Annotated in this window: 49 protein-coding genes (2 of these 49 running past the window's edge); 21 read left to right on the top strand and 28 right to left on the bottom strand. The window is 68.8% G+C overall.

What is annotated here, in order from left to right; translation table 11 throughout:
* A protein-coding gene (locus AB0H88_RS06235) for a Mut7-C RNAse domain-containing protein (protein WP_357641824.1) crosses the window boundary here: on the bottom strand, positions 1–607 show its 5' portion. Its footprint begins 125 nt before the window's first position; the window shows 607 of its 732 coding nt (coding positions 1–607); it begins with the start codon at positions 605–607; the stop codon falls past the left edge of the window.
* Positions 608–639: 32 nt separating this feature from the next.
* Here AB0H88_RS06235 and AB0H88_RS06230 point away from each other — a divergent pair, with 32 nt between their 5' ends.
* Positions 640–1,539 carry a TAXI family TRAP transporter solute-binding subunit gene (locus AB0H88_RS06230; RefSeq protein ID WP_357641822.1) on the top strand — a complete coding sequence of 300 codons (900 nt, stop codon included), beginning with the start codon at positions 640–642 and terminating at the stop codon, positions 1,537–1,539.
* A 7-nt stretch (positions 1,540–1,546) separates the two neighbouring features.
* On the opposite strand, the gene AB0H88_RS06225 is transcribed toward AB0H88_RS06230, so the two are convergent.
* The 4 genes from AB0H88_RS06225 to AB0H88_RS06210 form a co-directional block, all read right to left on the bottom strand.
* The gene (locus AB0H88_RS06225) at positions 1,547–2,884 is read right to left on the bottom strand and encodes a HAMP domain-containing sensor histidine kinase (protein WP_357641820.1); all 1,338 of its coding nucleotides are present in this window, start codon (positions 2,882–2,884) and stop codon (positions 1,547–1,549) included.
* Positions 2,881–3,546: a response regulator transcription factor gene (locus tag AB0H88_RS06220; protein ID WP_357641818.1), complete on the bottom strand. Its 666-nt coding sequence runs from the start codon at positions 3,544–3,546 to the stop codon at positions 2,881–2,883. The genes AB0H88_RS06225 and AB0H88_RS06220 overlap by 4 nt, the downstream gene beginning before the upstream one ends.
* Before the next feature lie 9 nt (positions 3,547–3,555).
* Complete coding sequence (locus AB0H88_RS06215) at positions 3,556–4,878, bottom strand: MFS transporter (RefSeq protein ID WP_357641817.1); 1,323 nt, start codon at positions 4,876–4,878, stop codon at positions 3,556–3,558.
* 148 nt (positions 4,879–5,026) lie between these two features.
* Positions 5,027–5,272: a DUF2630 family protein gene (locus AB0H88_RS06210; protein ID WP_357641815.1), complete on the bottom strand. Its 246-nt coding sequence runs from the start codon at positions 5,270–5,272 to the stop codon at positions 5,027–5,029.
* 38 nt (positions 5,273–5,310) lie between these two features.
* Between AB0H88_RS06210 and ddaH the strand changes: the two genes are divergently transcribed.
* Both ddaH and leuA read left to right on the top strand, forming a co-directional pair.
* Entirely contained in the window at positions 5,311–6,054 is a 744-nt protein-coding gene (gene ddaH, locus AB0H88_RS06205; RefSeq protein WP_357641813.1) for a dimethylargininase, read from the top strand.
* A gap of 162 nt (positions 6,055–6,216) precedes the next feature.
* Positions 6,217–7,923 carry a 2-isopropylmalate synthase gene (gene leuA / locus AB0H88_RS06200; protein ID WP_357641811.1) on the top strand — a complete coding sequence of 569 codons (1,707 nt, stop codon included), beginning with the start codon at positions 6,217–6,219 and terminating at the stop codon, positions 7,921–7,923.
* 60 nt (positions 7,924–7,983) lie between these two features.
* On the opposite strand, the gene AB0H88_RS06195 is transcribed toward leuA, so the two are convergent.
* From AB0H88_RS06195 to AB0H88_RS06185, 3 genes are read right to left on the bottom strand one after another with little or no spacing between them, the layout of a single operon-like run.
* The gene (locus tag AB0H88_RS06195) at positions 7,984–8,418 is read right to left on the bottom strand and encodes a YbaB/EbfC family nucleoid-associated protein (protein ID WP_357641809.1); all 435 of its coding nucleotides are present in this window, start codon (positions 8,416–8,418) and stop codon (positions 7,984–7,986) included.
* A gap of 16 nt (positions 8,419–8,434) precedes the next feature.
* On the bottom strand, positions 8,435–8,737 hold the full coding sequence (locus AB0H88_RS06190; protein WP_357641807.1) for a hypothetical protein: 303 nt from the start codon (positions 8,735–8,737) through the stop codon (positions 8,435–8,437).
* Positions 8,738–8,753: 16 nt separating this feature from the next.
* Positions 8,754–10,163 carry a hypothetical protein gene (locus AB0H88_RS06185; protein ID WP_357641805.1) on the bottom strand — a complete coding sequence of 470 codons (1,410 nt, stop codon included), beginning with the start codon at positions 10,161–10,163 and terminating at the stop codon, positions 8,754–8,756.
* 401 nt (positions 10,164–10,564) lie between these two features.
* Here AB0H88_RS06185 and AB0H88_RS06180 point away from each other — a divergent pair, with 401 nt between their 5' ends.
* The 9 genes from AB0H88_RS06180 to AB0H88_RS06140 all read left to right on the top strand — a co-directional run bounded on the left by AB0H88_RS06180 (position 10,565) and on the right by AB0H88_RS06140 (position 27,622).
* Positions 10,565–11,278 carry an alpha/beta fold hydrolase gene (locus AB0H88_RS06180; RefSeq protein ID WP_357641804.1) on the top strand — a complete coding sequence of 238 codons (714 nt, stop codon included), beginning with the start codon at positions 10,565–10,567 and terminating at the stop codon, positions 11,276–11,278.
* Positions 11,275–12,105 carry an SDR family oxidoreductase gene (locus AB0H88_RS06175; RefSeq protein WP_357641802.1) on the top strand — a complete coding sequence of 277 codons (831 nt, stop codon included), beginning with the start codon at positions 11,275–11,277 and terminating at the stop codon, positions 12,103–12,105. Before AB0H88_RS06180 ends, AB0H88_RS06175 begins: the two co-directional genes overlap by 4 nt.
* Before the next feature lie 38 nt (positions 12,106–12,143).
* Positions 12,144–15,065: an amino acid adenylation domain-containing protein gene (locus tag AB0H88_RS06170; protein ID WP_357641800.1), complete on the top strand. Its 2,922-nt coding sequence runs from the start codon at positions 12,144–12,146 to the stop codon at positions 15,063–15,065.
* A complete protein-coding gene (locus AB0H88_RS06165; RefSeq protein ID WP_357641798.1) occupies positions 15,058–18,192 on the top strand; it encodes an amino acid adenylation domain-containing protein in 3,135 nt (1,044 codons plus the stop codon). The genes AB0H88_RS06170 and AB0H88_RS06165 overlap by 8 nt, the downstream gene beginning before the upstream one ends.
* A 12-nt stretch (positions 18,193–18,204) precedes the next feature.
* A complete protein-coding gene (locus tag AB0H88_RS06160; protein ID WP_357641796.1) occupies positions 18,205–23,601 on the top strand; it encodes an amino acid adenylation domain-containing protein in 5,397 nt (1,798 codons plus the stop codon).
* Between the two features lies 1 nt (position 23,602).
* Positions 23,603–24,352, top strand: a complete 750-nt coding sequence (locus tag AB0H88_RS06155) for an AzlC family ABC transporter permease (protein ID WP_357641794.1) — start codon at positions 23,603–23,605, stop codon at positions 24,350–24,352.
* Positions 24,353–24,354: 2 nt separating this feature from the next.
* Positions 24,355–24,669, top strand: coding sequence for an AzlD domain-containing protein (locus tag AB0H88_RS06150; protein WP_357641793.1), 315 nt, complete (start codon positions 24,355–24,357; stop codon positions 24,667–24,669).
* A 291-nt stretch (positions 24,670–24,960) separates the two neighbouring features.
* Positions 24,961–26,454, top strand: a complete 1,494-nt coding sequence (locus AB0H88_RS06145; protein WP_357642014.1) for an AbgT family transporter — start codon at positions 24,961–24,963, stop codon at positions 26,452–26,454.
* 28 nt (positions 26,455–26,482) lie between these two features.
* Positions 26,483–27,622 (top strand): M20 family metallopeptidase, encoded by a 1,140-nt coding sequence (locus AB0H88_RS06140; protein WP_357641791.1) that lies wholly within the window; start codon positions 26,483–26,485, stop codon positions 27,620–27,622.
* A gap of 148 nt (positions 27,623–27,770) precedes the next feature.
* Here the strand turns inward: AB0H88_RS06140 and AB0H88_RS06135 are convergent, their stop codons facing one another.
* The 10 genes from AB0H88_RS06135 to AB0H88_RS06090 all read right to left on the bottom strand — a co-directional run bounded on the left by AB0H88_RS06135 (position 27,771) and on the right by AB0H88_RS06090 (position 38,505).
* Complete coding sequence (locus AB0H88_RS06135) at positions 27,771–27,944, bottom strand: hypothetical protein (RefSeq protein WP_357641789.1); 174 nt, start codon at positions 27,942–27,944, stop codon at positions 27,771–27,773.
* Between the two features lie 468 nt (positions 27,945–28,412).
* Positions 28,413–28,733 (bottom strand): hypothetical protein, encoded by a 321-nt coding sequence (locus AB0H88_RS06130; protein ID WP_357641787.1) that lies wholly within the window; start codon positions 28,731–28,733, stop codon positions 28,413–28,415.
* Between the two features lie 266 nt (positions 28,734–28,999).
* Positions 29,000–31,207 carry a hypothetical protein gene (locus AB0H88_RS06125; protein WP_357641785.1) on the bottom strand — a complete coding sequence of 736 codons (2,208 nt, stop codon included), beginning with the start codon at positions 31,205–31,207 and terminating at the stop codon, positions 29,000–29,002.
* Positions 31,204–31,446, bottom strand: a complete 243-nt coding sequence (locus tag AB0H88_RS06120; protein WP_357641783.1) for a hypothetical protein — start codon at positions 31,444–31,446, stop codon at positions 31,204–31,206. The genes AB0H88_RS06125 and AB0H88_RS06120 overlap by 4 nt, the downstream gene beginning before the upstream one ends.
* A gap of 527 nt (positions 31,447–31,973) precedes the next feature.
* Positions 31,974–33,206, bottom strand: a complete 1,233-nt coding sequence (locus AB0H88_RS06115; RefSeq protein WP_357641782.1) for an IS4 family transposase — start codon at positions 33,204–33,206, stop codon at positions 31,974–31,976.
* 219 nt (positions 33,207–33,425) lie between these two features.
* Positions 33,426–33,818, bottom strand: coding sequence for a hypothetical protein (locus tag AB0H88_RS06110; protein WP_357641780.1), 393 nt, complete (start codon positions 33,816–33,818; stop codon positions 33,426–33,428).
* A gap of 25 nt (positions 33,819–33,843) precedes the next feature.
* Positions 33,844–36,606 carry a DNRLRE domain-containing protein gene (locus tag AB0H88_RS06105; protein ID WP_357641778.1) on the bottom strand — a complete coding sequence of 921 codons (2,763 nt, stop codon included), beginning with the start codon at positions 36,604–36,606 and terminating at the stop codon, positions 33,844–33,846.
* A 199-nt stretch (positions 36,607–36,805) separates the two neighbouring features.
* The gene (locus tag AB0H88_RS06100) at positions 36,806–37,054 is read right to left on the bottom strand and encodes a DUF397 domain-containing protein (RefSeq protein WP_357641776.1); all 249 of its coding nucleotides are present in this window, start codon (positions 37,052–37,054) and stop codon (positions 36,806–36,808) included.
* A 426-nt stretch (positions 37,055–37,480) separates the two neighbouring features.
* Complete coding sequence (locus tag AB0H88_RS06095) at positions 37,481–37,693, bottom strand: DUF397 domain-containing protein (protein WP_357641774.1); 213 nt, start codon at positions 37,691–37,693, stop codon at positions 37,481–37,483.
* A complete protein-coding gene (locus AB0H88_RS06090; RefSeq protein WP_357641772.1) occupies positions 37,681–38,505 on the bottom strand; it encodes a helix-turn-helix transcriptional regulator in 825 nt (274 codons plus the stop codon). The genes AB0H88_RS06095 and AB0H88_RS06090 overlap by 13 nt, the downstream gene beginning before the upstream one ends.
* Before the next feature lie 148 nt (positions 38,506–38,653).
* On the opposite strand from AB0H88_RS06090, the gene AB0H88_RS06085 reads away from it, so the two are divergent.
* Both AB0H88_RS06085 and AB0H88_RS06080 read left to right on the top strand, forming a co-directional pair.
* Positions 38,654–39,166, top strand: coding sequence for an ATP-binding protein (locus AB0H88_RS06085; RefSeq protein WP_357641770.1), 513 nt, complete (start codon positions 38,654–38,656; stop codon positions 39,164–39,166).
* 229 nt (positions 39,167–39,395) lie between these two features.
* Positions 39,396–39,650 (top strand): helix-turn-helix transcriptional regulator, encoded by a 255-nt coding sequence (locus AB0H88_RS06080; protein ID WP_357641768.1) that lies wholly within the window; start codon positions 39,396–39,398, stop codon positions 39,648–39,650.
* A 32-nt stretch (positions 39,651–39,682) separates the two neighbouring features.
* Here AB0H88_RS06080 and AB0H88_RS06075 read toward each other — a convergent pair whose 3' ends face one another.
* The gene (locus AB0H88_RS06075; protein WP_357641766.1) at positions 39,683–40,543 is read right to left on the bottom strand and encodes an aminoglycoside phosphotransferase family protein; all 861 of its coding nucleotides are present in this window, start codon (positions 40,541–40,543) and stop codon (positions 39,683–39,685) included.
* A gap of 175 nt (positions 40,544–40,718) precedes the next feature.
* Between AB0H88_RS06075 and AB0H88_RS06070 the strand changes: the two genes are divergently transcribed.
* From AB0H88_RS06070 to AB0H88_RS06060, 3 genes are read left to right on the top strand one after another with little or no spacing between them, the layout of a single operon-like run.
* Positions 40,719–42,107, top strand: coding sequence for an MFS transporter (locus AB0H88_RS06070; protein WP_357641764.1), 1,389 nt, complete (start codon positions 40,719–40,721; stop codon positions 42,105–42,107).
* On the top strand, positions 42,104–44,566 hold the full coding sequence (locus tag AB0H88_RS06065; protein WP_357641762.1) for a PEP/pyruvate-binding domain-containing protein: 2,463 nt from the start codon (positions 42,104–42,106) through the stop codon (positions 44,564–44,566). Before AB0H88_RS06070 ends, AB0H88_RS06065 begins: the two co-directional genes overlap by 4 nt.
* Before the next feature lies 1 nt (position 44,567).
* Complete coding sequence (locus AB0H88_RS06060) at positions 44,568–45,167, top strand: TetR/AcrR family transcriptional regulator (protein WP_357641760.1); 600 nt, start codon at positions 44,568–44,570, stop codon at positions 45,165–45,167.
* A gap of 21 nt (positions 45,168–45,188) precedes the next feature.
* Here the strand turns inward: AB0H88_RS06060 and AB0H88_RS06055 are convergent, their stop codons facing one another.
* Complete coding sequence (locus tag AB0H88_RS06055; protein ID WP_357641758.1) at positions 45,189–45,890, bottom strand: TetR/AcrR family transcriptional regulator; 702 nt, start codon at positions 45,888–45,890, stop codon at positions 45,189–45,191.
* Between the two features lie 113 nt (positions 45,891–46,003).
* Here AB0H88_RS06055 and AB0H88_RS06050 point away from each other — a divergent pair, with 113 nt between their 5' ends.
* Genes AB0H88_RS06050 through AB0H88_RS06040 form a run of 3 tightly spaced genes read left to right on the top strand, consistent with a single transcriptional unit; the run spans position 46,004 to position 48,155 of the window.
* A complete protein-coding gene (locus AB0H88_RS06050) occupies positions 46,004–46,357 on the top strand; it encodes a YrdB family protein (protein WP_357641756.1) in 354 nt (117 codons plus the stop codon).
* A 2-nt stretch (positions 46,358–46,359) separates the two neighbouring features.
* Positions 46,360–47,271 (top strand): NAD-dependent epimerase/dehydratase family protein, encoded by a 912-nt coding sequence (locus AB0H88_RS06045; protein ID WP_357641754.1) that lies wholly within the window; start codon positions 46,360–46,362, stop codon positions 47,269–47,271.
* Positions 47,268–48,155 carry a Gfo/Idh/MocA family oxidoreductase gene (locus tag AB0H88_RS06040; RefSeq protein ID WP_357641752.1) on the top strand — a complete coding sequence of 296 codons (888 nt, stop codon included), beginning with the start codon at positions 47,268–47,270 and terminating at the stop codon, positions 48,153–48,155. Before AB0H88_RS06045 ends, AB0H88_RS06040 begins: the two co-directional genes overlap by 4 nt.
* Before the next feature lie 43 nt (positions 48,156–48,198).
* Here AB0H88_RS06040 and AB0H88_RS06035 read toward each other — a convergent pair whose 3' ends face one another.
* The 6 genes from AB0H88_RS06035 to AB0H88_RS06010 form a co-directional block, all read right to left on the bottom strand.
* The gene (locus AB0H88_RS06035) at positions 48,199–49,023 is read right to left on the bottom strand and encodes a hypothetical protein (RefSeq protein ID WP_357641751.1); all 825 of its coding nucleotides are present in this window, start codon (positions 49,021–49,023) and stop codon (positions 48,199–48,201) included.
* A 52-nt stretch (positions 49,024–49,075) separates the two neighbouring features.
* Positions 49,076–49,792, bottom strand: a complete 717-nt coding sequence (locus AB0H88_RS06030) for a hypothetical protein (RefSeq protein ID WP_357641749.1) — start codon at positions 49,790–49,792, stop codon at positions 49,076–49,078.
* Positions 49,792–50,688, bottom strand: coding sequence for a carbohydrate ABC transporter permease (locus AB0H88_RS06025; protein ID WP_357641747.1), 897 nt, complete (start codon positions 50,686–50,688; stop codon positions 49,792–49,794). Before AB0H88_RS06025 ends, AB0H88_RS06030 begins: the two co-directional genes overlap by 1 nt.
* Positions 50,685–51,614 carry a sugar ABC transporter permease gene (locus tag AB0H88_RS06020; RefSeq protein ID WP_357641745.1) on the bottom strand — a complete coding sequence of 310 codons (930 nt, stop codon included), beginning with the start codon at positions 51,612–51,614 and terminating at the stop codon, positions 50,685–50,687. The genes AB0H88_RS06025 and AB0H88_RS06020 overlap by 4 nt, the downstream gene beginning before the upstream one ends.
* 89 nt (positions 51,615–51,703) lie before the next feature.
* Complete coding sequence (locus tag AB0H88_RS06015; protein WP_357641743.1) at positions 51,704–52,960, bottom strand: sugar ABC transporter substrate-binding protein; 1,257 nt, start codon at positions 52,958–52,960, stop codon at positions 51,704–51,706.
* Positions 52,961–53,048: 88 nt separating this feature from the next.
* Complete coding sequence (locus tag AB0H88_RS06010; RefSeq protein WP_357641741.1) at positions 53,049–54,056, bottom strand: hydroxyacid dehydrogenase; 1,008 nt, start codon at positions 54,054–54,056, stop codon at positions 53,049–53,051.
* Positions 54,057–54,264: 208 nt separating this feature from the next.
* On the opposite strand from AB0H88_RS06010, the gene AB0H88_RS06005 reads away from it, so the two are divergent.
* A complete protein-coding gene (locus tag AB0H88_RS06005) occupies positions 54,265–56,220 on the top strand; it encodes a DUF2264 domain-containing protein (RefSeq protein ID WP_357641739.1) in 1,956 nt (651 codons plus the stop codon).
* A 99-nt stretch (positions 56,221–56,319) separates the two neighbouring features.
* Here AB0H88_RS06005 and AB0H88_RS06000 read toward each other — a convergent pair whose 3' ends face one another.
* On the bottom strand, positions 56,320–57,474 hold the full coding sequence (locus AB0H88_RS06000) for a substrate-binding domain-containing protein (RefSeq protein ID WP_357641737.1): 1,155 nt from the start codon (positions 57,472–57,474) through the stop codon (positions 56,320–56,322).
* Between the two features lie 2 nt (positions 57,475–57,476).
* Positions 57,477–57,506, bottom strand: the end of a protein-coding gene (locus AB0H88_RS05995; protein WP_357641735.1) for a heparinase II/III family protein. It continues 1,911 nt past the right edge of the window; 30 of the gene's 1,941 nt are visible here — the last part of the coding sequence; the start codon falls outside the window, past its right edge; it ends in the stop codon at positions 57,477–57,479.

Raw genomic sequence — 57,506 nt, 5'->3', positions numbered from 1 at the left:
TGCCCGCCTCCAGCATGGGCAGCACCTCGCGCTTCTCCACCGGGACCAGCTCCCCATTGCAGGCCGTGCATCTCGTCCACGGGTGCAGCGGTGGTGTGAAGCGTTCGAGCAGGTCGCGTAGTTGGTCCTGGGGGCGCGAGCCGCGCACGTACGCGCCGAGCCACAGCGCGCGACGGCGCAGCAGGCCGCGGTCCTGGGTGAGCAGCACCCGGCGCTCCTCGTTGGCCTGCACCACCAGGGCCGGGTCGTCCATGTCGTTGTGGTAGGCCGTGTCGAGGCCGAGCAGCCGCAGTCGTCGCGCGAGCGTGCCCAGGTGCACGTCCAGCAGGAAGCGGGGCTCGCGGGGCAGCGGCTGGGGTCTGGGTATCGGCCGTACCTCGATGAGGTCGCCGGCCGCGGGCTGGTACGAGGGGCCGACGCCGCGGCCGTCGACGGTCATCGGCCCGACCTCCGTCAGCGGGATGCCGGCCGACTCCACGTGGTGGCCCAGGGTCGAGCTGCCGCCGATGGCGATCCGGTGGCGCTCGCGGCGCCGGCTCACGGGCAGGAACATCATCAGCTCTGCGGAGATTCGAAGGTGCGCGTCCCGTTCGGTCACATTGTCCATTCTGCTTGATTCGATAACGTGAGCTTGTGCCGATGTCCCGCCGTGTCTTTCTCGCGCTCGCCGCGATGGGTGCTGCCGGGTGCTCGGGCACCGGAACGGAGCTGCCCGCACTGCGGCTCGCGACCGGGTTGTCGGGCGGGCCGTACGAGATCCTCGGCGACAGGTTCGCGGCCGAGTTACGGCGCGACGGGTTCACCGTGGAGGTGATCGAGACCGCGGCCAGCGTGCAGAATCTCACCATGCTCACCGACGGCCGGGCGGATCTCGGGTTCTCGCTGGCCGACAGCGCCGACGACGCCGTACGCGTGCGCCACCAGCCCGTCGCCGCGCTGGCCAGGATGTACATGAACTACATCCATCTGGTGGTACGCGCCGACTCGGACATCTTCGCCCCCAAGGACCTGGCCTGGCGGCAGGTCTCCATCGGCGCTGACGGATCGGGCACCGCCGTGACCGCCGAACGGGTGCTCGACGCCGCCGGGATACGTAACCACATCACCGCCAGGCTTGGCCTCGACGGGTCGATCAAGGCGCTCGTCGACGGCGTGATCGACGCGTTCTTCTGGTCGGGCGGCGTGCCCACCCCCGCGCTCGCCTCACTCGGCGGCGTCAGGATCGTCCCGTTGGAGCCGTTCGTGCCGACGCTGCGCCGCATCTATGGCCCGGTCTACGAGCACGCCACCATCCCAGCGGGCGTGTACGGCAGCTCGAAACCGATCCCCACCGTCGGCACGCCCAGCTACCTGGTCTGCCGTCAGGCCCTGCCCGACGAGGTCGCCTTCGAGGTTACCGACACGCTCTTCAGCGCCCGCGACCGCCTCCAGGCCCCCTCCGCGCCGGGCGGGCGCCTCGACAAGCGCTACGCCATCGGCACCGGCATCGTCCCCCTGCACCCCGGTGCCGCCCGCTACTACAGGTCCGTCTACGCCTGAGCGGGCGCTACAGGTCCGTGTACGGCTGAGCCAGCCGCAACTCCACGACCAGCCCATGGGGTACGGCGGGCAGCAGGCTCAACGTCGCCCCGCACGACTTGGCCAGCTCGGTGGCGATGGCCAGCCCCAGTCCGCTGCCCGGCACGTTCGCGTGCGCGCCAGAGCGCCAGAACCGGCCCAGCGCGTCACCTCGCTCCTCCTCGGCCAGCCCGGGCCCGTCGTCGGCGACCCGCAGGACGCCGTCGGAGAGCGTGACCGTCACCGTGCCGCCCGCGGGTACGAACTTCTGGGCGTTGTCGAGCGCGATGTCCGCCACCCTCGCCGCCGCCTCCGGCACCAGCGACATCTCCGGCACCTCCACCCGCAGGGTGAGGTCCTTGGCCGGGTAGACCTCCCGCCACACCGCCAGCCGGGGCCGCAGCTCGATCTCCTTGGCCTCGGTGCCCGCGCCCGCCTCCACCCTGGCCAGCGCCAGCAGGTCCTCCACCAGCAGGGCCAGCCGGTCGAGCTCGGCCATGGCCTCCTCGAACTCGATGGTGCCGTCCGAGCGCAGGTGCGGCTCCAGGTTCTCCAGCCGCAGCCCGAGCACGGTCAGCGGGGTGCGCAGCTCGTGCGAGGCGTCGGCCACGAACGCCCGCTGCCGCTCCATGGCGCCCGACACCGCGTCGGCCATCGCGTTGAACCGCTCCTCCAGCCGCTGCAGCTCCGAGGGCCCCCCGCCGGGGTTGGCCCGCGCGTCGAGGTGGCCTTCCGCGATGGCCCGGGTGGTGCGGTCGAGCTCGGTCACCGGACGCAGGATCCAGCGGGCCAGCTGCCTGGCCGCCAGCACCGAGTAGCCCAGCGCGATCAGCGCGCCCAGCGCCAGCGCGCCCCAGACGAGCGAGACGTCCAGGCGCGACTGGTCGGTGCGGGCCTGGAGCAGCACCACGCCGGACAGCTGTGCGTCCCGGCCGGCCGGCTCGGCCAGCAGGACCTTCGCCGGGCCGAAGGGGCTGATCGTGGGCAGGTCCTCGGTCGTGCGGCCGCTCATGGCCAGCCGGGTCTCCGCCTGGTCGTCGCCGTCGAAGCGGCCGGCCGTGACCACGATCATGCCGTCCCTGTCGCGGACACGGATGGCCGCGCCGTACAGGTCGGCGTACCGGACGACCTCGGCCGTCAGCGCCGTGCGGTCGTCGTCGCGCGCCGCCTGGTCGGCCAGTTCCGCGAAGCGGGTGGCGTCGGCGCGGCGGTCGAGCAGCAGGCGGTTCGTACGGTGGGAGGCGTAGGCGAAGCCGAGCGGCACCGCCAGCGCCGCGATGAGGAACACGATCAGCGTGGTGAACGTGACCACCAGGCGGGAGTTCACGCCGTGGAACCCAGGCGGTAGCCGGTGCCGCGCAGCGTCTCGACCAGGTGCGGGCGGCCGGTCTTCGACCGCAGCCCGGCCACGTGCACGTCGAGCGAACGGGAGGCCGACAGCAGCGGGTCGCCCCAGACCTCGTCCAGGATCTCCTCGCGGCTGCGCACCACGCCCGGCTCGCGGGCCAGCAGCGCCAGCACGTCGAACTCGCGCCTGGTCAGCGTCACCTGCTCACCCGACACGGTGACCTGCCTGGCTTCCAGGTCGATGCGCACATCGCCGACGTTCACCACGTGGTCCCGCGTCGGCATCGGGCGGGTGCCCCTGCGCATCACGGCCTCCATGCGCGCCATCAACTCGACCGTACGGAACGGCTTGACCAGGTAGTCGTCGGCCCCGGAGCGCAGGCCGCGGAGCACCTCGCGTTCCTCCGTGCGGGCGGTCACCACGATGACCGGCACGGCCGACACCCGGCGCAGGCGGCGCAGCACCTCAAGGCCATCCATGTCGGGCAGGCCCAGGTCCAGCAGGACGAAGTCGACGCCCCCCGCCAGGCGGAGGGCGTCGACCGCCAGCCCCGCGCGCGCGACCTGGTGGCCGTGGCGCGCGAGGGCCGTGGTGAGCGCGGAGGCGAGTCGATCGTCGTCTTCGACCAGGAGAACTCGCATCAGGCCAGATTAGGCCCGGACGGAGACAGACTCCGCCGCTCCTTCTCGCTCCGAGCGGGAGAGCGCCGCGTCTCGCGTCTCGCGCATGGTCAGGTAGACCACGAGCGACACGGCGGCGCAGGCCGAGACGTACCAGTAGAAGCCTGACTCGACGCCCGCCGACTTGAACCACAGCGCGACGTACTCCGCCGTGCCGCCGAACAGGGCGTTCGCGATGGCGTACGGCAGGGCCACGCCGAGCGCCCGGATGTGCGTCGGGAACAGCTCCGCCTTGACCACCGCGTTGATCGAGGTGTAGCCGGTGATGATGATCAGGCCGACGAGCGACAGGATGAACGCGCCGACGAAGCCGGAGACGCTGGACAGCGCGGTCATGAGCGGTACGGTGCCGAGCATCGACCCGATGCCGAACGTGATCAGCAGCGGCCGGCGCCCGATCCTGTCGGACAGCCCGCCGGCGAGCGGCTGGATCAACATGAAGATGAACAGCGCGGAGAAGCTGACCAGCGACGCGGTTTCCTTCGGCAGGTTCGCGGTGTTGACCAGGTACTTGGTGAGGTAGGTCGTGTAGGTGTAGTACGCGACCGTGCCGCCCATGGTCAGGGCGATGACGAGCAGCGCTTCCTTCTTGTGGGCCATCAGCGCCTTGATGGTGCCGCGCTCGCTCTTCTCACCCTCCTTGCCCTGCTCCTCCTCGTCGTATGCCTCGGTCTCCAGGAGGTTGCGCCGCAGGTAGAACACGACCGCCGCGCCGAGGGCGCCGATGATGAAGGGGATGCGCCAGCCGTAGGAGTTGAGCGCCTCCTTGGTCATCGTGTTCTGCAGGATGATCTGCAGGCCCAGGCCGACGAGCTGACCGGCGGTCATCGACACGTACTGGAAGCTAGAGGCGAATCCGCGCTTGCCGGCCGGGGTGGCCTCGGTCAGGTACGTGGCGCTGGCCGCGTACTCACCGCCCACGGAGAGGCCCTGCAGGAGGCGGGCGATCAGCAGGACCACGGCGCCGAAGTAGCCGACCGAATCGTACGTCGGGGCGATGGCGATCAGCAGCGCGCTCAGCGACATCAGCGTGACCGTCATGGTCAGCGCCGCCTTGCGGCCCTTGGTGTCGGCGTAGCGGCCGAGCAGCCAGCCGCCGATCGGGCGCATGAAGAAGCCCACGGCGAAGATGCCCGCGGTGTTGAGCAACTGTGCGGTGGAGTTGCCATTGGGGAAGAAGGAGGCGGCGAAATAGACGGCGAAACTGCTGTAGACAAACCAGTCGTACCACTCGACCAGATTGCCGACGGAACCGCCGATCACTGCTTTCCACGGCACGCGGGGTTGGCTCACTGGATTACCTCCTGTGCGGGGCCTGGGGGGAGTAGGTGCAGGCCAGAGCCTCTCCGCAGAAGGTTCTTCCGACAAGGGGAGACGGGCTAGATCTAACGTCCGCTTAACATCAAGGAAACGGAGGAGTGAGATCAGGCCCGTTTTCCCGTCATTGCCGGTAGTTCTCCACCTCGCCGGCCGGCCGGGCCTTGGCGCTGTCCGGGTTCTCGCCCACGTCCCTCCTCGCCCTGCGCTGCCTGAGCAGGTCCCAGCACTGGTCGAGAGCCGTCTCCAGCTCCCTGACCCGCGCGTGTTCCTCCTCCGAGCTGACCTCGCCCGCCGACAGCCTGCCTCGCAGCTCGTGCTCTTCGGTGACCAGGTCACTGATCTTGGTGAGAATCTCGTTGTCCCGCATGCCCAAGACTGTAGTTACTACGTGATAGAACACGGCCTATGCCTGGTATTGCGCTGGTAAGAAAGCCCGGCCCACGGATCTCCGAGGGCCTCGTCACGCATGTGAAGCGCGAACCGGTCGACCACGAACGGGCCCTTGACCAGCACGGACGCTACGTCGCCGCGCTGGAGGGGGCCGGCTGGCAGGTACACCACGTGGAGGCGGCCGACGACCTGCCCGATGGGCCCTTCGTCGAGGACATGGTCGTGGTCTGCGACCGGCTGGCCGTACTGACCAGACCGGGGGCGATCGAGCGGCGGCCCGAGGTGGACACCGTGGCGGCCCTCGTACGGGAGCTCGGGGTCAAGTCCGTCAGGATCGCGCGACCCGGCACGCTCGACGGCGGCGACGTCCTGCAGGTCGGCAGGACCGTGTACGTCGGCAGGTCGGGCAGGACCAACGACGAGGGGATCACCCAGCTCACCGCGTTGCTGCCGGAGCGGCAGGTGGTGCCCGTGGACCTGAACGGCGTACTGCACCTGAAGTCGGCCGTCACGGCGCTGCCGGACGGCACGCTCATCGGCGACCCCGGCCGCGCGGACCTGCCGGGACTGCTCGTGCCCGCCGAGGAGTCGGGGGCGCACGTGGTGCTGCTGGGCGGCGACCACGTGCTGATGGCCGCCTCCGCGCCGCGGACCTGCGCGATGCTCCAGGAACGCGGGCTGGACGTGACGCTGGTGGACATCTCGGAGTTCGAGAAGCTGGAAGGCTGCGTCACCTGCCTGTCGGTTCTCATCATGTGAGATCAGGGACAGTTCACGGCGAGACCTCTGGTAGCGTGCAAGGCATGCTGCGTGGCCTCCTTCTTAGCTGCCGCGGCGGGGGCCACTAAGGCCGGCTCCCTCGCCGCGGAGCGAGCCATGCGCGTCGGCCGCTTTTCTTTCGACCGACGAGGAGCTCCCGACATGACCGCTCAGCAGCCCAGCCCGATGCCTTTCCAGCGTTATCAGCCGTTCGAGCCGATCCGGCTGACCGATCGCACCTGGCCTGATCGGGTCATCACCGAGGCGCCGCGATGGTGCGCGGTGGACCTGCGTGACGGCAACCAGGCATTGATCGACCCGATGGACGCCCATCGCAAGCTGCAGATGTTCGAGCTGCTGGTGAAGATGGGCTACAAGGAGATCGAGGTCGGCTTCCCCGCGGCCAGCCAGACCGACTTCGACTTCATCCGGCAGATCATCGAAGAGGACCGGATCCCCGGCGACGTGGTGATCCAGGTGCTGACCCAGGCCAGGCCCGAGCTGATCGAGCGCACCTTCGAGTCGATCGAGGGCGCCAAGCAGGCCATCGTGCACCTCTACAACTCCACCTCCACGCTGCAGCGCCGGGTGGTGTTCGGACAGGACCGCGACGGCATCACCGCCATCGCCGTCGAGGGCGCCAAGCTGGTCAAGAAGCTCGCCGACGCGACCGACGTGGACGTACGTTTCCAATACTCGCCCGAGTCCTTCACCGGCACCGAGCTGGACTACGCCGTCGAGGTCTGCGACGCGGTCAACGACGTGTGGCAGCCCACGCCCGAGCGCAAGGTCATCGTCAACCTGCCGGCCACGGTCGAGATGGCCACGCCCAACATCTACGCCGACCAGATCGAGTGGATGCACCGCCACCTGAAGTACCGCGACTCGATCGTCCTGTCGCTGCACCCGCACAACGACCGCGGCAGCGCCGTGGCCGCCGCCGAGCTGGGCTACCTGGCCGGGGCCGACCGCATCGAGGGCTGCCTGTTCGGCAACGGCGAGCGCACCGGCAACGTCTGCCTGGTCACCCTGGGCATGAACCTGTTCTCCCAGGGCATCGACCCGCAGATCGACTTCGGCGACATCGACGAGATCCGTCGCATCGTCGAATACTGCAACCAGCTGCCCGTCCACCCGCGCCACCCGTGGGGCGGCGAGCTCGTCTACACCGCCTTCTCCGGCTCCCACCAGGACGCCATCAAGAAGGGCTTCGACCACCTGGAGGCCGACGCGGCCGCGGCCGGGGTGCCGGTCGACCAGTTCACCTGGGCCGTCCCCTACCTGCCGATCGACCCCAAGGACATCGGCCGCACCTATGAGGCGGTCATCCGGGTCAACAGCCAGTCGGGCAAGGGCGGCGTCTCCTACATCATGAAGGCCGACCACCAGCTGGACCTGCCGCGACGGCTGCAGATCGAGTTCTCCAAGGTCGTCCAGGCGCGCACCGACGCCGAGGGCGGCGAGATCGGCTCGGCCGCCATGTACTCCATCTTCCAGGACGAATACCTGCCCAACCCGGCCAACCGCTGGGGCCGCCTCAGCCTGATGGCCCACCGCCACGAGTCGGCGGGCGACGACAAGGACCGCATCGGCGCCGACGTACGGCTCGACGGCGAGATCCGCGAGATCGAAGGCGTCGGCAACGGCCCGATCTCGGCCTTCATCGACGCGATCGCCAAGGTCGGCATCCGGGTGCGGGTGCTCGACTACGTGGAGCACGCGATGAGCGCGGGCAGCGACGCCAAGGCCGCGTCCTACCTGGAGTGCGACGTCGACGGCCGGGTGCTGTGGGGGGTGGGGGTCGACGCCAACACCACGACGGCCTCGCTCAAGGCGATCATCTCGGCGGTCAACCGCGCCACCCGCTGACCATTCTCAGTCGGCCGCGCCCCCTGATCCGCCCCCTGATCAAGGTGCGGCGTGGCCGACCTACTGGTCCATTTCCCGCAGGATCTGGTCGAGCCGGGTCTCTCGGTTGTTCATGGCGCGGTTGAAGGTGTGCATGACCTCCTCGAACTGCGCCATGGCCGCGTCAGGGGACGGTGGCGTCCGGCCGACGGCGTCGTGCAGGAGTTCCTCGTGGCGCCTCTGGCAGTCGTCCTGTGCGCGCATGACCGCGAGGGTGACCTCTTCGCCGAGGTCCTGGCTGCTCAGTTTCATCGCGCGTGGGTCGAGGCGCACCTCGGTGATGCGGCCGCTGGAGTCGGTGCGGGCCTTGATCTTGCCGTCGGCGCTCTCGCCGGCACCGTAGACGTCCTTGAAGCCGCCACCGGCCTTCTTCAGGCGGCTGTGTGCCTGCTCGGCTTGTTCTGAGATTCGGTGGAGTTCGTCCCGGTAGATGTTTTTGGGGTCGTCGGAACTCATGTTCTCCCTTGGGGATTTATCTGACCGGGTTGGTCCGGTCGTAGTTCTTTTTGGTCTGGTCAAGGGTCAGGCCCGCGTTGTTCAGGTTCCACATCAGCGCGTCCACCCAGTCGATGGTGTTGGTGTAGAACTTCAGATAGTCGTCGGCCAGTTCCTTGGAGCCCTCGGGGAGCAGGCCGAAGCAGGTGGACGTCGGCCTGGCCGCCTCGGCGAAAGCGTTTCGGGGAGTGGACAGCAGGCTCATCGAGTCGTCGGTGGCCTTCCCGCTTTTCTTCAGGTCGTCCGCGGAATATCCGACTTCCTGGCTTTTCTCGGTCATCGCATTCTCCAGTCGGTCACTTCAGATTCGGAAGTTTCAGTGTCGTGCCTGGTTTCAGGGCCCCGGGGTCTGAACCGATGACGTCGCGGTTGGCGTTGTAGATCTGGGGCCAATAGCTTTCGCTGCCGTAGACCCGCTTTGCGATGGATGACAGCGTCTCCTGCCCTCCGACCTGGTGTGACGATGCCTGGGGGGCGGTGGTGGTGGTCTCCGGGATGCGGTCCATCGATGGGGGAGTATCAGGCTCCGGGTACTTCTTATGGTCGATGTGCACCGGGGGCACCACCTGCTTGAAGGGGACGCCGATGGGTGGGGGAAGGTTACGCAGGGCGGTGCCGGGGATGATCGCGCCGGTGGAGTTGAAGAGCTGGACCTTGAAGTCGCCGGTGACGCCGAACTTGCCGAGGGCGGCACCGTTGAGGGCGCCCCAGCCGCCGTTCAGCACCGCCACCTTCCCGATGTCCTTGACCATTTGCCCCAGAGTCTTGCCTTCGAGCCTGTCGTTGACGATCGTGTAGCCCGTTCCCGTCATGGCTCCTGCCGCGAAGAGGGCCTTGGCACCGTACGCCTTTTTCGCCTTGTCCCAGCCGACGCGGCCCCAGGGGAAGGCCGACGATATCGCTGCGGAATTCACCATCTGCGCGTACTGGAGGCCGAAAGGCGCGAAGAACGACTGGCCCTTGAGCTCCCGGCCTATACCCACGAACATGAACTGGCCGGCGCCCATCTGGAGGCCGAACATCTTGGCGTAGCTCTTGAAGGACGTCAGGGCCGTCTTGCCGAAACTCATGCCCTGCGTGCCGTTCAGCACCCAGTTCTGCGACTTGAAGAGCGTCAGGCCCTTCCTGAGCGCCTTGCTCCTCTTCATCAGCTCGGCCAGCTTGCGCAGGGGCACGGCGATTTTCTGGAGCAACCAGATCAGCCGCGCCAAGATGGTGGCCGCGAGGCCGGCGCCCTGAGCGGCGATCTTGGCCCTGGCCATCCACGCGGCCCACCTGCCCATCACGCCCGTGAACATGGACAGGGCCACGCTGATCGCCACCGCCTGGAGGATGGATTTCAGCAGCTCCCGGAACGCCCGTTTGGTCTCGTGGGTGGCCTCCTTGGCCATGAGGAGCACTTCCGAGACATGGCCGAGGCTCTTGACCAGCGCCTGCCGTTCGGCCGGGTCGAAGTAGGTGTCGACCATCTCCTGGTGGTGCTTGGCCGCGTCACCGGTCCACTGCTTGCGGCCCTTCTGCACGGCCGGGTCGATGTAGGTGTCGCCCACGGACTCCAGGCTGCCGGCCAGCTGCTTGCACGCCTCGGACATCTGCGCCAGCTGGCGTTCGTCGTTGTCGTTGCCCGCGGCCTTCATGGCGTTCATGATCGTCGAGATCAGCTGCGACAACGCGTCGACCTCGCCGCGCGGGTCAAAGTTAACCATGTGCTCCCCCCAAGCGTCGCCCTGTGCTCACTCCGCCAATGCTCGATCCGCAAGCGCAGGGAGGTGCCCGAGGCCCACCCTCCCAAGCCGCGCCCTGTGGGGCAGGCGGCATCGGGTCATGTGGTCATGATCGCTGCGGTGCCCCGCATTGTGGCACGCAGAGGGATGTTCTGCTAGAGATTGGAAAATCAAGGACGTTCGGCGGCAAGTATGGCCCCACTCTTCACGTCCGAACCTTAAGTGTTTGTTAGATCGGCGATGTGGATCTTGACGTTGTCGATCAAGGATGCATACGTTCGGTCACGCTTCGCAACTGTTCGCAGCGCCAAGACCATCGACGCCGGACGGGCGAGGCGAACCCCCCACAGCCGAGACACCGTCCACAGACGGGAGAACGGATCATGGAACCCACCTACCTCATCTGCCTGCCCTTCGCCGGGGCCGGCGCCTCCTTCTTCAAGGGATGGCAGCGTTACCTGGCCGAGGGCCTGAGCGTCCTGCCGGTGCAACTGCCCGGCCGTGAGGAGCGCTTCGTCGAGCCTCCCCACACCGATGCCGCCCGCGCCGCGGACGAGGCGTGCTCGCAGGTGCTGCAGCGAATCGGCCCCGGTTCCCGGGTGGCCCTGTTCGGGCACAGCCTCGGGGCCGTGCTGGCGTACGAGCTGGCCCACCGGCTCAGCGGCGTGACCGGATTGCGGCTCGCCCGCCTGTACGTCAGCGGTTCCCCCGGGCCGTGGAGCGGGCGGGAGAGCCGCGCCACCGGCTTGGCCGACGCGGAGTTCCTGGCACGGATCCGTTCCTTCGCCGGTTACTCGCACCCGGCCCTGGAGGACCCGGAGATGCGGGCGCTGCTGTTGCCCATGCTGCGCGCCGACGTCGAACTGCATGAGAGCTATCGTCCCCAGTCCGACAAGCCGCTCTCCACACCGATCACCGCCCTGCACGGCCTCGACGACGAGCTGGTGGACATGGCGATGATCGCCCAGTGGGAGCGGGCCACCAGCGCCGGGTTCAACACCGTGGAGCTCGACGGGGGCCACATGTACCTGGCCGATGATCCCGCTCCCCTGCTGCGCCTGATCGGCGCCGAGCTCGCGATGCCGGAAGAACGATGACGATGCGCCTGTCCGGGAAGACGGCCGTCATCACCGGCGCGGCCCGCGGACTGGGCCGGGCCAGTGCCCGGATGTTCGCCCGGGAGGGCGCCGACCTGGTGCTGCTCGACGTCGCGCGCGACCTGCCAGGGGTGCCCTACGCGCTCGGCTCGGCCAGTCAGCTCGAATACACGGCCGAACTCTGCCGGGAGCTCGGCGTCTCCGTCATGACCAGGCAGGCCGACGTACGGGAGACGCACGAGGTCGAGGCCGCGGTGTCCATGGCGGTCGGGCGCTTCGGCCGCATCGACGTCCTCGTCAACAACGCGGGCATCGCCGCCCCTTCCGGCAAGGTGGCGCACGAGATCGACGAGCACGAGTGGCAGTTGATGATCGACGTCGATCTCTCCGGCGCGTGGCGCGCCATCCGCGCGGTCGGCAAACTGATGGTCGAGCAGCGCTCCGGCAGCATCGTCAACATCGCCTCGACCGCCGGACTGGTCGGATATCGGCACTTCGCCGGATATGTGGCCGCCAAGCATGGTCTCATCGGCCTGACCAAGGCCGTCGCGCTCGACTACGCCCCGCGCAAGGTCCGGGTCAACGCCCTGTGCCCTGGTTCCGTCCGCGATGACTCGCAGGTCGAGGGCCGGATGCTGGCGGAGATCGCCCGTTCGCTCGACGTGCCGGTGGACGAGCACGAGGAGGCCTTCGTGCAGGCGCAACCCATGAACACCCTCATCGAGCCTGACGACGTCGCCTCGGCCGCCGTATGGCTGGCCTCCGACGAATCCCGGCAGGTCACCGGCAGCGTACTCACCGTCGACGGCGGCTTCACCGCACGCTGACCCCCGATTCACCACGACCACGCTCTGGAGATCACCGCGTGCCCCGAACCGATCTCATCCCCCCAGACCGCTCGCCCTCCGCACACTGCCATGCCTGGCGCGTCAGGCTGGCCGAGGGTGCTGATGCCACGTGGCTGGCCGGGCTACTCGTACGCGCGGCCCGTGCCTGGTGGGGGGACGCGCCTGACCGGCTGCCCCGGCTCTGGTGCGAGCGGGTTCCAGCCGCCTGCGACTCCGCGGTGGCGGGCCGCCGCGTCGAGGCCGAACTGCACCGTCCGCTGGGCGCGGAGGGCGCCTTGCTGCGCGCGGTGCTGCTGCAATACGCGGACGGGCCCGCCGACCTCGTGCTCGTCGCCCATCGCGCCAATCTCGACGCGCCGTCGCTGCGTGCCGTGGCCGAGGTGCTCACCGGCCAGGCCCGCTATGAGGACATCACGGACGTAAAGGCAGATCACACCGCCGCGGACGCCGAAACGCTCAAAAGGCTGCGGGAAGCCGATTTTTCCGGACATGTTGAGTGGGCCACTGGCGACGACGCGGCGGGTGACCGTACCGGCCTGGTCACCGTGGCGATACGCGAGACCGGGGCGGACGTGGCGGCCACGATGGCGGCGGCGGTCGGGCTGGTGCTCGGGCGGTACGAGAACCAGGACAACCCGGTCGTCGGCGTGCTCGGCCCCGTGCCCGAGCGGCCGGAAGGAGCGCTGGGAGCGTTCGACGCCGGGCTCCTGCTGGCACTGGACCTCTCGGGCGCGCGCACCGCGGGAGAGCTGGTGGCCGAGACCGCCCAAGCCCTGGCCGGGGACGGCGGGCGGTGCGACGGGCGGCAGTACGCCGAACTCCTCGCGGAGACCGGCGGCCGGATCGTGGCCGGTCTGCTCACCGACGGGCCGGCGGAGAGCGGCCGGCATGGGCTGTCCGGTACGCACGTTCCCTGCCAGACAGCCCCGTTCCCGCTCACGATCGTGCCCGGCCACACCCCGGACGGCGGCCTTCAGCTGGAGATACACCACCGGCTGGAAGACGTCGACGCCGATTCGGCACGGCGCTTCGCCCGCCATGTCGTCCGCGCCTACGAGCAGCTGGCCGACGCGCCCGCCGGCCTGGTCCCCGCCGACGTCGAGCTGCTGGACGAGGCGGAGGCACGGCAGATGATCGCCCTCGGCCGTCCGGCCCGGCGGCTGGACTGGCAGCCGGAGCGGATCGACGAGGTGTTCGCCTCCTGCGTGGCCGAGCGTCCCGACGCGGTGGCGCTCACCTGCGAGGGCCGCTCCCTGACCTACGCGGAACTGGACGCGCGGGCCGGCCGCTTCGCCGCCGCCCTCCTCGACCGGGGCGTGCGTCCCGGGGAGCGCGTCGGCATCTGTCTCGGACGCACGCCCGATCTCGTGGTCGCCATGCTGGCCGTGCTCAAGGCGGACGCGGTGTACGTGCCCATGGACCCGGCCTACCCGGCCGATCGGCTGGTGTTCACGGCTCAGGACGCGGCCCTGCGCATCGTCATCGCGGACGAGGACTTTCCCGGCGGCGGACCGGTGAGCGTGGTCAGGCCCGAGGAGCTGGAAACTCACGGGCGCGAGGCAGGCCGTGCGGGTCAAGGGCGGCGGGGGCCGGGTGAGGCCGCGTACGTCATCTACACCTCGGGCTCGACCGGGCGCCCGAAAGGTGTCGTGGTGCCGCATCGCAACGTCGTCGCCCTGCTGTCGGCCACCCGTGGCGATTTCGGGCTCGGTCCCGGTGACACCTGGACGCTCTTCCACTCCAGCGCGTTCGACTTCTCCGTCTGGGAGATCTGGGGAGCGCTGCTCACCGGCGCCCGGCTGGTCGTGGTGCCGTACTGGGTCTCTCGCTCGCCCGAGGAGTTCCACGAGCTGCTGGCGCGCGAGCGCGTCACCGTGCTGAACCAGACGCCGTCGGCGTTCGCCCAGCTCATGGAGGCCGACCGGCGGCGGGACGAGCGGCTGGCGGTCCGGCTGGTGGTCTTCGGCGGTGAGCCGCTGGACGCCCGGCCCCTGCGGGCCTGGTTCGACCGGTATCCGGAGGATCGGTGCCGGCTGGTCAACATGTACGGCATCACGGAGACGACAGTGCACGTGACGGCGCAGAACGTGACCCGCCGTGAGGCGATGACCGGGTCGCGGTCCGTGGGGCACGCCCTGCCCGGCTGGCACCTGTACGTCCTCGACGAGCGCGGCCGCCCCGTGCCGTGCGGTGTCCCCGGCGAGATCCACGTCGGGGGAGACGGGGTCGCCCTGGAATACCTGGATCGTCCCGAGCTGACCGCGCAGCGCTTCCTGCCCGATCCCTTCACCATGGGCCGCGTCTATCGCAGCGGCGACCGGGGCAGGCTGCTGCCCGATGGCCGGCTGGAGCACCTCGGCCGTCTCGATTCCCAGGTCAAGCTGCGCGGATTCCGCGTCGAGCTGGACGAGATCCGCAACGTCCTGCTGGACGACCCCTCCGTCACGGCGGCCGCCGTGGTGCTGAACGGCGATCGGGACGCCGCGGGAGCGCGCATCGACGCGTACGTGGTGCCGGCCGGCGGCGATCCGGCGGCGATGCGGCAACGGGCCGCCAAGGTGTTGCCGGAGCACATGCTGCCCGCCACCATCACGCCTCTCGACACGCTCCCACTCACCGCCAACGGCAAACTCGACGTTCGCGGGCTTCCCTCGCCCGTGGCCGCGCCCGCCTCGCCCGCCGCGCCCGCCGCGCCGGTCCGGGCTCCCGCGGGTGAGCAGGCGGGCGCGATCGCCGCGGTGTGGGAGGCGGTGCTCGGCGTGCCCGTCGGCCCCGACGACAACTTCTTCGAGCTCGGCGGCAACTCCCTCTATGCCATGCGGGTGGCGGCGGCCATGCGCGACCGCGGCCTGCCCGCTTTTCCGATGCGCGAGCTGTACCTTCACCCGACGGTGAGCGGCCTCGCGTACGTGCTGGACGGGGTGACGTCCCATGAGTGATCGGCTGCTGGACGGCTGCGACGACACGGCCACGGACTATCCCCGAGACAGCCGCGTCGAGCGGCTCTTCGCCGAGCAGGCCGAGGCGGCGCCCGGCCACCCGGCCGTGGTGCATGGAGATACCACGCTCACCTATGCCGAGCTGCACCGCCGCAGCACTCTGCTGGCCCAGAGGTTACGCCGCGATGGGCTGCGTCCCGCGGAACCGGTGGCGCTGCTGCTGCCGCGTACCCCCGACCTGATCGTCGCGGAGCTCGCCGTGCTGAAGGCCGGCGGGTTCTACGTGCCGATGGACCCCGCCCATCCGGCGGATCGGATCTCCCAGCTGATCCAGGACAGTGGCGCCGGCCTCCTGCTGACCACGCGAGAGCTGGCCCGCGGGCAGGCCATCGCGGTGGACGCCCAGGACTGGTCGGCCGAACCCGAGGCCGACGTCCCCGAGGCCGACTTCCCCGCGCCGGGCGACGCGTCGGACGTCGCGTACCTGATGTACACCTCGGGGACCACCGGACGGCCCAAGGGCGTCCTGGTCCCGCATCGCGGCATCGTCCGTCTGGTGCGGGGCGTCGGCTATGTACGGCTCGACTCCACGGCCAGGGTGGCGCAGATCGGGGCGACCGGTTTCGACGCCTCCGTCTGGGAGACCTGGGCCGCCCTGCTCTGCGGTGGGACCGTGCACATCCTCGATCGGGAGACGTTCCTCGACGGCGCGGAGCTGCGGCGGGCGCTGGCGGACGGGGGTATCACCACGGCGCTCTTCACCTCCGCGCTGTTCGGTCAGCTCGCCGGTGAGGACCCGAGCGTGTTCGGGCCGCTGCGGGACCTGCTGGTCGGAGGCGACGTGCTCTCGGCCAAGCACGCCAGGTCCGTGCTGCGGGCCAATTCGGGTCTGCGGCTCGTCAACGCGTACGGGCCGACCGAGAACGCGGTCATCTCCACCTGCCACGAGGTTCGTGAGCCGATCGGCGCCCGCGTGCCCATCGGCCGCCCGGTGCCCAATACCACCGCGTACGTGCTCGACCAGGACAGACAACCGCTTCCCGTGGGCGTCGCCGGCGAGCTGTACGTCGGCGGCGACGGGCTGGCGCTCGGCTACCACGGGCGCCCCGACCTGACCGAGCGCGCCTTCGTCCCCCATCCTTTCCGGCCAGGAGAGGTCCTCTACCGGACGGGCGACCGGGCGCGCAGGCTGCCCGACGGTTCGATCGACTTCCTCGGCAGGACGGATCACCAGGTCAAGGTGCGCGGTCTGCGCGTCGAGCCGGGCGAGGTCGAGGCCGCGCTGCTGGCCCGCCCCGGAGTGCGCGAGGCGGTGGTCGTGGAGCGGCGCGCTCCGGATTCGTCCGACGGTCACTTGCGCGCGTACGTCTCGGGTGAGCGGTCCCTGGAACCGGAGCGGCTGCGGGCCGAGATCGGGCGCGTGCTGCCTGCTCACATGGTGCCCGCCCAGATCGTGGTGCTGCCCGCGCTGCCGCTGAACGTCAACGGGAAGGTGGACCGAGCCGCGCTGCCCGAGCCGATCCCCGCGGGCGGCCGGACGGCCGGCGACGAGCTCGAGCGAGAGCTCGTCGCGCTGTGGGAGGACGTCCTCGGCGTGCGCGGGATCGGCGTCGACGACCCGCTCGACCGGCTGGGCGGCAGCTCGCTCACCGCGACCCGGCTGGCCGCCAGGGTGCGGAAGAGGTTCGGGGTGGCTTGCCCGGTCTCGGCCGTGCTGGCGGTCCGTACGGTGTCAGCGCTGGCCGACCTGGTCCGTGCCGCGGACGGCGCCGACGTGGCGGGCCCGCGTCGGTGCCAGGCCACCGAGCGGACCCCGCTGTCACCCCAGCAGAAGGGCGTCTATGTCGAGCAGATCAAGGACCTGTCCAGCACTCAGTACAACCTGCCGATCGTCGTCGACCTCCCTGGCCGGATGGACGCCGGACGGGTGCGTGCCGCTCTCGCGACGCTCGTCGAGCGGCACGAGATCCTGCGCACCGACGTGGCCGTGGGCGACGACGGGCAGCCCTACCAGCGCGTTCACGAGACGCTCCGTACGACGCTGGATGAGGTCGGCCTGTTTCGCGGCGCGGATCTCGACGGCTGGACCGAGAGGTGGATCCGCGCCTTCGACGTCCATCAGGCTCCCCTGTGGCGGGCTGTCCTGGCGCGGCACGACTGTGGGACCCGGCTGGTGCTGGATATTCACCACCTCCTCACCGACGGCCACTCGCTCGCCCTCCTGATGGCCGAGTGGGCGGCGCTGCTCAGGGGCGAGCCGCTCCCCGAGGCGGAGCTGCGTTATCGGGACTTCGCGCAGTGGGCGAACGGGCCGGAGCGGCGCGCGCTGTCCGAGACCCAGCGTGGCTTCTGGGCCGAGACGTTCGCGCGGCCGGTCAAACCTCTCGATCTGCCCCTCGACCTGCCCCGGCCGGCGGTCCGCCGGACGGAGGGGGACCACCTGCCGTTCGCGTTCGGCGCTGAGCGCAGCCACGCGGTCCGGGAGCTGGCCCGCGCCGAGGGGGTGACGGCGTTCCAGGTGATCCTGGCCGTGTACACCGTCTTCCTCGGGCAGGTGAGCGGGGGCGACGACGTGACGGTCGGGACGCCCTTTTCCGGACGGCACCTGCCGGGGGTGGACCGGGTCCAGGGGATGTTCGTGAACACCCTGTGCCTGCGGACCTACCCGGCCCCCGAGCTGCCGTTCCGCGCGTATCTGCGAGCCGTGGCCCGGCACGCGCTGGCTGCCGGCGACCACCAGGATCACGCGTTCGACGCTCTGGTGGCGATGCGGGGGGAGCATGACTTCAGCCGCCACCCGCTCTTCGACGCGTTCTTCGCGATGCAGGACACGGGGCTGCACCAGGTGGACTTCCTCGGCGGCCGGCCACGGTGGCGCCCGGAGGCCACCCGGCGCACGCTCTTCGACCTGGACCTCCAGGTCGAGGACTCGCCCGAGGGGTACGACGCCCGGCTGGCGTACGCCACGAACCTCTTCCTGCGCCCCACGGTGGAGACGTTCCGGGACGAGTTCCTGTCCCTGCTCGACGCGGCACTCGCCGGGCCGGACACGCTGCTCGGCGAGCTCGGCCGGGCGCCATCGGCCCGGCCCGGGGTGCCCGCGCTCGCGTTCGACTTCGACTTCTGAACTGGAGGGGCCATGCAGTCCATCGAGACCCTGGGCAGGCTCAAGGTCGCGGCCGCGAAGCGTCGCCGCGAGGGGGCGTTCTGGCGCGCCCAGCTCGCGGCGCTGCCCGAGCGCACTGGCTTCCCGTCCGACGTCCAACCCGACGTTCAGCCCGGCTTCCCGTCCGATGTACAGCCCGACGTTCAGCCCGGCTTCCCGTCCGATGTACAGCCCGACGTTCAGCCCGGCTTCCCGTCCGATGTACAGCCCGACGCTCAGCCCGGCTTCCCGTCCGACACGCACGGTGGCTCGGCAGGGGAGGCGGCGCGCGCGGTGACCGCGCTCGACCTCGGTCCCGAGCTGACCGCCAGACTCGGCAAGCTGGCCCGAGGCCAGGACATCGCCCTGCGTTCCGTGCTGATCGCCGTGCTGGGCGCGTTGCTCCAGCGTTACGGCGGCGGCGCGGAATCCGTGCTGGCCACTCCTCCCGCCCCCGTGCCCGGCGGACCCACGCCGCTGGCCTCCTCACTGGTGCTGCGGCTGCCGGTCACCCGCGACAGCACGCTGCGCGGGCTGCTGGGCGAGGTCGGGGACCGGCTGCGGGCCGCGATCGAACACCAGGACTACCCGATCGAGCTGCTCGCCGACGAGTTCGGGACCGCGGCAGGGGAGGGAGACGACCCTTTCGCCGACGTGCTCGCGGACGCGGTACGCGACGAGGCGGCTCCCGCCGGGCGGCCCGGCTTCCCGCTCGCCTTCGCCTTCGTCCGCAGTCAGGCCGGGCTGGCCCTGGAACTGCGGTACCGGACCGGTACGCACGGCCCCGGCGCCGCCCGGCGGCTTCTCACGCACTGCGTGATGCTGCTCGACCAGGCCACCGCCTCGCCCGACACGGCGATGGCCGCCTTCGACCTGCGATCCGACGCCGATCTGGCGCTGATCGACGAGGCGAACGACACGGACGCCGCCTTCGAGGACACGGTGCGGCTCGACGAACTGTTCAGCCGCCAGGTCGCCGCGACCCCTGACGCCATGGCCGTGGTGGGCGACGGCTTCCTGCTCACGTACGCCGAGCTGAACGCGCGTGCCAATCGCCTGGCGCACACGCTGCGCGCCCGCGGCGTGGGCCGCGACGACCTCGTGGCCGTGCTGGCGGATCGCTCGCCGGAGATGCTCGTCGCCGTCTACGCCGTGCTGAAGGCGGGAGGCGCGTACCTGCCGATCGACCCGGGCAACCCGCGCGACCGCATCGCCTACATCCTCGGCGACAGCGGCGCCGGCCTCGTTCTCACCCAGCCCCGCCACCTGGAGCTGGTCGGCGACGGCGTCGCCGTCCTGGACCTCATGGACGAGGGGGCCTACGCGCAGGAGGTGAGCACGCCGCCGGTCGAGGGCGGCGCCCGCGACCTCGCGTACGTCATCTACACCTCGGGTTCGACCGGTGCTCCCAAGGGCGTGCAGATCGAGCACCGGTCGGTCGTCAACCGCATCGGCTGGATGCAGAAGGCGTACCCGATCAGCTCCGCGGACGTCATCATGCAGAAGACGCCCACGTCGTTCGACGTCTCGGTGTGGGAGCTCTTCTGGTGGACGTTCGCCGGGGCGTCGGTGTGCCTGCCCGAGCCCGGCGCGGAGCGGGACCCGGAGGCGCTGACCGCCGCAGTCGAGCGGCACGGCGTCACCACGATGCACTTCGTGCCGTCCATGCTGGGGGCCTTCCTCGACTTCCTCTCGGGAACGGGCGAGCAGTGGAGGCTCGGCACCTTGCGGCAGGTGTTCGCCAGCGGCGAGGCGCTGCCGGTGCACCACGTGCGACGCTTCCACGAGGTGGTCACGGGTGGCCGGCTGATCAACCTGTACGGGCCCACCGAGGCGGCCGTCGACGTCACCCACTACGCCTGCCGCGGCGGCGAGAACATGGTGCCGATCGGGCGGCCGGTCGACAACACGCGCGTCCACGTGCTCGACGCGGACCTGCGACCCCAGCCCGTCGGCGTCCCGGGGGAGCTGTGCGTCGCCGGTGTCCAGCTGGCCCGCGGGTACCTGCGTCGCCCCGAACTGACGGCCGAACGCTTCGTCGCCGCGCCCCACGCGGGCGAGGAGCGCGTCTACCGTACGGGGGATCTGGCCCGCAGGCTGGCCGACGGCGGCATCGAGTACCTGGGCCGCATCGACCACCAGGTCAAGCTGCGGGGATACCGCATCGAACCGGGTGAGATCGAGGAGCGGCTGCGGCAGCACGCCGCCGTGAGGGACGCCGTCGTCATCCCCCGCGGGCAGGATCATCTGTGCGGTTACGTCGTGGCAGCCGAGCCGCTGCCCGAGGATGAGCTCAAGGAGCACCTGAGGCGCACGCTGCCGGAGTACATGGTCCCCGCGCGCCTCGTCACGCTCGCCTCGTTCCCGCTCAGTCCCAGTGGCAAGCTGGACCGCCGCGCGCTGCCCGACCCCGGCGAACCGGCCCGCGCGGTGGAGCACGTCGCCCCGCGCACGCCGCAGGAGGCGGACCTGGCCCGCGTCTGGGCCGAGGTGCTCGGCGTCGAACAGGTCGGTGTGCACGACAACTTCTTCGCGCTCGGCGGCAACTCGATCCACTTCGTCACGGTGCTGGCCAGGGCACGCGCGCGCGGCCTCGACTTCACCTTCCAGCAGCTCTTCGAGAACCCGACCATCGCGAGACTGGTCGCTCTCTCGCGGGACGCGGATCCGGCGACGCGCCCACTCCGGCCGTTCGAGCTGCTGACGCCTGATGACCGGGCGAAGATCCCGTCCGGGGTGGTCGACGCCTACCCGATGACGCAGCTCCAGGCGGGACTGGTCTTTCAGAGCGAACTGTCACACAACACAGTCGAATATCACGACATCATCAGCTACACGATCCAGAGCTCGTTCGACGCCGGATGCTTCGAGCGGGCGGTCCGGCACATCGTCGCCGCGAACCCGATCTTCCGTACCAGCTACCACCTCACCGGCTACGGCGAGTACCTGCAACTCGTCCACGAGGACGCGCCGTCACCGCTGTACGTCGCCGATCTGCGCGGCATGAACGAGGCCGAACAGGACGCCTGGTACCACGTATGGGCGGAGCGGGAGAAGGCTCATCGTTTCACCTGGACCGAGCCCGGCCTCGTCCGGCTGCACGTGCACGTGCTCGGCGACGACCTGTTCCGCTACACGCTCAGCCAGCACAACTCCGCGCTGGACGGCTGGAGCATCACCCTGGTGCACACCACGCTGTTCGACACCTACTACCGGCTGCTCGACGGACGGCCGCTGCCGGACGCGGAGCCGGACGGGTACGCGCGCGACTACGTCTCACTGGAGCGCCGGTCCCTTGCCGACGAGGGCCACCGTTCCTACTGGGCGGGCGTGCTCGAAGGCAGCACCTTCACCGAGGTGCCCCGCACGAGGGAATCGGCGTCGCCGGACGTCTTCCCCGTCGTGTTCCACGAGGTGGAGTTCCCGCGCGGCCTGTCCGACCGGATCGTGGCGCTGGCCGGCGCGCTGTCCGTGCCGGTCAAGAACGTCGCGATGGCCGCGCACGTCAAGGTCCTCTCCCTGATCGCCGGCGAGCGCGACGTCATGACCGGGTACGAGCACAGCGGCCGGCCCGAGGCGGAGGGCGCCACCCGTTCGATCGGCCTGTTCCTCAACACGGTGCCCTTCCGGGTGCGCACGGGCGAGGGCTCCTGGGAGAGCCTCGTGCGCGACGTCTACCGGGCCGAGGTCGAACTGCTCCCCGCGCGGCGATACCCGATGGCGCGGATGAAGCACGACCTGGGGACACAACGGGCGCTGTTCGAGACGGCCTTCAACTTCACGCACTTCTATCTACTCAGGCAACTGGAGGAACTCGACGGCTTCTCCCTGCTCGACGTGCGGGCCAACTCGGAGACGGAGTTCGTGCTGCGCGCCGAGTTCTCCCGGCACTTCATCACCGACGAGGTACGGCTGAGCCTGCACTACCACGCCCACCTCTTCGAGCCCTGGCAGGTGGCGCGGATGGGGGCGTACTACATCGCCGCGTTCGAGCAGATGACAGCCGATCCGGCCGCTCTCCATCACCTCGCCGATCTGCTGCCCGGCGAGGAGAGCGCGGCGCTGATCGCGATGGAGCAGAGCGAGAGCGTCCTGCCGAAGCTGGCGGAACACTATCGGGCGCGGGTCGTCGACGAACACGGCCTGCGGGTGCCCTTCGCCACGCCGGGGCGGATCGTGCTGATCGCCAACGGGGTAACGATCCCCACCACAGGTGTGTACGGACGCCGCATGCCGGGCGGCCTTGAGTTGTTCCAGGAACCCCGACGCGTGACGTTTCACCGTTCCGGAGAGCAGAGTGCCGCGGGGGAGACAGGCCGTCGCCCCACCGGAGCGGTGGGATCGCGCATCGCGGAGGCGTGGTCCAGGGTGCTCGACGTGCCGCTGGAGCAGATCACCCTCGACGGCAACTTCTTCGAGCTCGGCGGCAGCTCGCTCTCGGCCATGCGGGTGGTCATGGAGTTGGACGGGCTCGTGTCGCTCACCGACCTGATGCGCAACTCCACCCTGGGACCGCTGTGTGAAGTGGCCGAGGCTCAGCTGAACGAGGGCGCGCCCGGCTCGCTGCGGGCCGCCCCCGACCTGGGTCTGCTTCGCTCGCTGTCGGCCGACCCCGGTCGAGCCCGGGCCGCCCTCGTGTGCTTTCCCTACGCGGCCGGCAACGCCGTCAACTTCGAGCCGCTGGCCACCGCCCTCGACAAGGCGGGCGCCGACGTGGCCGTCTACGGCGTGGAGCTGCCGGGCCATGATCCCGGCCGGCCGGACGAGCCCTTCCTGTCCATCGAGGAGGCGGCGCGGCGGGTGGCGGAGGAGGTCCGCGCTCTCGCCGGGCGGCCCGTACTGCTCTGGGGCCACTGCGTCGGCTCGGCTCTGGCCATCGAGACCGCACGCCTGATGGAGGCGGGCGAAAACGCGCCGCTCCACGTCTTCGTGGCCGGAAAGCTGCTGCACGACGCCCGGACCACTCGCGAGTCCATGGAGCGGGTGGACGCGATGACGGATGAGGACATCGTGCGCTGGCTCGTCGAGGCGACCGGATACTCCGGGCTCGACGTGCTCTCACCCGAGCAGGCGGCCTTCGTCACCAGGACGTTCCGGCACGACTCCGGCTCGGCCAACGGCTATCTGCTGGCGGCGGCCGAGCGGGGGCCCGTGGCCAGGCTGCGCGCGCCGCTCACGGTCGTCCATGCCTCCGACGATCCGCTGACCCCTGACCACCGGCGGAGGTATGAGGACTGGTCGCTGTTCGCCGATCGGCCGCAGCTGGCGGAGCTCGGGCCCTTCGGCCACTACTTCTGCCGGACGGCCCCGGACGCCGTGGCCACACTGCTGCACGGGTTGGTGCCGCGTCCGGAAGACCCTACGAAAGATCGATGGAGCGAAGCGCACTGACATGACCACCACGAACACCCCCCAGGCGGTCACACCGCTGACACCCGGCCAGCAGTACCTCGCCGGAGCGAGGAGCATGGTGCCGTTCCTCGCCTCGGCCATACCCATGGGCATCGCCGGAGGCGTCCTCGGACTGTCGAGCGGGCTCTCCGGCTGGGCGACCTTGGGCCTGGCGATGGCCGTGAACTCCGGCACCGCCCAGTTCGTCGGCTTCGCCCTCATCGCCGGCGGCACGGGCTGGGCCGCGATCATCCTCACCACGCTCATCCTGGGGCTCCGGATGCTCCTCTACTCCACCATCCTGATCCCGTACATCAAGGAAGTGCCCCAGCGCTGGCGGGTGCTGCTCGGGTTCGGGCTGATCGACGAGGTCTTCTTCGTGGCGATCGAACGGCTGAGGAAGGGCGAACTCACCCACAACAAGCACATGTTCTTCCTCGGGGCGTCCTCACTGCTGTACGTCACCTGGATGCTGTGCACGGCGGTCGGCATGTCCCTCGGCTCGGCCGTCCCGGACGTGCGGGGGCTCGGACTGGACTTCCCGGTGACCGCCATGTTCATCGCCATGCTCGCGATCGGGCTGGCGAACTGGCGCGTGGCCGCGGCCATCTGCGCCGCGGGGGTGACCGTGATGCTGGCGCGGGACCTGCCGTACAACCTCGGCGTCGTGCTGGCCGCGGTAGTGGGAGCGGTGGTGGGGGCCGCGTGCGAGTACGCGGCGAAGACGAGGACGAAGGAGATCGCCCGATGAGTATGGCGCTGCTGATCCTCGGCATGGGGTTGTGCAGTTTCCTGCCGCGCTACCTGCCGCTGGCCCTCTTCGCCGACAGGGAGATGCCGCCGCTGGCCGAGACGCTGCTCAGGTACACGCCGCCGGCCGTGCTGGCCGCACTGGTGTTCCCGGCCGTCCTCGCGCCCTCGGGAGACGGCGTCGAGCTGACCCTGACGAACCCTTATCTGATAGGCGGCGTGGTCACCTTCGCCGTGGGTCTGGTGTCGAAGAGGTTCCTGCTCGTGACAGCAGTCGGAATTGTCGCCTTCTATCTCAGTCGCTGGCTTGTCGGCTGAATGTTATAGGCGTCTTAAGTTTGTCGAAATTCATTTGACACCCGACCTCGTTCGGGCGATTCAGCATGCCTGCATACCGGCTCTCAACTGGTGAGACATCCTTGACAAATAGCTATTGCGAGATGATCCTGCCGCCGTTAAAGTATGGCCCGCAGGTGCGGACTCGCAATAAAGAGACGGGGCATCTTTCGCGTTCGGTCTGTGCCTCTGGCGAAACGACCAAGAAAGGATGACCGGGTCTCCATGACGACCGTGTCCGCTGAGAAAGAATCACGTGCTTTAAACGTGACCATGCGCGTGCTGAACAGCGTCGAACGCGCCGGTAACAAGTTGCCTCATCCGTTCTGGCTCTTCATCATCCTGAGCGTCGTGCTCATGGCGCTGAGCTGGATCCTGTCGGCGGCCGGAGTGTCGGCGGTCAACCCCGCCGACAAGACGACCGTCGCGGTGAAGAACCTGTTGTCGAGCGAGGGCGTCACGCTGATGCTCGGCGACGCCATCAAGAGCTTCACCACCTTCCCCCCGCTGGGCACGATCCTGGTGGTCATGCTCGGCGTCGCGGTGGCCGACAGAGCGGGGCTGCTCTCGGCGGTCCTGCGCCGGGGCGTCTCCCGCGTGCCGGCCCGGTGGGTCACGTTCGCGCTCGCCTTCACCGGCATGGTCTCCCACGTGGCCGCCGACTCGGCGTACATCGTGCTGATCCCGCTGGGCGGGCTGGCCTTCTACGCGGTCGGCCGCAGCCCGATCGTCGGCGTCGTGGTCGCGTTCGTCTCGGTCGCGGCCGGCTTCGACGCCAGCCCGGTGGTCACCCCGCTCGACGTCATCCTGGGCGGCATCACCACCGACGCCGCGCACACCATCGACCCGAGCTACACCGTCACACCGCTCGCGAACTACTTCTTCTCCATCGGCTCGTCGGTCGTGCTGTCCATCGTCATCACCGTGGTGACGGAGACGATCCTCACCAAGCGGGCGGCGAGCATGCCGATCGACGAGGACGCCGAAGTGGGCGACCTCGGCGCGCTGGAGCTGTCCGACAAGGAGCGGCGCGGGCTGCGCTGGTCCGGCGTCGCGCTGCTGGCGATCGCCGCGCTGATCGCGCTGTCCATCATCCCGGCGGACTCCCCGCTACGCGGCGAGGGCGGCAGCCTGGTCACCGGCCCGCTGCTGAACGCGATCTCCGTCATGCTCGGCATCGCCTTCTTCCTGGTCGGAATCGTGTACGGCCGCGTCGCCGGCACCATCAAGAGCGGCAACGACGTCCCCGCGTTCATGGCCGAGGGCATGCGCGAGATGGCGCCGGTCCTCGTGCTGTTCTTCGCCATCTCCCAGTTCCTGGCCTACTTCAAGTGGACCGGCATCGGCACGATCGTCGCGATCAACGGCGCGGACCTGCTGAAGTCCGCCGGGATCAACGGTCCGATGATCTTCATCGGCATCCTGATCCTCGTCACCTTCATCAACCTGCTGATCACCAGCGGCTCCGCCCAGTGGGCGCTGGTCGGCCCGGTCTTCGTGCCGATGCTGATGCTGCTGAAGATCTCGCCGGAGGCCACCCAGGCGGTCTACCGCATCGCCGACTCCTGCACCAACGCACTCAGCCCGATGAGCCCCTACTTCGTGCTGGTCCTCGGCTTCATCCAGCGCTACCGCAAATCGGCCGGCATCGGCACGCTGATCGCCCTCACCATGCCTCTGTGCCTGATCATGCTCGTGGTCTGGACGCTGTTCTTCCTGGCGTGGTGGGCACTCGGCATCCCGCTGGGCCCCGGCGTTCCCTCCTAACTCCCGTCCAAAGCGAAAGGATCCTTTAGTGACACCGGCTCCCGTGTGGACCCGTCAGGCGCTCCCCTCCATGCTCGACGACCTGCGTATGCTCGTCGAGCTGGAAAGCCCGAGCAACGACAAGCAGCTCCTGGACGGGGCACTCGACGCGATCTTCCGCTGGGCGGTGGACCGCGCCGGGGAGCCGGACGAGTTCACCCGTCACGACGGCGGCCGGCACGGCGACGTGCTGGAGCTGACCTACCAGGGCACCGCCCCCGGATTCGTCCTGCTGGTCGGCCACTACGACACCGTGTGGCCGGTCGGCACCCTCGCCGACTGGCCATGGCAGGTGACCGACGGCGTCATCAGCGCACCTGGCGTTTTCGACATGAAGACAGGCCTCGTCCAGGCGGTCTGGGCGGTACGCGGGCTACGCGAGCTGGGCCTGCCGCATCCCACGGTCCGCCTGCTGTTCAACGGCGACGAGGAGATCGGCAGCCCGGCCTCCCGCGCCCGCATCGAGGCGGCCAGCGCCGGGGCGCTGGCCAGCCTGGTCTTCGAGGGTGCCATAGACGGCGCGGTCAAAACCTCCCGCAAGGGCGTCGGCATCTTCCAGTTGTCCGTCACCGGGATCGAGGCCCATGCCGGCCTCGACCCCACCGCCGGCGCCAGCGCCATCCACGCCATGGCCGACCTGATCACCCAGATCGCCGCCCTGGGCGCCCCCTCGCTCGGCACGACGGTCAACGTCGGCCTGGTCAGCGGCGGCACCGGCACCAACGTCACCGCAGGCCAGGCCACCTGCGGCATCGACGTACGCGTGTCCGACCCGGCCGAGATGGCCCGGGTGAACGCCGCACTCACCTCGCTGCGCGCCCCCGACCCCCGGGTCTCCGTAGCGCTCTCCGGGGAGTGGAACCGGCCACCCATGACACCCAACCCCGCCTCCCAGGACCTGTACGCCAGGACGTACAAGGTGGCGATCGAGCATGGCTGGGACCTCCGCGAGGCGGGCGTCGGCGGGGCCAGCGACGCCAACTTCATCTCAGCCCTGGGCCGTCCCGTCCTCGACGGACTGGGTCCCGTCGGAGCGGGATCCCACTCCCGGGGCGAACACGCCATCGTCGAATACATCCCCGAGCGCACCGCCCTCACTATCGGGCTCATCGCGGGCTTCGCCAGCTAGTCGCCTCGTCACGCGACCTTGGCCGGGCAACCGGGCCGGCTTGCGTTATGAGGCGGCGGCGTGGACGCCGTGAAAAGGGTGTTGAGGTCCGTCATCACATCGGTCCTCAACACCCTTCATCATTCCCGCGCTCCGGACCTGTTCGTCGCTAGGCGCCGTCCTTGTCCAGCAGCCGATCGAGTGTGAGTCCCACGTCCGTCATCGTCCGCTGCAGGGAGTCGAGTTTGCCCAGCATCAGGGACTGAGGGGAGGTGAGCTGCTCGTGGGTGTGCCGGCGAAGGCCGGCGATCTCGTCGCCGAGAGCTGCGACGTCCTGGGACATCTCCGCCTTGATGCTGGCGATTTCAACTTTTATCTGGGCAACGGCGACCGCTGTTGAGGCGATGGCGGCGTGCATGCCTTCCGCGCATGGGCAGCCGTCTGTCGGGAGGCTCGCATGTTGGCGCCGCCCGCGGGAGCCGCTAGAGGCCCCCTTACGGGGACGCGCTGTCGCTTCGACGGCTGCCGCGCGGCGTTTCGCGTCGCGACTCTCCGCCTCTTCGTTCATGTGACCCTACCTTTTCGGTAGCTAAAAGGATCCCAGCCCTGGCGGCCGAAACCACTGTGTGAGCACATGGTCGCAAAGAGTTGTCGTCGATGACGGTGGGTGGTCAGAATCGGGTGTGGTTTTATCCCTCGCGGTGTGGCGGAGATCCACCTGTGTCCGATGGCGGGGGCGAGCGAGTGCGCCCCCGGGTGGGACATTTCGGAACGGTACGGGCTGGCTGGGCGCTGGCGGCGGGGCGGCTTGCTAGGCGCCGGTAGTGCAGCTGTAGAGGTGGCCGTAGCGTTTTTGGGCGATGCGCATGAGCTCGGTCATGTCTTTGATCGCGTCCCTGCCTTTAGCGACCTGGGCAAGGTAGATAGTGATCAGATGCTCTTTTCTGTCGCAGCGAAACTTCGCGACAACTCGGTACGGCTGGTCAGCGAACGGTGCATTCGGCAGGTATGCGGCCAGGCCGTCACCAAGATCGGTAGGGAGCTTGACTCCGCCGTGCCTGCTGTAGACCTGCTGCCTGTCGTTTAGCACAAAGTCCAGCTGCTCTCGAGGCATCCCGTCGCCCTCCTGCATCCACCTCACCTCCAGCGGCCGAGGAGTTGTATCCGGCGCCCAGCAATCGCTGTCCCTCTGACCGCCGTCAGTCTTCTCCGCTAGGGGGCCGGTCACGCCGCTGACTAGGCGAAATGCCTGCTCAGGGATGATCTTGCAGAGGTATGGCGCGGAATCTGCGACCGGCTGGGGGGCTGGGACCGGTGCGGAGACGATGTCATTTTCCGGGGTGCAGGCTGCGGTGAGCAATGCGAAGGCAATCAGAGCGACGGGCAGGCGAGAACACCTCATTTGCCACCTCCGGAAGAGGCCGGGATCTCAAGATCGAGATAGTCGTCCACCTCAGTGGTGGTGCGAAAGGTGTTGTGGAAGCGATCGAGGAGGTCGTTGCTTCCTCCGCTTTCGCGAGTCCACGCGAGGAATTGGCTGTATTCCTGCGGTGTCATCTCGGCGAAGGGCTTGATCGTGCGCGGTGTTCCAGCCGTGAATGAGTGCTTTTCCAGGACAAGTCTCTCGAGCAAACCCTTGTCTAGCATGGCTGTGGCGACCATCTGCTCCGCTAGTCTCTCCACCGCCAGCCGATTGTCCGCCACCGTGCGGTAGGTGTCGTCCAATCCTCGCCGGTGTTCGGACATCTGCTGGGCGACTTGGCTGGCGATCTCGTCATACGCGGCTCCGGCGAACTTGTCGTATGTGGTGCTGACCAGCTTGCCGAAGGCGCCGGTGGCCAGCTCGCACGCCTGTTTGGCTCCCGGCACCGGGAGCAGCCCAATCGCGTCGCCCACCATGGTCTTCAGCGCTTCGTCCGCCTTCTTGTCGTCCAACCCCTGGGCGATCAGCACCTGGCGGCGGATCTCTACGATGAACGTGAAGGGACGTGCCGCCGCCACGGTCCGGTTAACCAGAAAGTGCGTGATGTCCGCCGTGTCGACCCGTCCATCCTTGTCGAAGTCGAACTTCTTGACATCGGCCTTCGTGAAACCGAGCCGCTCGGCGTTGGAAGCGTTTAGACCGACCGGAGGCACGGTGCCCAGCGCCGCTCGCATATGTTCAGTCTGTGCTCTAACCAGGGCCTCGAACCCGGCGTCGTGTGAGGCGGCCAGCACCAGCGCATAGGACATGTCCGTGGCCGCAACCTTGCCGAAAGTCGCATGGTTAAGGATTAGGTTGGAGAGCTGGCCGATGTTGGCCGCGATCGCGCGGGCCAGGGGGTAGCTCAGGGGTGCGAAACGATCGAACGTGCCCCTGTCCGTTATCTCCAGATTGCCGCTCTCCCCTTTGCCGAAGGCAGGGCGGACCTCGTCGGCGACGGTTTTCATCATCTCGGCAGCCAGCTTCCGGGAAGTCGCATCCCGGCCAGTCGTCGAAGTAACCAGCAGGTTATTGAACGGCGCGTAGTCGCCCAGATGACGAGAGGCACCCCACCGGGTCGTCAGCAGATAGTCCAGCACGGATTCCTGCCACCCAGCCGGAGTGTGGTCCAGCAGGGCGTGGGACGCCTCTCGGCTGGACTTCGCCGCGTGGAAGAGGTCGTCCACCAGTGATGACATGGCCTTCGCGCCGGGATTGCCCGCATGTGTTCCCGGTCTCAGCATGGTGCCAAGGCCGAGCGCGCCGGCCAGGTCGACTATGGGAACCTGGGCTCCCGCGAACATCCGGCCCAGCAGATCCTTGCTGGCCGCCCACTCGTCCTTACGCTGCTCGTACTCGTAGACGATCACGTCGCGCCCGACGACCTCCATGAACTCCTTCGAGTACGGTGGCTTCCCGTCGTGGGCACGCCAGATGAGCGCCTGGGCCTGGTAGCCCGTGTACTTCGTGTCGCCGGCTTTCTGCTCGGCTCGGCCCTCCCTCACCAGGTCCTTGAGGAAACCGGCGCCCACGTACGCGGGATTTTTCGGATCGGTCCCCTTGGCCAGAGCCGTGCTCAGCATGCGCAGAGCCCCCTTGCCCTGGCCGGAGAGCTCGGCCAGGCGATCGGAGTCGCCGTGGGTCCTGGCGTCGCGCAGCCGCGCGGCGAGCGAGCCGGGCAGCCGCGTCACACCTTGGGCGCCCAGCGTGCCCAGGAACGCCTTGACGAACTCCGCATCCCCGGTCCGCGACGCGTATTTCTGCAGCTCGGCCAGTGCCTTGGCGTCCCCGTCCGCAGCGGTCAGCGCGGCGCGACCAGCCAGGGTTCCGTCCAGTAGCCCCTTGGCGGCCTCCAGACCATCGGGCATCTCGAGGAAGCTCCCGGCGGCCGTGCTCATGCCGAAGGTGACCTTCTGCCGCTGCAACTCGTGAACCAGTTTCTGCCGCCGCCGCAGGTCCTCGGCCTGCGTGGTGACCCGTCCGGCCAACTGCCGCAGCCGCGCCGCCGGAGAAGTGTCGAGCCCGGCGCTCTGCAGTTCGCTGTGCAGGGCGTGCGCCAGCTCCTCCAGCTGCCTGGCGGTCTCGGTGTGCTTGCTCGCCATCGTGTCGAATTCGGCCGGCTTGACGCCGGTGAACTCCGTCATGGAGCGTCCTGAAGCGAGGCCAGCTTCTGGTTCGCACTGTGTACGGCCTGCGTGAGCATGTCCCGTAGCTCCCGCTGATCGGCGTGGACCTGAGCGTCGAACCGAACGCCCGTCGGCCCTACCCATGCGGCGTTCTCCATCAGGCGGCAGGACGGGTCGAGCGTCCACCAGTGCGCGTCGGACAGTCGCTGGATCCGCTCCGCAACGGCCCGCATCGCCTGGCGATCGAGGTCGGCCAAGATGATCCCCTTGTACGGCTCGCAGTACCAGAACAGATCGGGAGGCGGCGTCCTACGGTAATCAACATCGCATCAACAAAACAAGCTTAACCTCGGTGAAAGGCTTGGCTCTTCCGCGTTTTGTTGTGGAATGAGATGTTTTTCCTGATCAGGGCATACTTAACGCTGAGAATGAAATCCGACGGATGCTCGTTGAACATCCCAGCTAAAACGGTCGGGTGGAACCGCGATTGGATGGTTGACGAGTACACCGTCGTTGACGGGAAGATCATGTCCGCCGGACCAATGCCGTTTAGATAGATCATTTGGGCCTGGTGGCTCGGGTGGTGGACAGGAGTTGGACGGTGGGTGGCCCAGCATGGCGGATGCCTTTGTCGCTCGGGCGTCGTTCGCGGTAGCTGCTGCGTCGGGTGCGTTTGACAGAGCGAGGGTAAGTGCGGTGGCGGCGTTCGGGGTTGCGGTTGCGGGGCCGGCCAACCTGGTGGACGGTTCTGGCCCAGAGCTCATCCCAGAGGCCATCTTGGGGTTCAGGGGGCAAAGGCCGCTCGGTCGGTGACCGAGCGGCGCACGATCCGGAGGGTGGCCAGGAATTTGATCCGGTCGGGATCGACTCCGGCCGCGGTGGCGGCGGTGCAGATCAGGGTGGCCAGGGCCCAGTGGGTGAGGAGGTAGGCCCAGATCTCCTGCCGGACCAGGTCCGGGGTCCGGGACCGCAGGATCCTGCCGGGACCACGTAGGTGGATCTTCAGCTGAGCGAACCCGGTCTCGGCTTCCCAGCGCTCGTGGTAACAGGCGGCGAGTTGCTGCGCGGTCGCCTCCTCGGGATCGAGGATGGTCGTGATGAGGCGGATGTGGTCGCCCTTGCGATCGGGCACTGTGTAGTCGACCACACGGACGATCACCGCCTGATCAGGGTTGAGGTCGCGGCCGAGGCGGGCGTCCTCACGCAGCCGGTCCTTCTGGCCGCTGCGCAGCTTGGTGGGCTTGGTGATGACCGCGAGCCAGGACCCGTCCTCCAAGTCCTTCAGCCAGTACGGGTGGAGCCCGGCCTGGACCCGCCACAGGAGCTGCGCCCCGGTCGAGGACGCGTACTGCCATGCGTAGAAGCTGTAGAAGCCGCGATCGGCGGTCAGCAACATCTCGGGCGTCAACCGCCCGTACAACGAGTAGGCGAGGGTCTGCTCGCTGTCCCAGCAGCCCGACACATCCGCCGCGACGATCGCGTGCGAGACGCACTCACTGATCGCCACGACCCGGGCCTGCGGGTACACGGTCTCGTACCCGCCCGCGCTGTCATTGGGGAACTCGGCCAGATTCGCCGCCGAGTCCGGCAGATCAAGGGTGAACCCGTCGATCGCCATTAACCGCCAGCGTCCCAGCCACGCTCCCGCGGTTACCGGTGTCGCAGCCGGGCGCGCAACCCGCTCGAACACCTCCCGGACGACCTCGGCCCCCAGGCGCTGCCGGGCCTGGGTGATCGCTCCGCGCGTCGGTGGCTCCCACTGGGATCCCGGCATGGCAGCGAGCAGACCGGTCAGTTTCTCCGCGACCTCCTCATAGTCATCGTCCGCGAACAGGCACAGCGCCATCAGCAGGTAGACGACCACGTGAGCCGGGAGCTTCCGCACCCGCTCCTCGCGGCATCCGTGCAGCTCGATTGCCTCGTCCAGGACCTGCCGTGGCACCAGCGACGTCAACGCCCCCAGCCCAACCAGATCCGTCAGCCAGCCCGACCCACCGACCTTGATCCACTCCACCATCCGGCGGACACTACCAGCGCAAACCCTTATCTAAACGGCATTGGCGCGCCTGGGAAACCCGAAAGAAGACGCTAGACGGCCTCTTGGTCGAGCGCCTGCCCGCAGTCTCAAGGCGGGTGCCACTGCCGGTGAGCCGGAGCGGTCTGCGCGGATGGGCGTTCACGCTGTGGGCAGTTGCTGTGCGAGCGCCATGGACAAGGCTCGCACAGCAACTATTGGCTATTTCGTTCTGAAAACATCCTGGTGAGTCGCCTGGTCAACGAGGCGGCGGCCCGCCAGCGGCTCCTTCAGCAGAAACCGCTGTTCTCTTGGGTATGCCACGGCTGACGTGATCCGTCCTTTCTCCCAGGGGAACAGCGGTTCGCAGTCGTTTCTGACCTCGATTCCTATGGTCACCTGAGTGGGGCTTTCCGCTAGGGCTGTGTTCGTGACCTTGGTGCAGAACACACCCTTGGAGTCGGGCGGGCTGGTCATGAATGTGGCCGTTATCGTGTGCCCATCCTCCGATACCTTCGCGAATTCGATGCCGAACCAATGCGCTTGCTGGCCGCATGCGCTCAGCAGGAGGACGAACGTCATCGCGAGGGTTGTGCTCGTTGCCATGTTGCGCACACGGGGCATCTTGGTCGTTCCCGGTTCAGGAGAGCTTGCGCTTCTTGACATCGCCGCCGAACGCCTTGGCCGCCAGCCTGATGTCTGTGAAGAATTGGTTGCAGCCGAAGGGCGCCGGAACGCTTTCGGCGTCGCTCCCCCCACTGACGATTCCCTTTGCGATGACCTTGCCGGCGCCGGGCTTTCCGTTCTCGATGATGGTGTAGACAGGTCCACCCGAGTCGCCGGGCCAGGTGCATTTGCCGCTGCGGCTTCCTTCGGCGACGGGCCAGGTGAGCTGGTCTTCCTCGTACTCAGCCACGGCGTCGGGGTCATCGATGACCCAGCCGCACTGTTCGCCGGTCTTATACCCACCGGTACAGTATCGGTCACCCTTCCTTGGGCTGCGGGTCCACTTGCCCACGACTTCGCGCTTGGTGTACCCGGAGAGGGCGGGCCCAGCGAAGATGGACGCAGTGTGCTGCCGGGTTGTCAGCTTGATGCGGGCGAGGTCGCCGGCGAAGCCGACGTTGGGAAGTGTGACGGTGCCTCCATTGGCCCCGTCTTTCCAGGTTGATCCTGCAGATTCGCCCAGTTTGTTCGTCCGGTCGGTGAGTAGGACCTTACTTCCGGCCGGCAGGCCATAAGGAATGCAGTGCCCGGCAGTGATGTAGTAATTGTCGCTCTGGTTGCCCCAGGCGAAGCCTGTTGAGCAACCTCCGCCGGATGGCGTCACGAAGCGACTTCCGCCGTTGATGTAGAGGTCGAGGTCGGCGATCGTCTTGCCGGTGATGCCGTCCTTGAGTCGGCAGTCACGCTCCTTGCCGCTCTCGTTCAGCGGGCACTTCCACGTGGAGACGTCTGGATCCTTCGGTGGATCCCAGGTGGGAACGGGTCGTGTCACACCCGGCCGAAGCCAGATGGAGACCGTCGTCGCGCCATACCGCTGGGCCAGCCCCAGCCGCAGTTCGGGCGTCACTTCGCTGGCCTGGACCATGACCTGGTTACGCTCTTCCCAGATCGAGGCTGCGATGAGCTTGTCGGCTCCCGGGATCTCCGGGTCGAGGCGAAGGATCTCGGTGGAAATGCTGTTGAGCCTGGCCGCGCTGTTGGTCACCATCGGGACACGCGGATTAAAGGTGAAGGGTTCGCCGACGGCAGGCACGCCATCGCCGTCCTCATCGGATTCCAGCGCTCCCTCGAACTCGCCCTCTCCGCTCCATTCGGCGCCGCCGTTGTTGAGATAGGCGGTTCCAGCCAGCGCGGGTGTCGCGACGCCCGTGCCTTCGGCGGTGGTCGCCGGCGTGATGACCTCGCCTGTCACCATGTCGACCAGTGGCGGCGCCAGCGCCGAGGAGTACGACGCCACGCGGGTGTCGGCGACGTCGAGGGCGTGTGCCTGGGCTTCGGCCATAGGGAGGCTGCGGCGCCAGAGGGCGGGTGCGGTGAACACCTCGACGCCGTCGCTGCCCGCCGGGTGCACGATCGTGCGTTCCCCGAAGCTCTCGAATGTGGCCGTGAGCTTTGGAGTCTCGTCTGGCCCTCCGTACTCCGCGGAGGCCAGCATCCGCCAGTTGTCATCGCCGCTCGCCTCGTCGGCGGCCCGGAGTTCCAGGCCGAAGTTGCCGCTTCCGGCGGCCCAGCTGCTCGCGAGGTCGGTGATGGGCCATTCGATGCGGCCCGGATCGCATTCCGGCCCGAAGGCCTTGGTGACCGTCTGCGCCCCCTCATCCGTGGAGGAGGGCTTGGTGGCCCATGTGAGGTCGTCCCCGTTCCACCTGCTCGTCACCCGGCGCACCTGGATGCCGTCGCCGACTATGTCGCCGCACCCGGGGGCGTCGACGTTCAGGAGGGAGAGTTTGGCGTCGACGATGTTGTTGCCGATGAACGCGTTCGTGTCGAATCGCAGGTAGGCCCTGTTCGGGATGCCGAAGATAGTGCCTGCGGTGAGGACCGCGCGGGTCGGGTCGCCCGCGTAGCCGTCATCGGCGACGTCCACGTCCACGCCTAACGTGGTGAGGGCGGAGCCGATGGTGACCGGATACTTCACCGAGGGGTCATCGAATAGGGAGGCGTCGGGTGCGATCACCAGGGACTGCTGATCCTTACCCGTGGTCAGCGTGGTCTTGACGCGCCTGGACTCGCGCAGTTTGGCGGCGGCCTGCTTGCCCCGACTCGGAATCGCTGAGAAGGTGGGGTGGAAAACCTGTGTGACCGTTGCCCCCGATGTGTCGGCCAGCTCGATCCGCCCGTCCTTGCGGGTTCGAAGCTTGAGGCCGTCGGCTTTCACCGAGAGCTTGACATTGAGCGGCTTGGCGGGCTTGGCTCGCAGGATGATCTCCTGGCGAAAACCTGTGGGCAGCACAGTGAGTACGAGGTCAGTGCCTAGTCCGGCAGCATCAGCGTACGTTGCTTTGTTGCCCTGGATCGTGGGCCGCGGGAGCGGTGTGGGCCAGCCGAGACTGACCGACTGCGAGTCCCTGGGGTGGAACGTCACCAGAGGCCTGTCCGCACCGCCGCCGGACAGCTCTGTGGCGGTCTTGGCGGCCTTCGGCCGGATAACGCCGTTCTGCTCGGTCAGCGTGGTATCGATCCAGGCCCAGGCTCCGGTGGGCTGCTTGACGCGTACCGGCTGAGACCAGGTCTCGACGGTGACGCGGCCACCGGGGTGACGGGTGGCGCGCATGGTCTCGGTGGCGGCTCCCAAGAGCTCCACCGGTTTCTTGGAGTCTTCCTCGACGAGGGGCGAGGCGGCGGGTGGTGCTGCGGCGGCGGGGGATTGGAGGGCAACCAGAGTGCTTAGCACCATGGCACATCCGGTTGCGATCGGTAACCATCGGTTGCGTGAGACTAAGGGTCTGCGCATCACTCGGCCGTCCTTTCGAAGATCAACATGGACGACGTTATGTTACAAGTGTGATTACGGAGGAGCAATGGTTGTGTAAAGGGCGGATGTGCTGTATGTGAGTAGCTATCTGGCTTGAGGGGCTAGTCGAACTCGCCGTTCTTCACTCCGTCGAGGAACGCGTCCCATTCTCCTGGGGTGAAGACCGGCGCCAGGCCGGTGGGTTCTTGCTGTCGCGGACGCCTCGGTGCCCGCCGGGTAGTTCGGCGATTTCAAGGCAGTTGCCGCCGTTGCTTCCCGATCGGCTGGATTTGCGCCATGTGGCTGTTTCTAGCTTTGTGTCAGCTGGTCCATTGTTGTAGCGTCTCCTTGATCGGCTCCAGGGGTTGTGCTTCGAAGCGAATTCCCTCATATCTGTATATTAATATTAAGATGACGTCCAGGAGTGCACTGTCCGAGTACTGGGCGGGGTCGCAAACGGTCTCGTGAAATCGATCCTGGCAGATAACAGGGCCGCTGTGTTGAGGGCATTGTTGCTGAACGAGGCGTTCGACGGTCAGGCCTGAAGTTTTGAACCTGCGGTTAGCGCGCTGATGGTTTAGGCGCTATTTATGTGGCCTGCGAGGGAGACTTAGTACCCTGCCCCGCAGGCTGATTGTAACGTCGTCTGAGTATTGGACGCAGTCACGAGCAGTCTCACGAAAGCAGCCACGGCGGGCGATAGAGCCGCCGTGGCTGAGAAACTTGGGGTATTCGGTTGGTGTGATGTTGCTCTCGTGTTGTTATGTGGCCTGCGGGGAAGGATTGGAGCCTTGCCCCGCAGGATGAGTGGGGAGGGCTAGTCGAACTCGCCGTTCTTCACGCCGCTGATGAACGCGTCCCATTCACCTGTGTTGAAGACCAGCGCCGGCCCGGTTGAGTTTTTGCTGTCGCGGACGCCTCGGCGTCCCCTGGGGAGTTCGGCGACCTCAACGCAGTTGCCTCCGTTGCTGCCCGAGTAGGAGGACTTGGTCCATGTGGCCGCACGCAGTTCTTCGGTCAGTTCGTCCATTGCTGCATCGTCTCCTCGATCAATTTCATGGATTCGCGCTGAGAGAGCGCTTCGGCGCGGATTCCCTCATACCTGAATGCTAGGGTTCTCACGCTCTCTGTCCAGTCGGTTACCTGGGCGTTGGAAGCGGCTTCGACGTATGCCGTGTCAGGGGTTCCGTGTGCTTGACTGATGGCGAAGCCGCCGAGAAGGCCGGTTGTGGAATAGGCGCTACGAGGCAAAACCTGGATGGTGGTCCGGGGTGTCTGGCCGACCTCGAGAAGGCGCGCGAGTTGTGCGGCCATCACTGCGTGACTGCCTATCGGGCGGTGTAGAACTCCCTCGTCGAGGACCACCCAGAGCATGGGCGGCTTGGGCCGCCGCAGGATTGACTGGCGTTCCATGCGCGCGATGACGTACTCCTCGATCTCCTCCGACGTCACGCCGGGCTCACCGCTCAGCATCGCTCGGGCGTAGTCCTCGGTCTGGAGTAGGCCGGGCACGGTCAGCGGTTCCCAGGTTCGGATCGCCTCCGCCGTCGCCTCCACGTCGAGCCAGGGCCGGAACCATGGAGGAGCCGATGCGTGGCTGACCATCGGCCAGAGTCGCATCAGCGCCCCCTCCGCCTCCAGTGCCTCGTCGCAGTGGCGGGCGAACTCCTCCGTCGGTGACCGCTTGGCTGTTTCAATCATGCTGATCGTCCCGACGGAGTAGGACACCGCTTTTGACAGGCGGATCTGGGACCAACCCCGGGCCTTCCGGTGTCGCCGCAGTTCGAAGCCGAAGAGCGCGGTCGGTGAGTCAGCGGGACATAGTTCACTTTCCTTCGGCACCTGACCTCCTGGATGATCCTCACCGTTTCAACGAGGCTTTCAGTGAAACGGTTGATGGCTTATCGAAGTCAACTGACTACCGACTGTAGCTAAAGCGAGGGATGGTTGGAAGGCCGATCGAGGCCGACTTCTTCGAGTGGGTGAAGCCATGAAAGCAGTGAGCGCGGAGCCGAGGGTCATCGGTTCGATCCAGCTGGCCGGCATTCGCGAATCCGTCTCGCAAACCCGCTCTGAAGTGCGCGGCTGGCTCGGGGACGATCATCCGGCGGTGGACGACGTCGTACTGGCGGTGTCCGAGCTCGTGACGAACGCTCTCCGTCACTCCGACGCCAAGCCGTACGACTTCATCGGAGTCACCCTCACCGCCACGGAGGAGATGGTCTACCTGGAGGTGCGCGATCCCGGTTCCATGTTCTCCGGGCCGCACGTCCGGCAGGAGCCGGAGGCTGAGGATGGCCGTGGCCTGCTGATCGTCCGCGAGATCTCCCAGGACTGGGGGATCCGCGAACACGGTCGCGGGCTGGGCCGTTCCGTCTGGTGCGCCATTCGATCGGTTCCTCGCTCCCCTTTCCCGTCCGCTCCCGAACCGGTCTCCGGATCGGTCTCCGAACTGGTCTCCGGATCGGTCTCCGAGCCGGTCCAAGGACAGGGTCATGGCTGATCGCACAGCCAGCCCAGATCAGGCGGCTCTGCTTCTCGGGAAGGGGGAGCGGCGGAGCCGCCGCAGAACGTCCGGCAGGGATCTTCCCCCGTAGCTCCAGGCCGGGCCGGCCCCCGATGAGCGCACCCCGTTCGGCCCTCATCGGGGGCAATCCGCAAAGTTCAAGGAGGTTCTGTGAGCGGGGCACAGTGAGTGGCAGACGATCCGGCATCGCCGCCTCGCCGGTGAGGTGACCGACTCCGAGTACGCACGGTTTTGTGAAGGGGTAGAGGTCGAGCAGCGACTCGGCCGGCTTGTCTACGACCGGCGCGTCGCTCTTGGTCTGTCGCGGACGGAGCTGGCTGAGCGTGCGGGGATGACCCGATCGGAGGTATCCCTGTTGGACACGGGTGGTGGCAACATCACCGTGGCATCCCTGGGGCGGTTGGCCGCCGCGCTGGACGCGGACCTGACCATCGGCTTCCTTCCTCGCCGGGCCGCATGATCTGGACCCGACGGCATCGAACGCGCCTGCCGCTAGGGAAGAAGCACCTGGTCGAGGACGTGTTCGCCAATGGCCGCCATGCTGGGATCATCGGCCGAGTGGGCGGCCAGAGCAGTGCCTATGGCAAGGGCCCAGCCCCTTGCGCGCTCCCAGGTCATCTCGTCGGCGTCCAAGCGTGATCGGAAGACCTCGCGCGCGTTCTCGTCGAACACCAGCCACGCGGCGGCCAGGTCAGTGGCGGGATCACCGCTGGTGAGATCGCCGAAGTCCAGGACGGCCGCCAGCCCTTCCCCGTTGAGCAGGAGGTTCCCTGGGTGTGGGTCGCCGTGGAGCCAGAGCGCGGGGCCCTGCCAGGGCGGGAGGGCGGCCAGCTGCTCCCAGAGGGGGAGAAGATCGGCCGCTCGGGGAATGGACCGCAGGCGGTGCCGTACCGCTTCGTCGCGGTGGGCGAGCGGGACGCCGCGGACAGGGTTGTGTGGTGCGTCAGGCGGTGCGGGCCGGTGGAGGCCGGTCATGAAGTCGGCCAGTGGGACGGCGATGCCGGAGCGGCCGGACGGTGGCACGTGGGCAACCGTTTGGCCCTCGAACCAGGGTGCGATCGTCCACGGCCACGGGTAGCCCTCGCCGGGCACGCCGACCCTGACGGGTATGGGCAGCGCGACTTCGACGTGCTCGGCCAAGTCCGGCAGCCAGCGTTGTTCGTTGACGATGAGGTCGACGGCGACCTGGCGGCGCGGCAGGCGTACGGACAGGTCCGTCCCCAGGCGATAGATGACGTTGTCCCAGCCGTTGGCGACGAGGGTCAGCGGGCCCGCCAGATCCGGGTGCTGCGTGCGGATCAGGCGGTCGACAACGTCGTCGTCGATGTCGGCTTCCGCCGCCGGGGTGGTCACGCCGTAACGATAGCGCCGGTGCCAGACCCAAGGGTGTGGCGATAGCGCCGGCGCCAGACCCCAAGGGTGTGGCGAGCCCGCCGCGCCTCTTGGTGGGCATTAGTGAACGTTGCGTTTCTATAGGCCGAACTCTATGCTTCTTAGAGAACGTCAAGTTCTCTAAGGGGGTTGGCATATGCGGTTCGTGCTGCCGGGTCTCCTGCTGGCGATGCTGCTCGGTGCCCTGGATCAGACGATCATGGCTCCCGCCTTGCCGTCCGTGGCGGGCAGTCTCAGTGGGCTGGACCAGATGCCCGCGGTGATCAGCGCCTACCTGGTCGCCGCCACCGTGGTGATGCCCCTGTACGGCAAGCTCGGCGACCGGTACGGGCGCAAGCCGATGATGCAGGCGGCGATCGTCATCTTCGTCACCGGCGCCGTGCTGTGCTCAGTGGCCGCCTCGATGCCGCAGTTCATCGTGTTCCGTGCGGTGCAGGGTGTTGGCGGCGGCGGGCTGATGATCGGGGCGCAGGCGATCATCGGTGAGGTCGTCAGCCCGCGCGAGCGCGGCCGCTACCTGGGGCTGATCGGCGCCGCTTACGTGGTCGCCGCGGTTGGCGGCCCGCTGCTGGGCGGGCTCTTCATCGACCGGCTCAGCTGGCGGTGGATCTTCGCGATCTACCCGCCGCTCGGGCTGCTCGCCCTGGTCGTGCTGACGGCGACCCTGCGGCTGCCCAAGCCCAAGCCGGACAACCGCGCGCCGATCGACTTCGCGGGCGCGGTCACGCTGGCGGTGGCCGTGGTCGGCGTGGTCATGCTGGGGCAGACCAGGCACCTCGCCTTCCTCGCCCTATCCCTCGCGGGGGTGGCGGCGTGGTCCATGAGCGCGCGGTATGCCGCCGATCCGATCCTGCCGCCGCGCCTCTTCCGCGACCGCGCCTTCGCCATACCCGTGGCGATCAGCCTGCTCGTCGGGTTCGCACTGTTCGGGACGATCGCGTACATGCCCGCCTACCTGCAGATCGCGCTGCGCTCCACCGCCACCCACGCGGGCCTGCTGGTGACCGCGCTCATGGCGGGCGTGCTGACCACCACCATCATCTCCGGCAGGCTCATCACCAGGACGGGACGCTACAAGCCCTACCCGGTGGCCGGTACGGCCGTGGCGGCGGCCGGGCTGGCGCTGCTCGGGATCGTGGGCGACCGCGGCGGGGCGGTGGCGATCGCCGCCGTGATGCTGCTCGTCGGGCTCGGCGTCGGGCTGGTCATGCAGGTCATGGTGCTGGCCACGCAGAACGCCGTCGACTACGCCGATCTGGGCACCGCGACCTCGGCAGTGACGTTCATGCGGCAGATCGGCGCCTCGGCCGGGGTCGCGGTGGTCGGGGCGCTGATCACCTTGAGGTCCGGCATCGCCGCCACCGAGGCGTCCGACCTGCCGGACAGCGTCCGGACGGCCTTCGCCGAGGCCGTGCCATCGGTCTTCGCAGCCATGGCGCCGCTGCTGGCCGTGGCCTTCTTTCTCGCGCTGGCGATCCCGGCGCGTCCGCTCCGCACCACCGCGTACGCCGAGGAGAGATCATGAAACCTGTCGCACCTCTGAAAGCCTTCGGGCGGGAAGACCTGTCGCTCGCCGGTGGCAAGGGGGCCAACCTGGGAGAGCTCATCGGCAACGGCTTCCCCGTCCCCGACGGCTTCGTCGTGACCACCGCCGCCTACGGGCTGGTCGCCGACGGGCATGACACGCGTACGTACTTCGAACACGTGGACATCCCCTCGGACCTGCGCGAGGCGATCGCCGAAGCCTACGCCGAGCTCGGCGGCGGGCCCGTGGCGGTCCGCTCCAGCGCCACCGCGGAGGATCTGCCGGGGGCCGCGTTCGCCGGGCAGCAGGACACCTACCTCAACATCGTGGGCGAGGAGGCGCTGGTCGACGCGGTCCGCCGGTGCTGGGGCTCACTCTGGACCGAGCGGGCCGTCGCCTACCGCGACAAGCTGGCCATCGACCCGGCCGAGGTCCGCATCGCGGTGGTCGTACAGAACATGGTCCAGTCGGAGGCGGCCGGCGTCCTGTTCACCGCGAACCCGGTCACCGGCGACCGCGCGCAGATCGTCGTCGACGCGAGCACCGGGCTCGGCGAGGCCGTCGTCTCGGGGCTCGTCACCCCTGATCATTATGTGCTCGACGCCTCGGGGCGGGTCACCGCGTTCACACCGGGCCGCCGCGAGGTGGTCATTCGCGGTACGGCCGGCGGCGGCGTCGTCCACGAGACCGGGAACCGAACCAAGGGCGAGGCGCTGCCTCGCGAGGCGCTGGGCGAGCTGGCCCGCCTGGCCGGGGAGGTCGCGGCGCACTTCGGCCGCCCGCAGGACATCGAGTGGGCCTACGCGGGCGGCCGGGTGAGCCTGGTCCAGGCCCGCCCCATGACCGCGCTCCCGCCTCCACCGGTCGGGCGGCTCAATCCCTTCCAACGCAAGCTGGGCACCATCCTGCTCGAATACCTGCCCGTACGCCCCTACCCGATCGACATGACGACCTGGCTGCCGTACGGTCCGGCGGGCATGATGGCCCAGGTCACGGCGGCCTTCGGCATCCGGGGCGTGTTCGAGGGCTTCCTCCATGAGCAGGACGGTGTCGTCTACCGGTTCGTGCCGCCCTCGCCGCGGTTCACGGCCGGCTTGCCGGCCACCCCGTTCCGCCTCGTCAGGCGGGCCAGGCGCCACGACCCCGCACGGTGGACCGAGGATCGGCGCTTCCAGGCGTTCCTGGCCGCGAACCTGGAGCTGGCCGCCCGCGACCTGACGTCGATGCCCTGGCCGGAGCTGATCCGCGTGCCCCGGCAGGCGCTCGACTTGGTTCAGCCGGTGACCGACCTGCGCATCGACTACCTGCCCGCCTCCGGGCTGGCGCTGCTACGGCTGCTGCTGGTGGTCAAGGCACTGCGCCGCGGCGCGCTCTTCGGCGAGCTGATCACCGGCGCGCGCACCCGCACGTCCGACGCCAACCAGGCGCTGGAGGACCTGGCTGAGGAGGCGCGGGCGACGGGAGCGCTCGACGCGGACCCGATGCCCGCGGGCTTCGCCGCGAAGCTGCGGGACTTCCTCGCCGAGTACGGGCACCGCGAGACGGCGAGCCCGATCCTGGTCACACCGCCCACTTGGGGGGAAGCACCGGAGACCGTTCTCGGCATGCTCAGGGCGCTCGCGGGCGGGTCACCTTCGCCCGCCCCTGCCGACCGGGCGCGCGACCGGCTGCTGCGCCACCCGCTGCTGCGTGGCGCGCGCCGCCGGGCCGCGATCGCGCGCTGGGTCGAGGCGGCGCGCGCGGGTGTCGCGTTCCGCGAGGACAGCCACTTCTACTTCACGCTGCCGCTGCCCGTCCTGCGAAGATCGCTGCTGGAGATCGGCGCCCGGCTGCGCGACGCGGGCGTGCTCCAGCGGCCCGAGGACGTCTTTCACCTGCGGCTGGAGGAGCTGGAGTCGGTCAAGGACCTGCCCGCGTCTGACCTGCCCGCGTCAGGCCTGCCCGCGTCAGGCCTGCCCGCGTCGGGCCTGCCCGCCCCCAGCCTGGCCGCGTCCGATCCGCGCCTCGACGGGCTGCGTGTGGTCGTGCAGCAGCGGGCGGCCAAGCGGGAGGAACTGTCGGGCGTACGGCTCATCGACCCGCGCGCGATCTTCCCGGCCCGCCACGTGGGCGACGCGATCGTGACCGGGACGCCCGCCGGCGGTGGCACCGCCACCGGGCCGGTCAAGGTCATCCGGGACCCGGCCGAGTTCGGCAGGCTGGCGAGCGGAGACGTGCTCGTCTGCCCCTACACCAACCCCTCGTGGACGCCGCTGTTCCAGCGGGCGGCGGCCGTCGTCGTCGACACCGGCGGCAGCGCCTCGCACGCCGCGATCGTCGCCAGGGAGTACGGCATCCCGGCCGTCATGGGCACGGCCGGAGGCACGTCCACACTGACCGACGGGCAGGTGGTGACCGTCGACGGGGACGCGGGCACCGTCACCGCGGCTTCAGCGGGCACCGTCACGGCGGCCTCATAGGATGCCTGTCATGGTCACCGACCACCGTAAGCTGCCGCGGCGGCGCGGCGAGGCGCTCAACGTCGCCATCTATCAGGCGACCCTCGACGAACTCGCCGAGGTCGGCTATGCCCGGCTGACCATGGAGCGTGTCGCCGAGCGGGCCAGGGCCAGCAAGGCCTCGCTCTACCGGCGCTGGCCCACCCGCATCGAGCTGGTCATGGACGCCGTCTATCACGTGCTGCCCGACGCGCTGTCCGTCCCCGACACGGGCAGCCTGCGCGGCGACGTACTGGCGGCGTTGCGGCGGACGGCCGAGGCGCTGGCCGGTCCCGCGGGTGAGGCGATGCGCGGGCTGCTCAGCGAGGCACTGGGCGACGAGTCGCGGGCCGCCACGTTCCGGGAGAACTCGCAGGGCACCGGCAGGCGGCTGATGCGGGAGATCGTCCGCCGCGCGGTCGAGCGCGGTGAGGTCGCCCCCGAGGCCGTGACCCCGCGCCGGCTCGACGCCGGTCAGGCGCTGCTCCGGCAGCACTTCCTCTTTCAGGGCCTGCCCATCCCGGACGAGCTCCTCGTGCAGATCGCCGACGAGGTCATGGTCCCGCTGTTCACCCGGGCCTGAGCCGGCGGACAAGCAGAGCGTTCACTCGGGCTTGAGGCCCAGCAGCGCGCCCAACGTGCGTGCCGACTGCTCGAAGCTCCCACGCCTGTCTTGGATCGTGTTCTCGAACTGGCCGAACACCTCGAAGTTGACCCAGCCGTACAGGCCGGTCCACGTGGTGAGGCCACGGAAGATCAGGTCGTCGGGGACACCGGGCATGATCTCGCGTAGGTTGGCCGCGTCCGCCGACAGTGCGGCGGGGGCGGGCGGGGCGAGGTCGGGCGGGGCCAGTGCGCCCGCCTCGTACGCCTGCGCGAGGATCCGGCCGAACACCGCCACATCCCGCACCCTGGCCGCGATCGTGTCCTCCGGCGCCTGGTAGCCGGGCACGGGGGAGCCGTACAGCAGCGTGTACTCGTGCGGATGGGCCAGCGCCCAGTCGCGTACGGCATGGCAGACGGCCAGCCAGCGCCCCGCGAAGTCGCCGGGCGGGCTGCCCTCGTCGGCGCGTTCCACCGCTGTCCCGAGCGCGTTGTAACCGTCGATGATCAGGGCGGTCAGCAGGTCATCGCGGCTGGGGAAATAGCGGTAGATGGCCGACGAGACCATGCCCATCTCGCGGGCCACCGCGCGCAGGGACAGGCCGCCCGCGCCCTCGGTGGCCAGCTGGCGGCGGGCGATGTCGGTGATCTCCTTGGTCAGCTCGGCCCTGACACGTTCTCTCGCGGTACGGCTCGCAGTCATGTTCCGACCATATCAGAGCACTGAGAAAAAACGAGAGCACTGCTCTTGACGATTGCCGCTCTAATGGGAGAGCATTGCTCTTGTAAGCGAACGGCAGTCACACGGAGGTTGAGATGCTGAGCATCGCCAAGGGAGCCAACATGGCTCTGATGTTCTTCCTGGAGCTTGGGGTTCTGGTCTCCGTGGCGTATTGGGGCTTCACGGTCAGCCCCAACTGGGCGATCAAGCTGCTCGCCGGGCTCGGCGGGGTGGCGCTGTTCATCGGCGCCTGGGCCCTGTTCGGTGCGGGCGGTGGCGCCAATGCCACGTTCCCGCTGACCGGCCTGGCCAGGGTCGCCCTGGAGATCCTCTGGTTCGGCGGCGGCGCCCTGGCGCTCTACGCCGCGGGCCGGGTCGCACCGGCAGCCGTCTTCGCGGCGCTCTTCGTCCTCAACGCGGTCCTCCGCATCGTCTGGAAGCAGGTCTGATCATGGGTAAGCACATCGTCGTGGGTTCCGGTCAGGTCGGTACGCATCTGGCCACCAAGCTCCTGGCCCAGGGGCACGAGGTCACCGTGGTGACCCGCTCGGGCAGCGGCCCCGCCGGGGTCCACAAGGTGGCGGCCGACGTCGCCGACGTGGCGCGGCTGACGGAGGTCGCCAAGGGCGCCGACGTCCTCTACAACTGCGTCAACCCGCAATATCACCGCTGGCTGACCGACTGGCCGCCGATGGCCGAATCGTTCCTCGGCGCGGCGGAGGCCACGGGCGCGGTGCTGGTCATCCTGGGCAACCTCTATCCCTACGGCCCAGTCAAGGGCCCGATGACCGAGGACCTGCCGCTCGCCTCGGCCACTCCGAAGGCTCAGGTGCGGGCGAAGATCTGGAACGACGCGCTGGCCGCGCACAAGGCGGGCCGGATCCGGACGACCGAGGTGCGCGGCTCCGACTACTTCGGCCCCGGCGCCACCGACCAGTCACATCTGGGCGGGCGGTTCCTCGTGCCGTTCAGGGCGGGCAAGACCATCCAGCTGGTGTTCCCGGCCGACATCCCGCACAGCTGGACCTACCTGCCCGACGTGGCCGACGCGCTGATCGTCGCGGGCACCGACGAGCGGGCCTGGGGGCGGCCGTGGCACGTGCCCACCAGCGACCCGCTCAGCTTCCGCCAGATCGGTGAGCGGATGGCGGCCATCGAGGGGCGGCCCGCGCCCAAGCTGGCCACGCTGCCGTGGCCGCTGGTCCAGGCGATGGGTCTGTTCTCGCCGATGGTCAGGGAACTGAAGCACGTTCGCTACCAGTTCACCGCGCCGTACGAGCTCGACTCCTCGGCCTTCCAGCGGACGTTCGGTGTCGCGCCCACGCCGATCGACGAGGCGCTCGCGGCTACGCTCGAGGCGTGAAGACAGCCATGATCGGCCTGGGCGACATCGCGGAGAAGGCGTACCTGCCCGTACTCGCCGCCCAGCCGGGCCTCGACCTGCACCTCTGCACGCGCAACAGCAAGATCCTGGACCGGCTCGGCGACACCTACCGGATCGCCGCCCGGTCCAGCTCGGTGGACGACGTGATCAAGAGCGGGGTCGAGGTCGCGTTCGTGCACGCCGCCACCGGGGCCCATCGCGAGATCGTCGAGCCGCTGCTCGACGCCGGGATACACGTCTATGTGGACAAGCCGATCGCCGACAACCTGGCCGACTGCGAGGCTCTCGTACGGCTGGCGAAGGCGAAGAAGCGCTCGCTGATGGTCGGCTTCAACCGCCGGTACGCCCCCGGCTACACCGAACTTCTCGCCCTTCCTCGGCACCTCGTGCTGATGGCGAAGAACCGCGAAAAATACCCTGATGTGCCTCGACGGGCGATATTTGATGACTTCATTCATGTGGTCGACACGCTCCGCTTCCTCGCGCCCGGCGAGGTCACCGGCACCCGGATCAGGACCCGCGTCCAGGACGGACTGGTCGAGCACATCGTGCTGGAGCTGTCCGGCGACGGTTTCACCGCCATCGGCCTCATGAACCGCGTCAGCGGGGCCACAGAGGAGACCTGCGAGGTCATGGGCGACGGCGTCAAGCGCCGGGTGGTCAACCTGGGCGACGTGATCGACTACGCGGGCGGCGAGACGCTCACCAGGCGGCCCGACTGGGTCCCGGTCGCCCGGCAGCGCGGCATCGAGCGCATCTGCCTGGAGTTCCTCGCCGCGGTCCGCGACGGCCGCACGATCAGCGCGGACGACGCGCTGATCAGCCACGCGATCTGCGAGGACATCGTGGCGAACGCCTCGTGACCACCCCGCCGCCGTGATGAGCGCGGCCTGCGCCGGGCCGCCGTTATGAGCGCTGTCTGCGGCGCATCCAGGTGTCGGCGCCGGCCAGCAACCGGCTGAACGGCCGGCCACCGAGCCGGGCCAGCACCGTGAACCCGGCCGCGTCGCTCATCGGGCTGGAGGACGACACGACACCCGCCACCTCCTCCCCGTACACGGCCGGACCGCCGCTGCCACCGGACGGGGCGTGGCAGTTCTGGGTCACCAGCACGCCCGGCCCCTGGGTGGTGGCCTCTTTGGCGTCCCCCACGCAGTGGTACATCCGGGTGCCGGGATAGCGCCGCCCCGCCGGGTAGCCGAGCAGGTCGAGCCCGCGCAGCGACGTACCCCTGCGGGTGGCCAGCGGGCGCAGGCCGGGCCCGGTCGCGTCCTCCAGCGTGCCGCCGCGCCGCATCACCCCCACCAGCCCGACGTCGTACGGCAGCAGTTCGGCGGAGTACGGCCGGCCCCGCCACTGATCGGGCACCCAGGTCCGCACGGCCGGCCAGACGCCGAACGGCGGCCGGCCCTGGTCGAAGCCCGGCAGGAAGACGACCTGCCGCAGCGGCCGGCCGTCGTGGTACAGGCAGTGCGCGGCCGTCAGGACCAGGCTGCGGCTGCGCGACCTGATCACCGCGCCCCCGCACAGCACGGTCGTCCCGCTGACCGGATCACGCCCGAGCAGCACCCCGATGAGCCGCTGCGCGCCGGTGTAAGGACGGGCGACCGGCGCGTACCCCAGGCGGTCGCCGTCCGGTGTCAGCACCCTGCGCGGAGGTATCGATCGCTGGGGGACCTCCGCGAGGCCGGTCGGGTCGAGCAGGGTCAAAGACAGCACCATCCTGAGCACCCATCCACTCTAAGCCGTCGATGATCAATGCCCTGACCTGCGCCATCAAGGTTTACCTAAGGTTCGCAGAAGGCGCCAGGAGCGGAGCGACGACGAACCTGATCGTGGCCCACGCGACGTACAACAGGGGTGAGCACAGCACCAGGAGGCCGATCAACGGCTTGACCAGGATGACGGCCACGGCCAGGACGAGCACGGCGAGGCTGATGGCGGCCAGGTACCAGCGCCTGGCCACCAGGTAGAGGCTGGGACGCACGAGATCCCGCAGCCGAGGGGGCTCGCGCCGCGGCTCGGCCAGCAGCACGAGCGAGGCCACGACCACGGCCACCACCAGCGCCGCCGCCGTGGCGAAGAACGGCGCGAACGCCGGTCCCCAGGCGGTGCGCGCGACCACGACGGCGTCCAGAGCCAGGATGCTCACGGCCACGGCGCCGGCCGCCCAGACGACGAGCGCACGGACGCCGCCGCGGCGGTAGCCGTCCCAGAACGTACGGAAGACGGCGTTCGAGCCATCGCCCAGCGCGGCGAAGCAGCTGAACGCCCCGGCCAGCGCGGGCGCGCACAGCGACGACAGCGCGGCGAAGAACGGCCACGACGCCAGCGGGTCCCGGACGATCGCGAGCGCCAGCAGGAGGGGCGCGCAGGCGGCGGCGAGCAGGAGGTTCGTCATGAGAGCGACGTACACGGTGCCGAAGGCCTTCTCATAGGTCGCCTGTCCGGCCGGGCGAAGCAGGCTCCGCATCGCCGCGCCGGGCCCGTGCCCGCTCATCACTTCAGCCCGCTCGTCGCGATGCCGCGGATGAAGTAGCGCTGCCCCAGCAGGAAGATGACCAGGATCGGCAGCACCGACAGCACCGCGCCGGTCATCATCATCGCGTACTCGGCGTCGTACTGCCCGACGAAGGAACGCAGGCCGAGCTGTACGGTCCACAGCTCGTTGCTCGTCAGGTAGATGAACGGCCCCATGTAGTCGTTCCAGGTGTTGACGAAGGTGAGCAGGGCCAGGCTGGCGAGCGCCGGTTTGGACAGCGGCAGGATGACCCTCCAATAGATGCCGTACTCACTCAGCCCGTCGATCCGGGCCGCTTCGCACAGATCGTCCGGGATGGACATGTAGTACTGGCGCATGAGGAACACCCCGAACGCGCTGAACGCCTGCAGCAGGATGATCGCCCAATAGGTGTTCGTCAGGTCTGCTTTCTGCATCATGATGTACTGCGGCACCATGTACGCCTGCCATGGCACGGCGATGGTGGCGATGTAGGCGACGAACAACGCGTCCCGGCCCGGAAAGCGCACCTTGGCGAACCCGTAGGCCGCGAAGCTCCCGGTGAGCAGTTGCAGCAGCGTGATCGTCACGGACAGGAACGCCGAGTTGCCCAGATAGGTCAGCAGCGGGATGCGTTCCCAGATCTCCACGAAGTTCGACCAGCGCAGTTCCCGGGGGATCCACTGGATGGGCACCGCGAAGACCTCGTTGTCGCGTTTCAGCGCGGACGACACCATCCAGGCGAACGGCACGAGCACCAGCACGGCGAGCACGGCGAGCGTGAGGTAGGCCAGCGCCCTGCGGACCGGGCTCCCGCCGGAACGGTCCCCTTCCTGGGTTGCCGCCGGCGGGCGCCGCTGGGTGGCGGCCGGCGGAGCATCGTGCAGTGCGGTCATCGGGCGCTCCTCCGCTCGTTGATACGGAACTGGACGACGGTGACCGTCAGGACGATGACGAACAGCACCAGGGCGATCGCCGAGGAGTAGCCGAACTTGCCCTCGGTGATGCCTTCCCGGTAGATGAGCTGGGCCAGCACCAGCGTGCTGCGGCCCGGGCCGCCGTCGGTCATGACCACGATGAGGTCGAGGACCTTGAAGCTCTGGATCGTCAGCATGACGAGGACGAAGAACGTCGTGGGCCGCAGGCACGGCAGGGTGATGCGCCAGAACCGCTGCCAGGCGTTGGCGCCGTCCACCCGCGCGGCCTCGTAGTACTCCTTGGGGATCGTCTGCAGGCCGGCGAGGTAGAGCACCATGTAGTAGCCCATGTCCCGCCACACGCTGGTGACGATCACGGCCGGCATCGCCCAGTCCGTGCTGGCCACCCACCTGGGCGGGTGCGTGACGCCGATCGCTTCGAGGACCTGGTTGATCGGTCCCGCCGTCGGGTTGAAGAGCATGTTCCACACAATGGCCACGGCGACCAGCGAGGTGATGTAGGGGAAGAACGCCGCGGTGCGGAAGAAGGCCACCCCGCGCAGCTTCCGGTTGAGCGCGATGGCCAGGCCGAGCGCGGCGACCAGCGTCAGCGGAATGTGGCCGAGCGCGTAATAGAGGGTGTTACGCAGGGCGACGTGGAAGTTCTCGTCGGACAACAGCCGCTGGAAGTTGTCCAGCCCCACCCATTCCGGGGTGCTGTAGGAGTCCCAGTCCAGGAACGCCAGGGCGAACGCCGCGACCATCGGGACGAGCGTGAACAGGGCGAAGCCGACGAAGTTCGGGAGGATGAAGCTCCACCCGATGAGGATGCCGCGCCAGGCCCGTCGCCGGTGAGGCGGGGCGGTGGGCGCGGTGGGCGCCGGTTGTGTTGCAACGTGAGCCATGGCCGTCCTTCGTGGCTTCCTTCTCGACTCCTCCGGATTTTGCAGGGGACGCCGCGGGCCCGGACGCACCTGGGCCCGCGGTCAGGTCCCTAGTTGAGCACTTCGCTCTTGACCCGCTCGTTCATCGAGCGGATGCCGTCGGCGGCCGATTTGTCGCCGACCATGATGAGCTCGTGCTCCTCCCTGAGGATCGTGTCGATGTCGGAGGAGTGCTCGCTGACCGGCATCTCCAGCACCACCTTGTCCGGCGAGAACGCCTTCTTGGACACCTCGTCGGTGGGCATGCCCTTGATCGAGAAGTAGGTGTCGGTGATCTCCGGGCTCTTCAGCGCCGGCACCACGCCCACCTTGGTGATGGCTTCGGCGCCCGCCTTGCCGGCGGCGAACTGCACGAACTTCTTGGCCGCGTCGGCGTGCTCGGCCTTCTTGTTGACGGCGAAAGCGGTCGGTGAGCCGAAGGTCGTCACGCCCGAGCCGCCGGGACGCTGCGGCATCGGGGCCAGCGCCCAGTCGACGTCGGTCTTGCCGTTGGCCTTGGCCTCCAGGATGCCGGAGATGTACCACGTGCCCATGGGCATCATGGCCGTCGCTCCGGTCTCGAACATGGTCCGGTAGTCCGACTTCTGCGCGGTCGCGGTGCCGAAGTCGAGGGCCGCGCCGGTCTTCTGCAGCCCGAGCGCTGTCGCGTACTGGTCGGCGAAGAAGGAGTAGTCGCCACTGAGCTGGTCGCCGCCCGTCTGGGCCGCCGAGATGGCCTGCACCACGGACCGCCAGGTGTGCTGGTAGGTGCCGTAGACCTTCTTGCCGCCCACGGTCTTCGTGAGCCGCTGCGCGAGCTTGGCGTATTCGTCCCAGGTGAGGGTGGCCGGAGCCTTGACGCCTGCCTTGTCGAAGTACGTCTTGTTGTAGTAGAGCAGCCAGAAGTCCTGCCGGTAGGGCAGCGCGAAGTACTTGTCGCTGACCTTGAAGGCGTCCAGGCCCGCCAGCTTCGCGCTGTCGGGCGACTTGGCCAGGTCGGTGATGTCGACGAGCTGCCCCCGGCTGGAGTAGCGCGAGTAGTCCGTGACGTTCTTCATCGTGATCACGTCGGTGTCGTCGCCACCGGCGAGCATCGTGGTGACCTTGTCGGCGTAGTCGTCGGCGAGGATGTCCACCGGCTGGATGTCGATGGTGGGATTCGCCTGCTCGAAGGCGTCGAAGAGCGCCTTGAACTCGGGGGTCTTGGCGAGGTTCCACACCGTGACGGTCAGCGTGACCTTCCCGCCGCCGCTGCCCGCGGGCTCGGCGGAGCCGCCGCAGGCGGCGACGGCGAGCGAGAGCGCTGCCGCGACCCCCAGGGTCTTCATAAGACGGCCTCGCACTCCGGCCCTTCCTGGCGTGTTCGAAGCGATCATTGGTCCGGTCTCCTTTTTTCTCGCGAGCCGGTCTCAGGGCTCAGGCGCTCACCATGAACTCGTCGGAGGTCACGGCCGCACGGGGCGGTTGACCGGACAGGTAGCGTTCGAGCTCGTCGAGCGCGCTCTCACTCATCCGCCGGGTCTCCGATCCCAGAGATCCGGCGATGTGGGGGGTGATCATGACGTTGGGCAGGTCGTACAGCGGTGAAGTGCTCGGCAACGGCTCCGGGTCGGTGACGTCGAGGATCGCGTCGAGCCGGCCCTGGGCGCACTCCCGCTCCAGGGCGGTGGTGTCCAGGACAGAGCCACGCGCGGTGTTGATGAGAGTCGTCCCGTCACGCAGGAGGGCGAGTTCGGCCGCTCCGATGAGGTGATGGGTGGACGGCAGTTCCGGGACGTGCAGGGTGAGCACGTCACAGCGCGGCAGCAGCTCCGGCAACGGGAGCAGCCGGGCGCCCGCCGCGCTCACCTCGGCCGGATCGGCATAGGGATCGGCGACGAGGACGTCCACCTCCAGAGCGCGGAGGTGTTCGACCACCCGGCGCCCCACGCGCGAGAAGCCGATGACGCCGATCGTGCGCCCGCGGTTGGTCAGCTCGCCCCGGCTGGTGGCGAAGGACCAGTCAGCGCGGTTCGTACGCGCGTCGTGGGCGAGGAACGGCGCCTTCTTCCCGGCGAAGATGACCGCGGCCAGAGTGAACTCGGCCACCGGGATCGCGTTCTCGTCGGCGGCGTTCGTGACGAGGATTCCGCGTCGCCAGACCTCGTCGGTGACGAACGTGCGCACCGTCCCCGCGCAGTGGAAGACGGCCCGTAGCCGCGGTGCGTCGGCCAGCCTCTCGGTCGTCAGCGGTGGACAGCCCCAGGAGGTCACCAGCACCTCGACGTCGCGCAGCCGGCGGCGCACGGAGGGCGCGTCGAGGTCGGCGGTCACGATCGGCTCTCCCAGCTCGACCAGATCGTGCAACCGGCGAAGCTGCGCCTCCTGAAACTGCACGCTGAACTTCGCTGGGTCCATGACCAGCAGGGCAGGGGGTCTTCTCACCAGGATCCCTTCGGCGGCAAGCGCTTACCAGTGCCGCCGAGCATGTCCGATCATTTCAATCACGTCAATACCTTGTTAATCGGATCGATCACGTTATGTGATCGATATTGATCGCTATCGGATGAAGGCGAGTGGTGCGCCTTGACGCGGGACGAAACCTTGGCGTTAACTCCGGGGCACACTCACGCCATCACGACCAGGGGGATCCATGCTCATGCTGCGGGAGTTCGACGACCTGCGGCTCTCGCCCCACACCGGATGGACCCGGAACCACTGGGCGGCACTCGCCGACCATCTCCTCCTGTCCGCCAGGCGGTACGCGTCGGCCTCGCACGCGCGCGTCTCCTTCCCCGGCCCGCCGGGCGGTTACGGGCCCGACGTCGACGCGCTGGAAGGGTTCGCGCGCACGTTCCTGGCCGCCGGATTCCGGGTGGCGGGGGAGGACGGGCGCGATCCGCTGGGCCTGATGGAGTGGTACGCGCAGGGCCTGGCCACCGGCACGGATCCCCGCTCACCCGAACGCTGGGTGCGCCTCGACGAGCATGACCAGGCGAAGGTCGAGGCCGCGTCCATCGCGCTGGTGCTGCATCTGACGAGGCCGTGGCTGTGGGACCGGCTCGACCCGGTCGTGCGCGAGCAGGTCGTGGACTACCTCGCGCCCGCGATCGGCTCGAACTACCCGCCGATCAACTGGATCTGGTTCCAGATCATGGTCGAGCAGTTCCTCGCCTCCGTCGGCGGTCCCTTCGAGCGCAAGGACATCGAGGAGGGGCTCTCCTTCACCGACGGCTTCGCCAGGGAGAACGGCTGGTACGCCGATGGCGCCGAACGAGCCTACGACCACTACGCGGGATGGGCGCTGCAGTTCTACCCGCTGATGTGGAGCGAGATGGCCGCCGGGGATCCGGCGGCGGACTCGCGGCGACCGCTCTACCTGGAGCGGCTCGAACGTTATCTGGGCGACGCCGTCCACCTCGTCGGCGCCGACGGATCCCCACTCCTCCAGGGACGCAGCCTGATCTACCGGTTCGCCGCCGCCACCCAGTTCTGGGCCGGCGCCCGCGCCGGGACGGCGACGCCCGCCCCGGGGTTGCTGCGCCGTGCGGCCTCCGGCATCGCCCGCCACTTCACCGAACGCGGGGCACCGGACGAGGACGGAGTCCTGACCCGGGGCTGGTACGGAGCCTGGTCGCCGCTCGCCCAGTCCTACTCCGGGCCCGGCTCGCCGTACTGGGCGGCCAAGGGCTTCTTCGGCCTGTCCCTGCCCGCCGACCACCCGGTGTGGACGGCCGTCGAGGAGCCGCTGCCGGTCGAGTCCGGCGACTACCACCGCGTCGTCCGCGCGCCCGGCTGGCTGGTCAGCGGCACCCGTGCCGACGGCGTCGTGCGGGTGATCAACCACGGCACCGACCACGCCCATCCCGGGGCGCACCTGACCGACTCACCCCTGTACGCGCGTCTGGGCTACTCGAGCGCCACCTCGCCCGTGCTCGCCGGTGAGTACGCCGCCGACCCCCTCGACCAGTCGGTCGTGCTCCTCGACGAGGGCGGACGGCCCAGCCATCGCACGGGATTCGACACGCTCCTGCTCGATCGCCTTCCCTCCGGAACGATGATCGGGGCCTCGCGCTGGCAGGCCCACTGGGTCACCCCTGAGCACGAGCGTCCGGACCACGGGTACGGGCGGGCCGGGACGGTACGCCTCGGGCCGTGGATCGAGCTGATCTCCGCCGTGCGCGGTCCCTGGGAGGTGCGCCTGGTCCGGCTGCCCGCCACGGAGGTGGAGGGTGGTCCGCTGCGCGTCGGCGGATGGCCGCTGCCGGCTTCCGAACCCGTCCAGGACGCTACGGCCGCCGTGTCGAACGGCACCATGCACTCCCGCGTCATCGCGGGTCCGGGGCTGGACCTGCGCGGTGTGCTCGCCGCCGAGAACTCCTCGCCGCTGGCCCCTTGGACGCTGGTCCCCTGGTGCGCCACCACCACGCCGGCGCTGCTGGAGACGTGGTACGACGTGGCGGTGTTCCTCGGCGGGCAGGAGCCGGACCGGGCGCCGGTCCTGTCCTGGGACGGCCCGGCGCTCGCCCGCGTGGCCTGGCCGGACGGGACGGACGACCTTCTGGACACGGCCGTCGCGCTCAGCGGGCCGGGCACGCCGCCACTATGACGCCGTTCGGCGGCGGCGGTCCACTATGACGTCGTTCGGCGGCGGGTCACTCTGACGTCGTTCGGCGGTGGGTCACTATGACGCCAGTTCGGCGGTGGGTCACTGCGGCACCGAGGAGGAGCGCACGATCAGGGTGGGCTCGACGACGACGCGGTGGGTGGGCCGCTCCGGATCCGGGTCGGCCAGTCGCGCCGCGAGCAGTCCGAAGGCCGCCCGCCCGATGGCCATCTTGGGTGGCCGGACAGCGGTCAGCGGCGGGTCGCACAGCTCGGCCACCTCGTCGTCGTAGGCCACGATGGCGAGATCGCCGGGCACCCGGATGCCGCGCTCCTGACAGCGCTCGACCAGGTTGATCGCCTCCGGGTCGGAGTGGACGAGCAGCGCCGTCGTCCCGGAGGCGACGCACTGGTCGATCACGCTCTCGAGCGCCTTGGGCCACTCGTGATCCAACTGATCGACCGTGCTGACGTCCAGCAGGCCCTCCAGCGGCAGGGCGAACTCCTCGCACGCCTGCCGCCAGCCGTGCCGCACGTGCGGGCTCGTCGGGCTCTGCGTGGTGGTCATCAGTCCGATCCGCCGATGACCGAGCTCGACCATGTGCCGTACGGCCATGCCGGCCCCCAGCGCGTGATCGCTGACCACCGACTCCATCGCCTCGTGGTAGGGACCGGAGGCGGCCGTGCGCTCGATGAGCACCATGGGCATGTCGGCCTCCTGCAGCCATCGCACCAGCTCCTGCCCGTCGTCGCCGGTGGTGGTGGGCGCGACCAGGAGGCCGTCCAGGCCCGCCGATTCGATCAGCCGGGACAGATGGCGGCGCTCGTCGGCGGCCCGGTAGGTGGCGCCGCGCAGGACGACGCGCGCGCCGGACGCCGCGGCGGCCTCGCGAACGCCGCGGATCACGTCGGGCCAGTAGTAGTTCAGCGACGGCACCACCATGCCGATCGTGACCTGCGACCGCTCGGCCTCGGCCGCGTCGGGTCCCGGCCGTGATCCCGGCTGCGGGCCCGGCCGGTCCTCGTTTTCCCCGCCGGCGAGCGTGTCGGCCACCGGCCCGCCGTGGAGCACGGCTCCGCCGCGAACCCGGCGGATCAGGCCCTGGGACGACAGCAGCGCGATGTCGCGCCGGATAGTGATGACCGAGACGTCCAGCTCGGCCGCCAGGTCGCCGACGCGCACGACGCCGCGCCGGCGCAGCAGCTCCACCACCTGGGCGCGGCGCTCGTCCGGCAGCGGACCCGGCGAATCGGACACGCTCACTCCCACACCTCCATGCGAACCTCGAA

The sequence above is a fragment of the Nonomuraea sp. NPDC050680 genome, assembly GCF_040654555.1.
In the GTDB taxonomy this organism is placed as follows: domain Bacteria; phylum Actinomycetota; class Actinomycetes; order Streptosporangiales; family Streptosporangiaceae; genus Nonomuraea.
Note: the sequence above shows the minus strand (reverse complement) of the source record. Positions and strands in the feature narration are given on the sequence as shown.

Coding starts and splice junctions, on each gene's coding strand:
- AB0H88_RS06130 (WP_357641787.1), bottom strand. CDS start 28,733: ATGCAGGAGGGCGACGGGATGCCTCGAGAGCAGCTGGACTTTGTGCTA.
- AB0H88_RS06100 (WP_357641776.1), bottom strand. CDS start 37,054: ATGAGGGAATTCGCTTCGAAGCACAACCCCTGGAGCCGATCAAGGAGA.
- AB0H88_RS06115 (WP_357641782.1), bottom strand. CDS start 33,206: ATGGTGGAGTGGATCAAGGTCGGTGGGTCGGGCTGGCTGACGGATCTG.
- AB0H88_RS06195 (WP_357641809.1), bottom strand. CDS start 8,418: ATGAGTTCCGACGACCCCAAAAACATCTACCGGGACGAACTCCACCGA.
- AB0H88_RS06015 (WP_357641743.1), bottom strand. CDS start 52,960: ATGAAGACCCTGGGGGTCGCGGCAGCGCTCTCGCTCGCCGTCGCCGCC.
- AB0H88_RS06135 (WP_357641789.1), bottom strand. CDS start 27,944: ATGTCCCAGGACGTCGCAGCTCTCGGCGACGAGATCGCCGGCCTTCGC.
- AB0H88_RS06050 (WP_357641756.1), top strand. CDS start 46,004: ATGCTGAGCATCGCCAAGGGAGCCAACATGGCTCTGATGTTCTTCCTG.
- AB0H88_RS06095 (WP_357641774.1), bottom strand. CDS start 37,693: ATGGACGAACTGACCGAAGAACTGCGTGCGGCCACATGGACCAAGTCC.
- leuA (WP_357641811.1), top strand. CDS start 6,217: ATGACCGCTCAGCAGCCCAGCCCGATGCCTTTCCAGCGTTATCAGCCG.
- AB0H88_RS06030 (WP_357641749.1), bottom strand. CDS start 49,792: ATGAGCGGGCACGGGCCCGGCGCGGCGATGCGGAGCCTGCTTCGCCCG.
- AB0H88_RS06005 (WP_357641739.1), top strand. CDS start 54,265: ATGCTCATGCTGCGGGAGTTCGACGACCTGCGGCTCTCGCCCCACACC.
- AB0H88_RS06180 (WP_357641804.1), top strand. CDS start 10,565: ATGGAACCCACCTACCTCATCTGCCTGCCCTTCGCCGGGGCCGGCGCC.
- AB0H88_RS06150 (WP_357641793.1), top strand. CDS start 24,355: ATGGCGCTGCTGATCCTCGGCATGGGGTTGTGCAGTTTCCTGCCGCGC.
- AB0H88_RS06070 (WP_357641764.1), top strand. CDS start 40,719: ATGCGGTTCGTGCTGCCGGGTCTCCTGCTGGCGATGCTGCTCGGTGCC.
- AB0H88_RS06210 (WP_357641815.1), bottom strand. CDS start 5,272: ATGCGGGACAACGAGATTCTCACCAAGATCAGTGACCTGGTCACCGAA.
- AB0H88_RS06045 (WP_357641754.1), top strand. CDS start 46,360: ATGGGTAAGCACATCGTCGTGGGTTCCGGTCAGGTCGGTACGCATCTG.
- AB0H88_RS06025 (WP_357641747.1), bottom strand. CDS start 50,688: ATGACCGCACTGCACGATGCTCCGCCGGCCGCCACCCAGCGGCGCCCG.
- AB0H88_RS06175 (WP_357641802.1), top strand. CDS start 11,275: ATGACGATGCGCCTGTCCGGGAAGACGGCCGTCATCACCGGCGCGGCC.
- AB0H88_RS06020 (WP_357641745.1), bottom strand. CDS start 51,614: ATGGCTCACGTTGCAACACAACCGGCGCCCACCGCGCCCACCGCCCCG.
- AB0H88_RS06160 (WP_357641796.1), top strand. CDS start 18,205: ATGCAGTCCATCGAGACCCTGGGCAGGCTCAAGGTCGCGGCCGCGAAG.
- AB0H88_RS06085 (WP_357641770.1), top strand. CDS start 38,654: ATGAAAGCAGTGAGCGCGGAGCCGAGGGTCATCGGTTCGATCCAGCTG.
- AB0H88_RS06230 (WP_357641822.1), top strand. CDS start 640: ATGTCCCGCCGTGTCTTTCTCGCGCTCGCCGCGATGGGTGCTGCCGGG.
- AB0H88_RS06060 (WP_357641760.1), top strand. CDS start 44,568: ATGCCTGTCATGGTCACCGACCACCGTAAGCTGCCGCGGCGGCGCGGC.
- AB0H88_RS06155 (WP_357641794.1), top strand. CDS start 23,603: ATGACCACCACGAACACCCCCCAGGCGGTCACACCGCTGACACCCGGC.
- AB0H88_RS06145 (WP_357642014.1), top strand. CDS start 24,961: ATGCGCGTGCTGAACAGCGTCGAACGCGCCGGTAACAAGTTGCCTCAT.
- AB0H88_RS06125 (WP_357641785.1), bottom strand. CDS start 31,207: ATGACGGAGTTCACCGGCGTCAAGCCGGCCGAATTCGACACGATGGCG.
- ddaH (WP_357641813.1), top strand. CDS start 5,311: ATGCCTGGTATTGCGCTGGTAAGAAAGCCCGGCCCACGGATCTCCGAG.
- AB0H88_RS06220 (WP_357641818.1), bottom strand. CDS start 3,546: ATGCGAGTTCTCCTGGTCGAAGACGACGATCGACTCGCCTCCGCGCTC.
- AB0H88_RS06190 (WP_357641807.1), bottom strand. CDS start 8,737: ATGACCGAGAAAAGCCAGGAAGTCGGATATTCCGCGGACGACCTGAAG.
- AB0H88_RS06055 (WP_357641758.1), bottom strand. CDS start 45,890: ATGACTGCGAGCCGTACCGCGAGAGAACGTGTCAGGGCCGAGCTGACC.
- AB0H88_RS06065 (WP_357641762.1), top strand. CDS start 42,104: ATGAAACCTGTCGCACCTCTGAAAGCCTTCGGGCGGGAAGACCTGTCG.
- AB0H88_RS06185 (WP_357641805.1), bottom strand. CDS start 10,163: ATGGTTAACTTTGACCCGCGCGGCGAGGTCGACGCGTTGTCGCAGCTG.
- AB0H88_RS06105 (WP_357641778.1), bottom strand. CDS start 36,606: ATGGTGCTAAGCACTCTGGTTGCCCTCCAATCCCCCGCCGCCGCAGCA.
- AB0H88_RS06165 (WP_357641798.1), top strand. CDS start 15,058: ATGAGTGATCGGCTGCTGGACGGCTGCGACGACACGGCCACGGACTAT.